Raw genomic sequence first — 56,337 nt, forward strand, 5'->3', positions numbered from 1 at the left:
AGAATGAATCATCAACAGCCCCATTAAGCGGCTCAACCCTAAGCGTGAGAATCCAACCATTGTAAGACTCCGCCAGGTTACGCTCTATGTAGAACGGCACACCATCAACCCTACCAACCTCAACATAATCACTACCAACAATGAAATCACTAGCCCTATATATCTGCGGCTCAGTGGGCGAGCAACAGCCATGCCCAAGGATTATAATTATATCGCCATATTTCTCCTTCATATTCCTAATCAATTCCCTAACATCATCCCCAAACTCAACACTAACATTCAACACATTTCCGCATGTGGATGTCTAACTTAAAAATCTTACTGATCATTTAATGGTTAAATTAATAAAATATATTCAATAGATACTTGTAAATAATAATAAAATTTACGCTTCATTAATTTAAAACTATTCATAATCATGACTTGTTATTATTCCGTAACCAAATTTACTTAAGTTATAGGAAGGAGTATTTAGGTAATATATTGTTTTGACGAAATGAGGTTATTGATTACCACACCATTAAGCTCTACATATTATATATGTTGTATATGATGCAATACCGGTTATATAAGTATTAGGTGGTGCATTCACATTATTTAGTATAAGACCTGACTGTGAAAGATTCACTGTACCGCTTGACTGTGGAACTACAACGATATCCCACGTAGTATCGACCCAAATTATTTGAACAGTATCATAAAGACATGGATAATACGCAGTCATAGCATTATTTTCAAAGTCGATGTTAAACTGAGCATAAATATATGGAGATGACAGATTTGGCATATATACGGCAGCCGGCGTTCGATCTTCAAAAGAGTTTGGAAATGCCTCGTTATTAGCACCATAGCCTATGTAAAACGTCCACGTAATATTAGACACCTGTATGGATGTATCGTATAATACTGTGGACCATGCAGGATTTTGCGAAGCACTAATGGTCTCACTACCACCAAGAGGAAGGTCTATTCCAACTGTGACAGATGGTACCTCCCCTAGATCCAAGCCAAGGAATACTTCGTAACTACTCGTGCTACTTGTTGGCGGTGGATTCCACGAATTAGTGTTAAAAGCACCGGTTTGATCACCAACCAGGGCATCAGTTATACCCTCATTAAATAATTGATAACCAGAGTAATAGTCAATGGCGCCAACCTGATAATCAACACGACCACCATTATCATACATAGTTGTACTCTCAGTGTAAGCTTCATATCCAAGGACATTAATAGGAAAATAAGGAAGTCCAGTATTTGTTTCGGTAATAAGATTATTCGCTACAAGGCAAGTATCCCAATAATACGTTCCATTACCATCCATGTAAGCCTCTATACCATAAGCACTATATGGACCTTGAGAGAACATAGGTGCTGCCCATACCAACGTCCCATTACCATTCACATATATTCCAGGTGCCGGATTTGTGTAACCAGCACCTTCGAATTTAGTATACTCAGCATAACATGGGTCCTCCGTATCGATAACATTGCTAGTAGTAACCATTGCTGCTGGTTTCATCATATTCGTTATGACCATTGGTAGTTGGCTTAAGTATACTGGGCCTATTACTAGTCCTCCAATCCCAACACGTCTAACTATGATTACCACCGGCTGATGAGTATTAACAGGTATTATTGGATACGCCATTAGGTAATCATTGCTCGGCTTTCCCAAGTTAAGCAATAACCTATTATTTGTGGCCACTGCCCATGAATAGGCTAACACGAACTCAACAACATCCTCATCACTTCCATTAGTATAAATGCCCACAATATCTCCCTTAGCGATAGCACCAGCTAACTCATGAATAATAGAACTGGTTAAATTAATAGTTACTTTATTCGTTGGATCACCAATGACGAGACTTGACTTAATTAAAGGCCAATCAATTATAATAACACTATTATTAGGTAACTCAGCGAGTTGGTTAAGACCTACAGACCTAATAAACGACTGATTAATGCCAATATTGACTAACTTCTGAACTAGTGTTGATGTACCAACTACGTAGATTGGCATATTTAAACTTATTAGCGATGACCCATTAACCATCGCGAATTCGTTAACCATAGCATTGTTCACCCTACTCGTAGCTTCACGCGGAGTAAAGAACCTTGGTGAATATGCAATAAGTATAGCTGCAATGGATATACTCACAATTACTAAGACGACTATAAACAGCAACCTGAATCTAGAACTCATAACCACCACTAAAGCATAGCTACACGATTTTTATTTTTTTATTTTTTTTACTCTGTTTGTTCATAAAAATGAATAGAGCAGAATTGAAAATTATTGATATAGGTCATTACTGAACTTTAATCATAAAGCAATTAAGTACGTTCAATAATATATCACTCATAATTACGATGATGATGCCCTTAAGGAACATCAGAATTAGCAAGATTACTTAGTGTTCACTTAATCATTATATGCTGTTCACTATTAAATATTATTCAATAAGATACCATAGTAATATTAAAAATATCTTATCTATCATTAAGTAAAAATAAATAAAATTAGTTTTAATTCAAACTCGTTAATAGAGACTTACTCATAACTTATCGATCTTCATCACAGTCCTCCAGTGTGGCCTATCAAGGCTACCTGTTGTATCGACATATACCTGCTTAATCTCAAGGAACTCCTCAAGGCCGTATAGACCTAGTTCACGACCAATTCCTGACTGCTTGTATCCACCCAGATGCCTTCCGTTGGTTGTGTATAGGCGTCATTAATCCACACAGTACCTGCCTGGAGCTTCCTGGCTACCCTAAGGGCTTTTGCGGGGTCCTTTGTGAATATGGATGCTGTGAGGCCGTAAATCACGTTATTCGCTATCTCAATTGCCTCCTGCTCTGTCTTGAATGGTATGACTGCAATGACTGGGCCGAATATCTCCTCCTGGGCCAGTCTACTCTTGGGATCTACATCGTCAAAGATCACGGGGCTCACGAAGTACCCCTTATCGTAAATTCCACCGCTCAATTTACCACCGTCAAGGGCCACCTTAAATCCCGCCTTCTTACCAAAGTCTATGTAACCAAGTACCTTCTCCTCCTGCGCCTTAGATACGAGTGGCCCCATGTCCGTGTTATCATCGAGTGGATAGCCAATGACCAAACCCTTGGCAACCTCGGCCAACCTATTGACCAACTTCTCATGAACACTCTCATGAACTAAAACCCTACTAATTGCACCGCATGCCTGTCCAGTATTTCTGAGACCACCAAACACTATTGCCCTAACGGCCTCCTCAATATTGGCATCATCAAACACAATGCCTGGGTTCTTACCGCCAAGCTCAAGCCCAATCCTCTTAATACCGGCAGCGGCCTGTTGCATTATTAATTTACCCGTCGTGGTCTCTCCCGTGAAGCTCACGTAATCAATCCTTGGATGCCTAACCAACTCATTACCAACGGTGGCCCCCGGACCATAAATCACATTAACAACACCCTTGGGAAGACCGGCCTTAGCCAATGCCCTGTAGATCTCCATGGCACTCATTGGTGTGTAACTAGCTGGTTTCCAAACCACGGTACAACCCGCGGCCAGAGCTGGCGCTATCTTCCTAGCCGCCTGGGTCATTGGGAAGTTCCATGGTGATACCGCAGCAACCACACCAACTGGTTCCTTGAATATTAATGAGACATTACCATTACTAAGGACTATGGAGTCGCCGTAAACCTTATCCGCAAGGCCTGCGTAGAACTCGAATACCTCCGCTGCAGCGAGCACGTGGGCTTTAGCCTGCCTAATGGGCATCCCATTCTCAAGCGCCACGATGACCGCGATCCTGTCGGCATCCTCCCTGAGTATCTCAGCCGTCTTATATAGAATCCTAAGTCTCTGCCTATAATTCGTGACCCACCCATACTTATCCTTATCAAACACCTCCCTAGCCAGGTCAACTGCCCTATTTAGGTCGTCCGTCGAAGCCTCCTCAATGATGGCAATCGTCTGATCAAACTGGGCCGGGTTCTCCCTAGTGAATGTTTTACCCTTGCTTGAGGACACCTCTTCACCATCTATGAACAGCTTGACTCTAACAGGTATTTCTATGGTGAACTTTCCATAGGATACCGTTGACATCGAATTACTTAATTAACTACCTATTAATAAGTATTGCCTTTCCATGCCCATTATTTAATGATTTAGTGATTTTATATATAATGTTTAACAATTATGGATATGAAATAAAAATAATTTATTCATTACCTACCATAACTACACTCAATAATATTCTCCGAAGAAGTTGACGTATAGTAATTGAATAATGTATCAGCTGGGTTCCTCGACACTAGAATAATGACCTCCTCAGAACCACTCGATAAATTAATTATGAAGTGCACCAAGTGCTCATTATTGCCCCTGTAAATTCTCGCGGTTATACTCCGGTAATTACCTATTGAAAGTACGTTATTAATTACGTAATTAATTAATTGACTCACGCCATCACACCCATTGCCTATCATTAGCATTACCTGGTTAGGATCTAGGTCTGAAGCCCTCTTATACTCATTACCGTGATAAATCCATACCAGGGACATTAATTTAGCCGTGGTGATTAGTAGAATAAATGTTTAACGGGCATTTATCATGAAATTAACAACACCGTTAATTAATGAATGCCTATTCGCAATACTCTGCGATTTAGCCATTAATGAATTCATCCTAGGCCATTTGAGAAATATTATGTAATCAAGCTCGTTGGGGACAATGGCGAATCCCGAATCCCTGATGTACTGCCTACCTATTATCTTATTAAATGTCTCAACATGAATCTCATAATACGTATACTTATGAATAAGCACTGCGTAATCCACACCATCCATTAAATAATTCTCCAATGCAGATAAGCCCCTATGTATCGTCTTACTTGGATCCAATATCCTGTGCGCTATTGATGATCGGTTGTTGGTTATCACGAGAACGTCAATTGGGCTCCTAAATACAATGGTGCTCATTATACCGAGGATTTAACATTAACCCCCACATGAATTATTTTACCGCTTAGGTAATAATCAAATCTCTTAATGACCGATGCCATGGATCGCGTTAGATCATCATAGGACTCCTCAATGATCTCCTTAGAGTGCGGGACCTTCATGACCATTGGGCTTGGGTATATTATCTCACCATCATTGATCAGTGAATTACTATCATCATAATCACAAACCAGGCTTAAGTCCAATTGATCGGCCAATGACATCATTAGTGGTATCTCAACATAGCCATTATCATTTAAGAACGCAATCCCACTGCTTATAAGTTCATGAACCAGCGAATCAACCTCAGAGGACCAATCAGTAATTATTACAGTGCCCGTTGGTAGGGCCTCCGCCTGTACGCCCTCCATGAAGCCATACTTAAGCCACCGACAGAAAACGGCCTTAGTGCCTGCGCTTAATCTCGATAATTTACTAATGATTTTTCTCCAATAATTATCACTTTCATATTCATAATATGGAGTAGTTAGTTGATTGGTCTCCTTTATCGATTTACCTAATTTGTCAAATGGCATTATCAAGCCACGGGAAGCCAAAAGAGCTAATAAACCTTTCCCTTAAACATTACCTAGTGATGAGGCTAAGTCAATGACCTGGTGATTAGTTATGAGCCAGCTGATAATCAGTGGCGAGAAGACCCAATCACCATTCATATAAGTCCTGGTTCATCACCGGTAATTAACGATAAGCAATAAACTAAAAATTTATTGTGCTACTAATACCTGTGCTACTAACAAGGGCATTAGATGGCACACCACGCAGGATTATTAGTCTCAACCCGTCAATAACGGAGTTTCTATTCGTAATAGGCGCAGGTAGTAGGGTGGTTGGGACTGACGTTTGGAGTTATAGGCCTAGGGAGGCAATGAAGACCATTAAGATCGGGTCATTCACATCAGCCGATATTGAGGCAATCAGGAAATTAAGCCCCGACTTAATAATACTCTCATACCCAGTCCAAAGGCAGTTGGTAGAACCACTAAGTGGGATTGCCCCCGTGCTTGCGATACCCATGCCCGTGAATTTAAATGCCGTGGTAAGTTCCTTTGAATGATAGGCGAATTACTCGATATGGATGATAATGCGCAAAGGGTGATGGTATTTACATGGACTTATTGAGACAATCCATAGATGTAGAGGATGCCATGGTTGTTCTATCCCTTGGTGATTATGTCATACCCTGTGAAGCATCATACATAGCATCAGCGCTTAACAAAGTTGGTATTAAGTATGTAAGAGACCTTAAGTGCGTTGAGCTCATTACAAATAAGGATGGCGTTATAGACATAATTAATAGAGTTAATCCTAAATTAGTGATTTACGAGGGAAAGACCAAGGATTATAGACCACAGGAGACAAGCTGGATAAATAGGCCGGTGGTGCACACGCCAAATGACGTTCTTGCGCACTTCGGACCGAGCCTTCCGCTTGACATTCAATTACTAATAAACACCATTAAGAATGGAGAAAAATTCGTAAAGGGCACTTCAAGCATCACAAGACCAAGCTCAATGATCCCTGGTATAAGCCCTACCTATGACTGATTACTACGCATCTTCTTAAGGTTAGGCCTAACGTAGTTTTTCCAAACCTCGCCAGCAACCTTCTTACCAATCTTAGTTAAGTCATAGTAAATACCCCTACCACGCCTCTCAGGATTACGTTGTTTAACCTTTAACCAAGGCTTAACTGATGATGTCACCCTACCCTTAAGCGAACCTTTAAACTCCTGAAGCAAACCCAACTGAACTAGGTGTTGAACGGCCTTTTCAACCTCATCCTCAGGCACTACCGGTCTCCAACCAGCGGCACCAAGAAGCTCCTAGCGAGCAGCCACGGTGTGTCGGTCCGTAGTGATAAATATGCGCCAGTATTTTCTTTTCGAGATCCGTGAGTTGGCTTATTATCGCGTCTATGTCATTCGACATTTAGGAAAATGGAATTAATAACTGATTTAAATCAATAACTTCATAAGTATCAATCACTTATACCTCTTCCACGTACCCTTTATGACCCATACAGGCTCCTCCTCATGGAATGGCTCCATACCCTCAAACCTCATCTCAGCGAGAACCTTCTCATTAACGTCAACACCAAGGCCGGGCCTGTTGGGCACCCTGTAATAACCGTCCTCGAGCTTAATGGCATTATTAATTATATCCCTCTTCCACTGAGGCCAGAATTCGTAGAAGCTCTCCTGAATTAGCAGGTTATACGTACTCGCATCAAACTGTAGAGTCGCCGCATGCTGCACAGGGCCGAAGGCGTTGTGCGGTGCTAACTCGACTCCATATGCCTCTGTTAAAGCCCTGATCCTACTCATGCCCGTGAAGCCCAGGGCATTGGTTATGTCAGGTTGAAGGACATCCACCAAACCCCTCTCCAGTAGTTGTAGTGCCTCTTCAACGCTGATTATCCTCTCACCGACCGCGATTCGGACGCTGGGCACTGCAGCCTTTATCTTTGCTAAGCCCTCAAAGTTCAGGTCAGGATGTACTGGCTCCTCAATGAACAACGGATCAAACTGCTCCATGGCCTTAACCATCTTAATGGCCGTATTAACGTTAAAGCGCCCATGAACCTCTATCAATATGTCTACGTACTTACCCACAGCCTCCCTAACAGCCCTAACCCTCTCCACAGCCTCCTCAAGGCCCTCCTCATCCATCTGATCAAAGTATGGACCGAATGGGTCGAACTTCATGGCCTTAAAGCCATGGACACAACCTCCTTAGCCCTCCTCGCGAAGTCGTCAGGCGTTACGCAATCGCTATACCAACCATTTGCATAGACCTTAATCCTCTCGTTAACAAGGCCACCAAGGAATTGATATATGGGTGCACCAAGGTACTTACCCAGTAAGTCGTGTAGTGCTATGTCGACGGCGCTGTATGCCGTAGCGGCCTCAAATGACCGACTGATATAGAATTCATGCTTATACCACTCCCTGAAAAGGTACTCAATCCTGAACGGGTCCTTACCAACCATGAACCTCCTAACCTCCTCAATGGCCTTAACAACCTGGTTAACCCTTAACGTGGGTACGGCCTCTCCATAACCAACCTGCCCATCACCTGTAACAACCCTAACAATTATTGAGACGGAGGCCCATGGTGATGCCTTAGCCGTTGCCAAGTCACTTACTGGGTATATCTCTATGTCCTTGATAGTAACCATATAGTCTTGGTAATATGCATTTTTAAGCTTGGTTCTGTAATAAAGGCTTAAGGGGGGGGGGGTTAAAATAGTGGGTACCTAATGGATAGGACACAATTCATGGTTTTGGCACTACTTACCTTAGCCTCGTTCATGACGGCGCTGGATAGCACAATCGTAATCCTGGCATTACCTGTAATGCTAACTGCGTTACATAGCGACTTGTCCACGCTAGTTTGGGTAATACTAATCTATATACTCGCCGTCACGGTATTCTCAACGCAGTTGGGAAAGCTTGGCGACCTAAAGGGCAGGGCTAGAATGTTTAATCTTGGCATGATACTCTTCGGTATAGGCAGCGCGTTATGCGGCTTATCGACAAGCGCCATGGAGCTTATTGGATTTAGGACGATACAGGCACTTGGCGGATCCTTGATGACCAGCAACACCATGGCCATAGCCAGCGATTACTTTAGGCCGGAGGAGAGGGGGTTCGTGTTTGGAACGACATCAATGGGCTGGAACCTGGGGGCTGTGGCCGGTATACTGGCTGGCGGTGTTATAACCACATTCATTGGTTGGAGGTGGATATTCTATGTAAATGTGCCAATAGCCATATTTAGCTTCATAATGGGCTTGGCATACCTGAGGGATAGGGGTGTCAGGATTAAGCAGGACTTTGACATATACGGTGCAGTAACCCTCGGGTTATCCCTCGGCCTCCTATCAATGGCTGGGATAACCTACGCCGGCGTTGGTTATAACAATGCCGTAGGCTTAATGACATTATCGGGACTAGCTCTATTTGTCATATTCATATACATAGAGACCAGAGCAAAGTCGCCATTAATAAGCCTAAGGCTCTTCAGGATTAAGATGTTCACGCTATCAAGCTTATCCTACTTCTTCCAGTACATGGCTAACAACGCAATACTATTCCTATTAATAATGTATTTACAGGGGGTCAGGGGGTTAAACCCATTCTATGCGTCCATATGGCTAGTCCCCGGCTACTTACTCGGTTCAATAGCGGCTACCTTTGGCGGTAGGTTGGCTGACAGGTCTGATGCCAGGGTAATAGCGTCAGTTGGACTTACGCTTCAGGCCGTGGCATACGTACTATACGACACATTACTAACGTTAACAACACCGTTCTACTACATAACGATAATAGCATCAATAAGTGGAATAGGGGCTGGAATGTTCTTCGCAGCCAATGGTAAGATGGTGATGTTCGATGTGCCGAGGGACATGTATGGTATAGCCTCGGGGACGAACAGGACAATTGGTAACATAGGTATATTGCTAAGCTTCATAATAGCTATTGTGGTCTCCTCAATGGCAATACCGAGGAGTGTTGCCTTCCAAATATTCGTGGGAACATCCATACTAACACCAAGCCTAATGGCACCCTTCATAAACAGCTACATATGGCGTTCAGGGCATCCCTAGCTAATAGCGTGGCGATTGCAACATCATGGAGTAGGACGAGGGTGCCTATGGCACAGCAAAGAAAAGTAGTAAATAAGTCATAAAAATACTTAACCTCAATGACTAAGCATTTTAAGGAGTGAGGTAAGCATTCACAATAATGGAGCAATTACCCAAGCCCTGGTTTGACCTCAATAAATATAGGGAGGTCAGGTTAAGGGAGGCGGTGTATGAAGCCGAACTCGCCGAATCTTTCCTAAACCAGGGACTCATAAGAAATGCCGCCGGCAAGGCATTTCAGGCCTGGAAGGCCCTAGTGGCGGCATACGCCGTGGATAAAATAAATGAATTAAGGAAGTTATTCCCAGGCACAAAGAAATTGAGGGGGCTCAGGACAAGGGTCGAAAAGGCCTATTGGATTGTAGCCGTCATGCCAACAACGGTACTGAAACCTGTGGCTCAGGTAATAGGTGGTGACATTGACGTATACACAAACATGGCGCTGTGGCTGCATGAGTACCAATACAATGGGCCGGATAAACAGGGCATACTAAGTCCATATCCAGATGATGAGTCTGCAGCTAGAGATATAAGGACGTTGATAAGTAAGACTAGAGAACTTACGAAGAAGGCCGTTCAATAACCATCACGAAAAGCTTAAAATTTCTCAGGGGGATCACATTCCTGCCCCGGTAGCTCAGCCCGGTCGGAGCGCCCTGGGGCATCAGCCCCGTGCAAGCCTCGTAAGCGGGAGGTCCCGGGTTCAAATCCCGGCCGGGGCTCCACGCAGGTTGTTCTTTTAGCCCTACTTTATGGATAAAGGGCTATTATTCTATTGATATTTCTCCTGCCGTGTCTATTCCGCACTTTATTACGTCCATCTTAGTGTTCATTAGGCATACGAGTTGTCTCATTGTTAGTGGGCCAAGCGCCTCGACCTTTTCAACTTCAGTCTCACTTAGTCCATATTCCTGGATCACCTCCTTTAGGTCCTCTGGTGTTACGTAGTCAGGTAGTGTTATTGCACCTAGCCTTAGTATGTCAAATAGTGGTGTGTCGACCTTCGATATTAGGTTGACCACGTCTGGGAGTAACGTAATTATTATCCTGGTCGATGGTATTGCTTGCATGTTATTCCTAAAGGCATGTATTGCGTTTATGAAGTCCACGGCCCTGGGGTCATCCTGACTAAGTAGGCCTTCATCAACGCCAATAATCAGTGGCGCCATGCCGAGTAACTCCACGGCGTCATTAAGTAGCTTTAGAGTCTCCATTGGCTTTAATCTGGCGCTCTCGACAATCTCATCAAGACCTGCCTTAGCGAATGCCTTGAGTAAACCCTTTACGCCGGTTCTTTTCAGTTTCTCCTGAATGTCCCTAATCACGTGTATGTTATCGGCGAATACCGTGGATATAATAGCCGGTAAGTCCCTATCCCTAACCTCAGTCATGTCAGCATACATGAATGTACCATCACCCATACCCTCAAGGCTAAGGAGTAGAGTCGTCTTTCCAGCACCAGCCCTACCAATTATCGCGATTAATTGGTAATCCTCACGAATCATACTCAATAACTTCTCCCTGGCGGCCCTCCACGATGGGCCAAGCAGCTTTATACTTAAACCCCTATTAGGAACTAAGAACCTCTGCATTGCTTATCACCTTTATTAAGCCATAGTATGAGGAACCAATTTTCAGCCTACGGGAACCGCCATGGGCGAAAACGAACTTACCCCTATGGAACTTGATAACTTTAACTAGGAACTCCTCAGCCTCCTTAGTCGGTACGTTAAGCTACCCTCTATGTACTTAATTAAATCACCAATATCAGCATAGCCGGACAGCGGATTCGCCAACTTCCTAATGCCTTCAATCACAAGTGTTAGTGGGTCAACATCCTCCCTGGGTGTTAATAGGTTATTCACCCTGCCCATCATTTCCCTATCCGTTAATATCACACTCCTACCCTGACCACTCTTAACAACCTTAGCCTTGCCAATACTCACTAGGTATTGAACAACAGCCTCAGGATCCTTAACCCATTTACCCAGCGTACTCGTGTACGTTATGTACGCGACCCTAATGCCATCAACCTCCTCCTTCCCAAGCACAACACCAACTACGTAGGCCAGGTCAACCCTATCCACGATATATGCATTAACCCGGCACTAAATTATGCTATGCCTTATAATAAGTAATTATTACGTAGATAATACATGAGTATTGATACCAATAATGCTAGATTATATTAATAGACCTGAGAAAATCAAGCACCAACCTCACGAATTCCCTGGCTTATCCAAGTAAGCAGGATGACCAGCGCCATTAATAACCTCAACCCTAAAGCCGGCCCTTCTCATAGCTCCATATTCTCCCTACCAGAAACCCTATCATTACTCCCCCAAATACCCATTACAGACCCTAATCCTCGATAAATCAATGCTTGGTACCCTCACGGGACCAACCACTATGCCAGCGGCTGCTGGGTAGTTAAGTGCTAAGTACCTAAGTACGGTCTCACCACCTAGGCTCGCACCAACGAGCACCGGGCCTTCAATACTTAATGCCTTAATTATAGCATATAGGTGGTTAGCATAGTCATTATCATTCCTCGGCATGAAGTGATCACTCTTTGACTTAGGCCCGTACGGCATATCCACAGCGTATATCTTAAGGCCTGGAAAATCGTTACCACAGCAATTAATCCAGTCATCGGCACTAAAGTTGAGACCGTGAACCATCACCATCGGTTTACCATTACCATGTACTAGGTATCGCACTGATTTACCGTTTACCGTTATCCAATTCTCACTCACGACCTAGGCCTAGATCAACCCTTTATTTTACTTTCTTGAGTATCATCAATTGTACCTTACTTACGTTATTAATAATTCCCGGTTAAGGTGGTCATAAGGTTTTTAAGTAAGTTCTTTGTTTGCGAATATTCGCAATGAAGTTTTGTCCTAGATGTGGAGGGTTAATGGTTCCCGTGAAGAAGGAAGGAAGGTTTACCTTAGGTGCCAGAGGTGTGGTTATGAGGAGGAGCTGAAGAGCAGTGATGCTAAGTCCTATGTCGATAAGAAGAGCATTGAGAAGAGAGGTGCCGTCATTGTGGAGAGCTATGAGGAGAAGGAACCTAGTGAGGAGGAGAAGGAGCTTAAGGAGGACTATGTTAAGCAGCTTCTTGATAACCTATATGAGACGGAGAGTGAGCAGGAGGAGGATTAAGATTAAAATTAATGTAATGCTATAATCATAATGCGGTAATGAGGTATACCGTAGTTGACCTATTCGCAGGTGCTGGAGGGTTTAGCAGGGGATTTAAGGACGCGGGCTTCGATATAGCCCTTGGCGTTGAAATTGACGCTAACGCTGCACGAACATATAGTTACAACTTCCCGGATGCGGTGATGATCGTTGATGATGTTAGGAATGTTCGGGGCGAGGATATCATTAAGTACATTGGCGATAGGCCAGACGTCGTGATTGGTGGCAGTCCCTGCGAGGCATTCACCGAGACTAATCCGAGGAGGGCTAAGGACCCACTTGATAGGCTTTACGTGGATGAGCTGGGTAGGTTAACCCTTGAATTCATTAGGCTCATTGGTGAGTTAAGGCCTAGGGTATTTGTACTTGAGAATGTGGTTCATATAATGGATGGGCCATTGAGGGATGCTTTAATCAATGAATTCGCAAGGGTTGGTTATGAGAGGATTTTCTTTAATGTGCTTCATGCCGAGGATTACGGAACACCCAGTGTTAGGCGTAGGGTCTTCATTAGCAATATACCGATAAGGCCTGAGAAGTCGAGTAGAGTATTAACTGTGTGGGATGCCATCGGCGACCTGCCCGAACCTGGCGACCCCGGAATACCTAACCATGAGTATGTGACTATTAGTGATAGAAAGATTAGAGGAATAACAAGGCTTAATTGATGAGGCACTCTACAGGTTTAGGGGCGCCACAGGCTCGTTTAGGAATTTCGTGAGGCTTAACCCTTGGAAGCCCGCACCAACCGTCATGGGTAGTGTGCGTTTTGTACATCCCTTTGAGGATAGGGTATTGACGGTTAGGGAACAGGCTAGACTTATGGGCTTTCCTGACAATCACGTGTTCTTTGGACCTAAGGATTCCCAGTTCAACCAAATTGGCGAAGCCGTACCACCACCACTAGCCCGTGCAATTGCTAAAGTTGTACTCAAACACCTGGGGACTGACGATTTCGATATTACTTGATTTTTGTCAATAAATTAATTAACATTACACCCGATTCTATTTTGTTAAAGTGTTATTAAATTTTTAAGTGTTATAAGGGTAAAGTATTAATACATCGGTTTAATAATACTCATCAATGAAGGTAACAGTCTCAATAATAAAAGCTGACATAGGAGGCCTACCTGGGCATGCATGGGTACACCCTAAGATACTCGAGTTTGCCGCCGATAGGCTTAGGGAGGAGCAGAAGAGGGGCTTGTTAATTGATTACTTCGTTTATAACGTCGGTGACGATATGTCATTACTCATGACCCACACGAAGGGTGAGAACAATCCTGATATTCACGGCCTTGCCTGGTCAATATTTAAGGAAGCCACGGAAAACATAGCAAAGAAGGTTAAGCTTTATGGCGCGGGTCAGGACCTGCTTAAGGATACCTTCAGTGGGAACATTAGGGGTCTGGGTCCCCAGGTCGCCGAGATGGAGTTTGAGGAAAGGCCCAGTGAGCCGCTTGTGGTTTTCGCTGCCGATAAGACCGAGCCTGGCGCCTTCAACTTACCGTTCTACAGGATATTCGCTGACCCATTTAACACGGCTGGCCTGGTCATAGACCCGGCGATGCACCAGGGATTTAGGTTTGAGATCCTGGACGTCTATGAGGGAAAGGTTTACCTACTTGATGCCCCCGAGAATAGTTATGACATACTGGCTTAATAGGTACGCCGGGCAGGTATATAATAAGGAGGATTTACAGGAAGTCTGACTTGATACAGGCCTCGGTAACAAGTGTCGAGAGGCTGAACTTAATTGCAGGTCGCTACGTCGGTAAGGATGACCCAGTGGCCATGGTAAGGGCTCAGCATGGCTTGCCGGCAGTCGGTGAGATACTCGAGGCCTTCGCCTATCCGCACCTCGTTGAGGGTTGGATGAGGGGTAGCCACGTCGGTCCACTAATGCCGGCAAGAATGGTGAGTATTGACCAGGAGAGGAAGATAGCCCTTGGCCCAAAGATGACCAGGTTTGATGGACCACCGAAAGTCATAGCCCTCGGCTTCCAGGTACATGATGGTTACCTTGAGGGTCCCGTGGACCTATTTGATGACCCAGCCTTTGACTATAGCAGGCAGTTAGCTGCTCAAATAACGGATTACATAAGGAGGATGGGCCCCGTAATGCCGCATAGGCTGCCGCCTGAGGAGATGGAGTACACGACATTACCGCAAATACTCTCGAAGCTTAAGCCCATACCAGTTGATGAGTATGAGAAGAATAGGCTTCAGTACATTCAATTCGTAACATCACAGGCAAGTGGTCAGGCAGCCACGGGCCCAAGCCATGATTAAGGCACTTAATTATTAAGGGGGTCATTAAAATTCACGAGAGATTATTCCTAAGGACCCTAAGGGCGTTCTCAAAGGCTATCTTTCTAATGTCGTTATCGCTCATTCCATACTCAGCTAATTTATTTAGGAATCTCGTGATCTCACCTATATTAGTTAGGTCTTCGGGGGTTTTCTCGATTCCTAGGAAGTCGGTCCCAATGGCTATTATGTCGGGTCCAAACCTCTCACGTATATACAATACATGCCTAACCAGCGAATCCATGTTTGGCCTTGGCCCTATTGTTGATGGTATCATTGTTATACCAATCACACCATGATTCCTGACGAGGAGTTCCAACACTTCATCACCAACATTCCTCAGGTGCTTATGAACACTCTGGACATTTGCGTGACTAATTATGACGGGCTTCTTAGAAGTATTCAGTACATCGACCATGGTATTCCTACTCGCGTGAGCCAGGTCAATTATTACGCCGAGCTCGTTGGCTAACTTAACTAATTCTTCGCCATCTGCCGTTAATCCGTAGTCCTTCCTCGTGAAGCATGACGCGCCGTACCTATTATCGAAATTCCAGGTAATGCCCAAGGCCCTAACGCCAAGCCTATGAAGTAGCAATAAGTCATAAACATCATCAAGCATGTCAGCGCCCTCAAGAGATATCAGTAGCCCTATTAGGTCGCTACTCATTACTTGCTCAATATCAGCGTAATTCTCGATGATCCTAAGCCTATTATTAAACCTCCTCGTCAGTATTAGGTATATCTTAATCATTTCAAGACCTATTAACTTGGATGCAGTTGGTGTGTAGGACTTTATCGAGCGTGTTCCATAGCCTGAGGATAGCTTCTCGCCAATCATTGGGTTATACGTATCGTGTATTGGAAAAACCGCGCTGAAAACCACCTTAACATTTCCCCTAATGAGCTTAGGTATGTCTGATTGTCTATCCGGAACATCAACATCAAAGTCCTGAAACTCCTCCTCTAACCCCCCTGAGCTCATTAGGTAGTATGCAATATCTTCATGCAGATCAATGACCGGGTAATTAATCATGACTCTGTATTATGCCATAAAATATTAATAAGTATTATCTAAACTTCACGGAGATCCTGTACTGCTCAATCACGTCCTTAGCCCTCTCCCTCCTCTCATTATGCTCCTTCATAAACTCCCTAATCCTCTCGAAGAGCATTGCCTTACACTCACCGCAAAGTAATTTCCCAGCCCTACAATCCTCGTAAATCCTCCTAACCCTCTCATCACTATCCTGGAATAGTAAGTGATACTTATAGACAACGCAATTGTCTGGGTCGCCACCATACTTACGCTGAAGCTCAGCCGTTGGTTGACCGCCCGTTAATGCATTCATTATCTTCCTCCTAACATCCTTCTCGCTATCGGTTACGTAAATCGCGGAGTCCGGGTTCGAGGCGCTCATCTTGTCCTCGCCAGTTAACCCAGGTATGAACTTGCTATATATCGTGGATGGCTTGGGGTAACCCAACTCATCGGCTATATCCCTGGCAAGTCTGAAGTATGGGTCTTGATCAATCGCCGTTGGTATTAATACGGGCACAGGCTCGCCGTATAGCTCGGTCGGTAGGAAGGCGACTGATATCTCAAGTGTTGGGAAGAAGGCCGCGCCAACGTTTGTTGAGTCTGTAAAACCGAAGGTATGCTTCACGGTTGATAGGGTTAGTTTCTTACCAACCTAACCGCTATCTTGTATAGGTACTTAATGTCCTCACTATCGATTATTATGTGCAACTTATCCGGCGTGAAGCCGAGGGCTATTAGGTCCAGGGCGTTTTCGTAGGCGTACTTATTCGTTTGTTCCAGGGTGTATCCCTCCCTGACCAGGAACTTCTCGTCATCCGTTAACTCAAAGAAGTAATCAACATTGAACTTATCCACAAACCACTTACTAAGTATCCAGGGAACTAGATGCCCAATGTGCAGATCAGCGCTGGGTCCTCTACCGTTATATAACGCCCACCTTAAGCCGCTCTTCTGTCGGTTCAATATTGATTGTAAATCTCTATGTGCGTAGAAGAAGCCTCGCCTTATTAGGTAGTGAACCTCGCCCGTTAATTCACGTAACGTATTAATCTCGCTTTCTGTTATTAATTGAACACCGAACTCACGGGCAAGCCTCATGTAGTCTACCCTACCCTTAACCTCCCAGGGAGTTACTGTGAACTCATTCGCCAGATAATAACCACCGCACTCTTGAAGAATTTGGTAAAATATAAGCATTATTGGTTGCTTAACCCTCGGAAGACCTTACATGCTGGCGCAGTTTAACCGCAACACCCCTATTAACGCTCAATACCTCATCCCTAGAGAGAAGCAGCCTACCAACACCGAGTAATTCACCATCCTCTGAGTAAATGGCTACCTCATCGCCTGGAACGGCATTCCTAATGTCAATAATGAACCTAGCCATAACGCTCCTACCCTGCTTCACAAAGGGTGCGGCTTCCCTGCTCACAATAACCACCTTATTAATGAATCGTGCACCCTCAAGCGTTGGTAATGGACGCCCATCACTAGCTCTAATCGTGAAGATAAGCTTATCACCAAGGTAAATCCTCCTCAAACCACCTGTCTTACTAACCTCAATCCTAAATTCACCACCCATAATCCTTAATACGTCAGGTCCGTAAATATAGGATATGACTCCCCTAACCACGTCCTTAGTTAATTGGTCCATCCATCAGCACTTAAGAGGCGCCTTAATTTTAAAGTTTAATTAAGTATTGACGCCATGAGTTGGTATAACGATTTCGTAGGTAGATTAATAAGATGCAGGGCATGCCCAAGGCTGGTTAGCTATAGGGAGAGCGTTAAGCCATTGCCAAGGTTCATCAATGATGAGTACTGGAGGAAACCTGTACCGCCATGGGGCGACCTAGGTAATGCCAGGATAATGATAGTTGGATTAGCACCGGCCGCGCATGGTGGTAACCGCACTGGGCGCATGTTCACTGGGGATAGTAGTGCCCAGTTCCTGTTTAAGGCCTTATACGAGGCTGGCCTATCCAATAAGCCCTACAGTATTTCCAGGAATGATGGCGTGACCGTGAGGTGCGTATACATAACGTCTGTCGTTAAGTGCGCGCCGCCAAATAACAGGCCTAGTAATGAGGAGATCCGTACCTGCGTAAATAATTGGTTTAAGTATGAACTTATGTATGTTAGGCCCAGGTCAATCATTGCCCTTGGGCACATAGCGTTTCTCGGCATTAAATTGGTCCTGGGCATTAGAGCTGATTTTAAGCATGGTGATTACATTGACTTTAATGGCATTAGGATATTCATGAGTTATCACCCAAGCCCTAGAAACACCAACACCGGTAGGTTGAGGATTGAGGACTTAGTACGTATTTTAAGGATGGCTATGGAGTACGCGGGCTGCTGATTAACCCAAGTACTTACTTAACCACTTGTAAATAACCATTCTCTGGACCTCATTTGTACCCTCGCCAATTTCCATTAGCTTGGCATCTCTATAAATCCTATTCAACTTACTATTGCTCCACACACCATAAGCTCCCGTTAATTGTACGGCCCTCCTAATAACGTCCATCCCCAGCAGTACTGCCGCTAATTTGGCTATTGATGCAAATGCGTAGTAATCCTCGTACTTACGATCAAAGTGTAGCGCCGCGTCGTATACTATGGACCTCATCGTCTCTATATAGCCATCATGTCGGCCAACTGGAATTGAATCCACTCTAGATTGGTCATTGGTTGGTCAAAGGCCCTTCTATTCCTAACCCACTCAAGCAACTCCGTAAGAGCCGCCTCTGCAAGGCCCAGGGTCACTGAGGCTACGGCAATTCTGCCCAGGTTTAAAGCTTCCATGGCTATCTTGAACCCCTCATTAACCTTACCAACAACGTCATCATCACCAACCACACAATCATTAAATGTTAGCTCGGATGTGCCCGTACCCCTTATACCCATGACATTTATCGGACTTGCCTCAATACACTTATTCCTCCTTACTAGGAATGCCGTTATTGCCTTATGCCTAGCCTCCTTAGGACCAGTCCTGGTGAATACTATGTAAACATCGGCATAAAGTCCCTGGGTTATCCACATTTTCTTTCCATTAATTACCCACTCACCACCCCTCCTCTCAGCCCTAGTCTCAATAGCCGCCGCATCACTACCACAACAAGGCTCACTAAGCGCGAACGAACCTATTAATTCACCCCTAGCCAACTTAGGGACTAATTCCTCCTTCATCTGCTTATTACCGTATGTATAGAATGCATCAGTTACTAGGAATCCCTGCACCTCAGTTAGTATCCCCATTGAGCCACTATATCTTGATATTACTTCGATGGATAGTGCCGTGCCTAATATATCCATTCCATATCCACCATACTCCCTCGGCAGCACTGGAGCTAGTACACCGTTTTTCCCCAACTCCCTAATTACCTCACGCGGGTAGTAATTCTCACGATCAATTTTATCAGCCACAGGCTCTATAAACCTCCTGCTTAATTCATCAACTAATTCAATGAATTTCTCGTGATCCTTGGTTAATGATGGATGCCTTATCGGTATCATAGTTCTACCTCAGGAAGCCCCCTTGTTAATATTCGGTGAATTACTATTCTCTGCGCCTCATTAGTGCCCTCGGCGATCTCAAGGACCTTGGCATCCCTATAAGCTCTCTCGGAAAAGCTCTCCTTTGAGTAGCCGAAGCCGCCGAGTATTTGAACACCATCCCTCGCTATCTCAACAGCCATCTGGGCTGTGTATAGCTTAGCTATTGATGCGTAGAGTACGAATGACGGGTCTTTATTATCATAGAGCCAGGCGGCCTTATACGTAACTGTCCTACCAATCTCAAGCTTCGCTTTCATGTCGGCCAACTGGAATTGAATCCACTCCCAATCAATTAATGGCCTTCCAAAGGCCGTCCTCGTCTTAGCCCATTCAATGGCCTCGTCAAGAACCCCCTGGGAAAGCCCAACTGCCACGCCTGAAATGCCGATCCTAGCGAGGTCTAGCGTGACCATGGCTATCTTGAACCCCTCATTAACCTTGCCCAACACGTCGTCATCGCTGACGACGCAATCATTGAACTTAACCTCTGCCTCGCCAGCGCCTCTCATACCCATCATCTCTAACTTACTAACCTCAATACAGTTACTCCTTCTAACAAGGAATGCCGTTATTGCCTTATGCCTAGCCTCCTTAGGACCAGTCCTTGCGAAGAGTAGGTAAATGTCTGCGTAGCTCCCTGTGTAATCCAGATCTTCCTACCATTAATTACCCACTCACCACCCCTCCTCTCAGCCCTAGTCTCTATGGCAGCTGCGTCTGTGCCGCAGCATGGCTCCGTGAGCGCGTATGATGCAACCCACTCACCACTGGCGATCTTTGGCAATACCTCCTCCTTCTGCCTGTTATTACCGTACTTGAGTAGGCATATACTATGTTATCATTCACTATTTCTGTGATGAAACCAAGGGTTGGGCTATATCGGCTTAACTCCTCAACAACCACAACACTACCCCTGAGATCAATACCGGGTCCGCCATACTCAGGCGGTGCTGATGGCGTTAAAAATCCTTGCTTACCAAGTTCCCTTATTAGATCCCTTGGGTAATAATCCTCGAGGTCCATCTTCCTTGTTACGGGTGCTATGTACCTCTCCGCAAACTCCTTAACACTATTCCTAATGAGCTGGTGCTCCTCCGTCAAGAAGGGGTCCGGCATAGAACTTAATAAAAATACTATGTTAATAAGTATTACTAGGAACCAGTACTTTCTTACTCAAAAGCATTATTAGTAGTACTATGATTACTGAGATGATAAACAGTGATAAATACCAAGTGAATAAAGCCATAAACAAACCCGTGTTAATACCAACCCCCTTAATCAATAATGTGAGCGTACTAAATGCAGGTAATTTCATGAGCATTCTCTCTATGATATATGACAAGTATATTATGAGTAGGGATAGAATTAGGGAGTAGAGCTCAAGCATACCGATCAATAGTAGGTATAGTACGATAATTATTGTTAATGCTACTGTATAAGGCATTATTATGGTTGGTGGTATTAGAAAACCAGTGATTGTTAATAACACCGTATTAATTACAAATAGGTATTTACTATATGCAGGCCTATATGACGCTATCACCATGGAGATCACGTTAATTAACATCCCAAGGAACGCCATACCTGAGACTTGTCCATACCGAGTTAGTACTAATTCCAGTATTAACCACATAATACTAATTAACATGTATGAAGTATATTCGTTCAACCTTACCATACATATCAACCATTAACCGCCTCAAAATTTAATAGAATAATTCTATTTTTACTACCTATGGCGTTGATTATCTTATTCAATTCCTCGATTGATGCTCATCATCCGCGGGGGCCTTGATATATGCTATACTGAGTAATTCATCATCATTTAGATACTTACGAAAATAACCCGGCAAACCCACATGTACACCATCTTCGCCAGACTCCTAATGATTCCCACCCTTATCTCACGCTCTAGGTAGGGAATCGCGCCTCTACTCACGATTTTCTCCTCAACATAACCCCTACGCATAAGTATAACCTTAACCTCACCGCAGTAATTAGATAAGTCATTTATTAACTGCAGAGCTTCATCAATGGGTCTCTTACCATCCTGTGGCACTAGCGTCCTTGATGATGCATTAACTATGAATATGGGGCATGAACCATAGTCACTCCTATTAATCATCATCAATTCACTAACCCTCGCGCTTGTCAACCAATGTATTGACGAGGCAGGCCTTTCATAGTCGTACGTCAATAACGACCTAAAATCACCCAGCCTACCCTCCATTGATAAGCCATGCTCTGTATAGCCACCAACCCCCACCCTATTAATAGTACTATTTGATCGCTCTGGCCTTATGACAACCTCAACACAATCACAGAGGAGTAGCCGTTGAATCGATAAAAGCCCTAATGAATCACTTAATTCCATTATTCCACCAATGACCTTGGCACTCCCAATCCACCTACCCATTAATTTAATTGGGAATTCATTATTAATTCTAACTCTTAATACGTTAGATTGAATGTGAGGCGAGTGAATCAGGGTAAGTTTCGCATCCCATCGTATTGGGATTTTTGACAAAATCCGCGCACCAATGATTACCGACGAACCCACCGTAAGCTCTGCCCTGCCTTGGTCAGGGATTAATCGTGAGTACAAAGCCACTAGCATTGCCAGTAGATACCATGATAATACATATGACGTAAATACTATGAAGAGCATCAAGCCGAAGTATGTACTGAACGCATTATTAGTCAGTAATCCAATGTAAGTAAGGCCAGAGAGTACTAGGTATATGACCAATAATTTGTTGCTTGGTATTACGCGGATCATGATCTACGAAGCACCCTTTCCATGAGTGGCGTCGGCACCTGCTGAAGCAATTGTCTAATCAATACAGTACTATCAGCACCTATTGTAATAATTCTATGGTTCAGTACGTATGGCGCCAGCATTTTCACGTCATCGGGTATTACGTAATCCCTACCATCCAATAACGCCCAGGCCCTAACCAACTTACTGAGTATCTGCGCAGCCCTTGGCTTGCGCCTAGCTTCACATCTCGAGCATTCCTCGTAGCCCTTATCAAATTCACGATGTACCTAATTATCGATTGATCGACATATACTAAATGCATTAGAGATTGAAGTGCCTCAACCTCTTCCTTACTCACCACCGTATTAATTGAATTAACATTACCGAGGTCTATATTCTCGGCAATCTTAAACTCAATATCCTCACTTGGGTATCCTAGTCTTATTCTTATCATGAATCTGTCTAGTTGTGCCTCTGGTAGTGGGTATGTTCCTTCGAGTTCGATGGGGTTCTGAGTGGCGATTATCATGAAGGGCTTCGGTAGCTCATACGATTTACCACCAATTGTTACTTGACCCTCCTGCATAGCCTCAAGCAAGGCAGACTGAACCTTAGGAGGAGCCCTATTAACCTCATCAGCAAGTACGATATTCGCAAATATAGGGCCGAACTTAACCTCAAAATCGCCGATTTTAGGATTGAAAATTAGAGAACCGTTATGTCACTAGGCAGTAGGTCTGGGGTGAATTGAATGCGACTAAAGGATAGGCCAAGGGCTTTGCAAAGGCCTTAACTAACGTCGTCTTAGCGAGACCTGGATAACCCTCAATTAATGCGTGGCCACCCGCGATTAGGCATGCAAAGAGGAGTTTAACCTCAAGCTCATAACCAATCACGGATTTAGAAACCTCCCTCAATAATTTATCCATAATCTGCCTTACATCTATTGCCTTCATTATTATTACCTAAAAATCAATGAGAATGCGCGCATATTTTAAACTCAGCGCGCCCTCACATGGCTTATTAACACGTATATTAAGTAACCGATTATCCAGGGCAAAACAAGCGCCAGCCCAATAATTACGGAGGACGTTATGTTTACTAAGCTAATGCCCATCGCCGGCTTACCATAGGTTGGGTATGGCATGAACATAACCCAACCACCAATGAACGACTCATCCCATAGGATATTTGTTTCCGAGTTAAAAACGTAAATATCATTACCATTATTAACACCGTAAAATCCAAGGACTACCCTAGTTGGTATACCGTAATTTCTCAATACGGTCATGGCGAGCACGGTAAAGTCAATGATGGAACCCCTGCCAGTACTAAGCAGGTTATTGGGACCCACGGAATACGTAGTGACCCTGTACTTACCACTTGTTAGCACGTAGAATACCCTATTAACCACAGCAATTGAACTACCTGACCCCTTAATACCGAATACCTTCGTAATTGTCAAACCCGATATTGCAACACCGGAAGACCCTAAATACTCAATTACATATAGGAAGTTAGGATTACTAAGGCTAGTTATCTTCCTGCAAATATACATTGTGTAATTTGCCTCACTAATTGGTGATTCTGCAACGACGATATCTCCAGGCTCAAGTAATGTTAATTCCGTTTGCGGATACACACTTATTATTGATACATTACTTACGAAGTAAGATATTGGCGGCTGCGTATTAACAATAACTGGTATTGGCACAACACTCATGGGATCGTAAAACGTTACATTGATCAAATACCTGGTGCAGTCATGGCCATTACTGAACCATATAGTTAATGGAGGCTTCGTAGTATTAACACCCACTAGGGATAACGTATTTACCAAAGTTCCATTGCTATACTCATTAAAGACCAGGTACCTTAGGTAAATAGGTACGTTAGACTGGGCAATGGCCTCAAAGCCCGTGTAATTACCTGACGTTAATACCGTGGGTATAGACACAGATTTATAAACGATGATTGGGGTGAAGGAACCAATGAATGATGAACGACTTATTAAACCATGGTACGTACCAACATATGTTAAATTCCCCACCTTAAGTAAACCAGCAAAAACACCCTCGTAAACACCCTGCGGAGCCATTATGTAACCCGTGACGTTTTTAAATGACAATTGATACACAGTGATTGAGAATGCACTGCCGACATACGTTATTGACGCATTGATGGGTATGGATGATGAGTTTCCCTGCAATAGTTCAAGCAGCAAAAGCATTATTAACAAACTCATTTCACTACTTGTTAGTAATGCCAATTAATAAATCATTAGTATCTAAGGCAGTGTTCCTTACGCTTATTTTATTACTTATTCTATCCTCATCAATCAACGCACTCGAGATACGTACGTAGGCTTCTATAACATTGTTAATTGGCCGGTAATAAGTGTATCAATAATAAATGGTACATACACGAGTAATGGCATAATCATAGTGATATCACCAGGGAGGTTATTAAACCAGGAATACACGGCCTTCACAGGTATTGGATTAATAGGCGGTAATTACCTCCTGATTGACGGTATCATCTATGCCAATGGTACGATAGATATTGCCGAGTTAATGCCAATAAACTCATCAGTAAGTCTAGGCACCATCAATAATGGGGCCATCGCACAATTAGGCATTAATGTCACTACGTATCCCACGGATTACGAAATAATTGGACAACGTACATACCACATAGGCCAGCTAGAGAGGGGGTCCTCAATTAACACGGTGGTAAATAGTAACGTATTGGTAATTAATGGTAAGCAATTAGTTGGTACGCGAAATAATGAAGTCAGCATCATGAAAGAGGAAATGCGTAGTAGCCATGTAATTATTTATTTAATAATTGATTTTACATTAATTGCAACCACAGCCCTAATTGCATTGTTATTGATAATGCCATTACTTAGGTACCAGGTATACGATGATAAGGAGTGCATCAATGAGTCGTTCGCGAAATTCGTAAGGAGACTTGGCGTTAAGGACCCATCATTAACCCATAGGGATATTCGTAATTACTTAATGAGAAGCTCTAAAGTTAATGATGACATTATTGATAGGTTAATTAATTACTATGAGGTAGCCATTTATGGAAATAGGCCCGTTAAATGTGAGGAATTTAAGAAGGTGATTAGGGAAGCTCTTAATGCAAATGTTCGTGGGAGGAATTGATGAGGCCGGTAGAGGACCCGTCATTGGGCCTATGGTTATGGCAATAGTTGTTGTGGACGATATGAATAGGTTGCGGGCTATGGGTGTTAAAGACTCTAAGGAGCTGAGCCCAACTGGTAGGGCTCGCTTATTTTCAATTCTTAAATCAACATTAAACTACATGGACTATGAAGTCATAGAGCCCGGGACCATCGATAATTACGTATATATGAACGCTCTAAACATCCTCGAAGTCGAGATAGCCGCCAAATTAATCAATAGAGCGTTAAGTAATGTATCACCTCAGGTGGTGTATATTGACTCGCCTGACCCAAAGCCCGGGAGGTTTAGGGATATGGTTAAGAGGGGGGTTGAGGGCAATGTTGAGATTGTGGCTATGAATAATGCGGATAAGTTGGTGCCGGTAGTGTCTGCTGCGAGTATAGTGGCTAAGGTGGTTAGGGATTCGATTATTGAGGAGCTGCATAGGGAGTATGGGGACTTCGGCAGTGGTTATCCAAGTGATCCAAGGACGATAACATTCCTCAGGGATTGGATTAGGAGGCATGGTGATTTACCACCTATTGTCAGGAGGAGTTGGTCTACAGTGAGGAAATTACTTAGTAATAACCTGGATAGGTACTTATGATTATCGTAACTCATTAAGTATAAATACCTAGGGAATTATTAATTTATCGATGAGGACAAGCCTAATGGTGGCATTAATCGGATTAGTATTTATGGTTATAGGCTTCGTCCTATCCTCAATCGCAGGTAATGTACTAACCTCCTCATCATTCTTCGTAATAGGGTTCCTACTCAACATCCTGGGCATACTAATGATAAATAGGGATATTGAGAACCTCCTGGTAAAGCTGGAGATGGAGAGTAATAAGCCAAGTCCTGACGACATAAAGAGAAGGCCGCTTAGGAAACCGAAGAGGTGACCAACTCAACGCTAGACTTTACATACGTCTTTTGATTATCAACTTTGGTAATTTTTATTTACTAATTCAATAAACATTATGTAATTGGTGATTCTGTGAAGACGATATTAATAACGAGTGGTACGAAGGGCGGCACGGGCAAGACCACGATAGCCGTAAACATGGCCGTAATACTAGCCTACGAATTGAGGAGCAAGACTCAGTATCCTGTCGTTCTCATAGACCTCGGCCTTGATAGCGGCACAGCAACCCTGTTAATGCTTGGTAATGTTAATGAGCAAATGCCGTACACATTGGCTGATTATTTCATGGGTAAGATCCCTGACCCCCTCTCCACATTTTATGTGAAGACTTGGCAAATTGATGGTGATACCTTTAAACTGGTCTTCACGGCATCCCTTAGTCAATACCCAAGCCAGGTTAGGATTGATAGGTACCTACTCAGGGGCTTGCTAAATGCTGTGGAGGCTATTTCGCCGCTGTACGTGATAATCGATACACCAGCCCTTGGATTGTCCTACGACACATTAATAACACTGCTTGAGGTCAGCACTAACGCCATATTAATCGCCATACCTGACCACAGTAGTTTAAAGGCCGTTGGTAACGTGGTTAATCTAATACGTGATTTAAAGGCAAGTAATAAGTTATTAAAGCCAATATTGAATATGCTAAATGTTAAGTATCCTGTGGATGCCCTGAGCGGTTATCCATGGACGAAACTCCTCAGGGATATAGTTGGTATTGAGCCGCACGTGATTCCTTACGATGAGTTATTCCCAATAGTTAGGCAGGCGCTGGAGATAGAGAGTCTTAAGTTATCATTTTATGAGTCACCGGCTCTCGACTCAATTTTTAAGTACATAGATTACTTAATGGAGCAGCACCGCCAGGCTAGTTTAGTAGGGCACGCTTGTCGATGGTGTTGACATGGCACCAAATAGCGCATTCGCTAGGAATGGGGACATCGCGTAGACGAGGACAACCATTAATGTCAATACCACGCATGCCTAAACCCAAGGGATAACTCGCCCTCACCGAGTTTGCCAGCTATCAATCCCATGATGAAGGAATCTATTGTTATTGTGAAGGAGAAGGAGGTAGCTAGTAAATTAATTAATGGGTTAGAGGTTGGTCCACCAGTGGCGACTCCGCCGGGACCTACCCTGGTGACTATGGCAACAACCGAGAATATTAGGACTACTAACGTGACTATTAGTATGACGGCGCCTATGTACGGAACATACCTCAAGGGCCTTAACCTGGCCTCATGTTCTCCTGAACGCTAACTATCGATGATGCGAAGCTCGCGAGCATGTCGAGGACCTGCGGCGAAGCACCACCAAGGTCTATCGTCTCGGTGAGTAGGAATGTGAAGACCTTCGAGTAGTAACTATGCAGTTTAGGCATTATTGATGATAAGACCTCCCTAATTGGCACGCCATACCTGATTTGTCTAACCATGATATCGAGATACTTATCAAAGGCGCCATATCTCCTGGTATATCTTAATGTCTCAAACGTCTTCTCCGGAGTGAAGCCACTCTTCCTTAATTCAGTCACATCCCTAAGGAACTCCGCGTATTCCCTATCAATTTCCCACCTCTCACCAACAACCTTCATTGAATATATTGCGGTTGGTACGAAGGATAGGGCGAGGGTGAGCCCAAAAACTATCGTGAAATCCAGAGGAATTGGTAAACCATGAATGTAAATTCTATTACTTAAATCCCTATGAAAGAGCATTGTGTACTCAAGCACACCAAGCACCGCAGCCACGGCTATCGAGGCACCAGCCCACTTATAAGGCCTATAATCAGTGTATGGTGACCTAAAGGCCGATACCTCACCAAGGTATATGAAGGCTATTGATATTGCTGGCACGACGAACAATCCAAACATGTAGTTTGAGTTTATTGCCTGCATGAAAGCTGCGTACCTATTACCGAAGGGTGTTACGGCCTGGGCCAGGTAAAGCACGTCTAGGCCAATTAGGAGTATTGCTGCTGAACCTATGTAACTCTCCATGAGCATGCCGAGGAACTCCGCCGCCCTATTCATACGCTCAATTGCATTGCTAACAATATCATGGAGCCTAGTGTTTATGTAGTGAACAACATCACCACCGGTCCTAACCGTGGTTATGTAGCCACTAATGAACTCCCTAAGCGACCTACTCTCTATAACTGAGGATACGTTGGATAATGCAGTAAGTGGGTCCTCACCAAAAACCTTAAACCTAATGTAGCCCACCTGGCCACCCTACCCATGACCTCAAGTATTTTTGCCTCGGCAATTCTCTCCACAGCCCTGAACACGGAAAGGCCTGAGTTGGTTATCGCCGATACATAGGCAACGAAGAAGGGAAGTTCCGTGTCTACCTTAAAGGCTAGGTCACTTGCCGTTATCCTAGGCATCCCAATCATCATTTCATACACTATTAACGGCATGAGGATGAGGACGACGCCATTATTATTAGCACGAGATCCCTAACGCCGTACTGCGTCGAAAAGAGGAGTCTCATTTTAAGTAAAATCAGTGCATTGCTTAGATTCAGCATTATTAAGACAACGCCCAGTGGAGCCGTTATTGCAAGCATTATAGTCGTTATGAATAGAACCCTCGCCAGGTAACGCTCAGGCTTGTGAACGATAATGACGATGCAAGGCTCTTCTCTAGTCTCTCGTAAATTCTCGTATTCCTCAGCCTAAGGATTAGTGGTCCCATTACCGATAATGATAGTTCGTCTAAATCCACATTCTATTCTAAAATTTCAACTTTATAAATCTACCTCTACACGAAGTAAAGCAGTGCACGAATGATTATATAAACAGCAAACGCCATTATACCTAATGCCGAGACAAGCTTAATGGCAAAATCAACCCTAGAACCACCATAAACCTTACCAACATAGACAGCGTAAGGAAACACAAAGACCCAAATGAGAATGGCCGTAAATAAACCAGCCACACTAAAAATACCGAAAATGCTCATGAATGATAAACCCGCCGTAAACCACCAAAAAAAACTTGATAAGGATTTGTCAAACCCACGGAAATTCCCACGAAGTAATTAAGGAATGGAGATCTATTACCGCTGGAACTCTTAGGTGAGAAGGTGGACCTAAGTATTGATATTGCTAAGTACATCATTACTGCAAAGCCAACGAAGTAAAGATAATACACGTAGTGACCCAAGACCCTGGAGAAGAAGTACGTAATAACCATGAGAATACCATCTGCGGACATAGCCCCAAGACCAACACTAGTACCATGAATTGGCGAACGCGTAGCCTCGGCAGCAATTAACGCGTTCATAGGCCCTGGAGGAACAGCAAGGAGAAACCCAAAGACCATCCCAATCACAAAATCATAAATCTGTTGAAACATTACGAAACTTACCAACGCCTAAAATTAAAAATTACGCATAAATTTTAAATCAAAGATGATGAGGATAAACCCGACAGATAATGAAGAATGCTTGACCGGCTGAATCCATTGATTGAGTTAGCAGCACTACACAGAACTAAAGAAATAGAACAATTAAAGGCGATGACGAGACCAAATAGCTCCGCCCAAGGCCCACGGGTCTAATAAAAACAATAATCATCACAAATAATTTATTCCTGGTGCGGGGGCGGGATTTGAACCCGGGACCTCCCGGTTATGAGCCATACGCGGGGCTAACGCCCCAGGGCGCTCTAGCCGGGCTAAGCTACCCCCGCTGTATGGTCCTCACATTCTCCGGTTTAAAAGTGTTTTTCTATGGCCATTTTATTCAGGGTTATAGCCTTGGTATTTTTCTTCGTCTTTTTGGTCTTAGTGTGTATCTTAGTATGTACATGATTAGTATTAGTAGTATTAGTAGGAGTATGTCTTGAATTGGTGCTGCATAGCTTATTTGTGTTGTCGCTTGTTGGTTTTGTGGTTTATTTTCGTTGTACCATTGTTGTATTATTGTAGTTATTTCCTGGGCTATCTGTGGGTTCTTGATTATTATTCCGAGTTCCCTATTGTCGTTTAGTGAGTTATAATCGAGGTTTACACTGCCCACGTACACGTAGTCGCCAACGACTATTGCCTTTGCCGTTAGGTCACTAACCATCACCGCGCCTAACTCATTGACTGCCTCTTCATTCTCGGTATGCTGCCCAACGAGTACAAGCCTATCACTGTGTGTCAGTATTAGGCTGTACATACCTGAGGATGGATAAAGCTCCTCCATAGCAATGTAAAGGGTACCCGGCTGACTGAGTAGGTCCTCTAGGTATTCCACTGAGTTTATGGGCGATACAATAATGCCTGGGTAGTTTATCTGCGTGATTGATTCATTATGGTAGTCATTAAGTATTATTCCTGCAAAGACCTGGGCCATACTTGAGTTCTTAATCACGAGGTCAATACCCAGGTCTCTCTCGAAGCCGTAGTACGTTGGGTTTATTGAGCCTATAATCACGGTATCATTATCTATGACGAAGACCTTGCTATGCACATAGTCATAGCCATAATTAAAAGAGACATGAACACCCGAACTAATTAATTCATTAACGGCTGAATACTCCTCCTCGGGAATCCCACCATAGACATTGCCGGATAAAACCACGTAAACCTCAACACCCCTCTGAGCCAAGCTTACCAACTCATTAACCAGGGGTTGGTATGTCAACTCATAAACCTCAGCATACACGCAACACCTTGCTTCGCCAATCACATTGAGTATGTATGTTGAGTTTATTGGTGAAACAACAATTGATACTTGACTCGAGTTTACGGCAACAAACCAACCCTGCGCATGGGCATTCATGGATAATAACGTGATAGTAATTAACACGATAATTAAAGCAGACCTCATTAAAACGTAATTTCCCAATTAGTCATTTAAGTACAATACTAAAAATACGCAATACTACGAAGACCCTAGAAAAATGCTTTTAAATCAGAGAAAAACCAATCGCAATGGGCCCGTAGCTCAGCCAGGTAGAGCGGCGGTGGTCGGTAAGCCCAGCACCTACCGATCCGCCGATGCTCTTAACCCGTAGGTCGTGGGTTCGAATCCCACCGGGCCCGCCACACGGGTTGTTGATGTTTGTGTTTGTTGTTTTATTGTTTGTAGGTTGAGGGAAATTGAAATTTCATTATTCCATTCGTGTTCTTGCCAGGTCCATGAGCCTTAGGTGGAGTTTATGGTGAGGCGTTTAATTAATCTTCAGAGGTATTGACTTATGATAGAATCTTTATTTCTTAAGTTGCTTCAGGTGTTATGATCTTTAATTGCTCAATGCCGTATGGAGTGACCGTAAAAATGAAGATTGTAATTTAGTAAATGCTTTAAGATTATTTTTACCTGTAATTTTTATTATATAGATTTTGTTATTGCTTGTATTATTTCCTTTGTTTGCTCTATGCTTTTTTTGTAGTCCTTGCCATGCCTCGAGTGATACCCTTATCTTTACGTCCTTCCATCTATTAAGCACGTCATCAACGTACTTCTCGGCTCTCCTTAGGCAGTCTGGACATAGGTAGTACTTACCGAGTGGTATTACGTCGACTATCTCCCTATTCCTATGATTATTCATGTGGCACTCGAGCTCTATCCTCCTGACTCCATCCTCAAGCTCCCTAATGATATTCAGCTCACTCAGCTTTGAATGCACAGACTCCACAAAGTCGCTAATATACCTTAACTCCGAGTAATCCTCCGGCATGAAAACATTGGTTATATTAGCGATACTCCTAACATCATCCTCAATGAACCAATCCACGACACTAAGCAGGAACGCAGCATTTAACGTACTATCCAACCTGCTTATCAACTCCTCATTAACCCTGACCTTAGCCGCAGTACTACCATCAGGATTCAAAAACTCGATGTAAGGCTCCTTGCCAGTCACAATCCTATAATCACCCCAATCACCACCCCTACCACTCAACGATTCCTCAATACTCGACCACCAAACCCTATACTCACGCTGACCAACCCTAAACGAGACAACAAAACCATCAGTAAACATCGGCCTAGCTAAAACATCCACATTACCAATGACGTAATCCCTAGGAACCTTAATAGTGATCCTATTTCTAATCGAATCCCTGAGCATCCTTAGCTCCTTAATAATCCCAACAACATCCCCAAGACTAACCTCAACAAAACTCATACGATGGTTTGTTGCTGAGGATGCATTTAAATCTTTTTAGTATATTCTGGATAAAGATTTTATAGATCTCTATATTATATTGTAATTGTTCTCTTGTAGAAAGTAAAATGATATCACCATAATTAGAAAATGACATAACTTAATATTGAAGAGGAAGAAAAAAAGAGATATTGTTTGGTTTTAGCCCACGATAGTGGGCCTACCTGATATATCTCTACGTTTCTTTATTTTTGCTTTTATTTAAAGGTTTCTCCGGTGTTTTCTTTGGAATAGTCCTATCTTTATTATTATTTATTTATTTGCTGTTTGTAAAGTATCGTGCGAAGTAATTAATATTAAATAAGAGTTTGGATGGGTATTATCACGTGAATATTGAGGATTGTATAGAAGGTGGAATTAAATGCTCGAGGTATTCAGGGGTATTTGATTGCTTGATTGTTCATTTTTGGTTCCATGAGCTTGAGTTGACGGTTGAGTTTATTATAAATAATGATGGGTTGCTCAACTCGTTAATAGTTGATGGGCCGATTTTCCGAGGCCCAGGTAACTATGTTCAGGTTAGGTTTGAGGTTTATACGAAGTACTCATCCATATATAATAACGTCGTTCGTAATAAGGAGGGTGGTGATATCCTCGTGCGGATAATATGCAGGGGAGTTAGGAGGGAGTTATTGATGAGTTATGGTAATGAGGATTTCATAGACAATCCATGTAAATACGCCGTTGAGATGAGAAGTAAGGCGAGTAGCCCCAGTGACGATTTAACGCTGAGAGTAATCAATGACATAATGAGAAGCCTTAAGGTAGTGTCTACGGAACAAGTCTCCGATTTATTATCATGCTGACTGATTTAAACCCTAACCCTCAACAGCCTTTCTAATCCTCTCCATGCCCTCCCTAATCAACTTCTCATCAAGTGCAAAGCTCAGTCTCACATATTCCCTACCCATGTTAGTTTCTGAGAAGGCTGTTCCAGGCAGTACAACGACGCCATAATTCTCAAGAAGCCAATCAGCAAATCTCTCGACATCCATTCCCAATTTATCAAGTATCTTCTTAACCCTTGGATACATATAGAAGGCACCCGTACTCCTCCAAACCTCAATGCCCGGTATTTTACTCAATTCCTCATACATCACATCCCTCCTCCTCCTGAACAACTCGATCATAGTCCTGGAACTCCTCCAAGATGCCTCATTCCTAAGGCCTCAACGCCGGCCTTCTGCGCAATACTTGGTGGGCAACTATACGTGTTAGCCGCCAATCTCCTTATCGGCTCAATAACCTCCCTACTTGCCACTAAATAACCGAGTCTCCAACCAGTCATTGAGAACGTTTTGCTGAAGCCATTGGTATAGAGCACATAATTCCTCCACTCAGGCTCAAGCTCTAGAACGCTCTTGAAGGCCCCTGGCTCATAGACGAAGTTATCATATATCTCATCAACAATAACCAGTAATTTATAGTCCTTAGCGATCTCAAGGAGCTTCATAACCTCCTCAGCCTAAAGATGGCGCCTGTTGGATTGTGCGGATTGTTTATCACGATGGCCTTGGTCCTCGGAGTTATTGAATTCTCCATGTTCTCTAAATCGAGTCTAAACCCCTCCTCTGGATTGAACTTCATGGAGACGTAGATGGGCTTACCGCCAAAGAACTTCGTCAGCTCAGGATAGGCCGGGTATGTTGGGTCCGGTATTATCACCTCGTCGCCTGGCCTTATATAGGCCGCTATGGCTAAGAAAATGGCCGTCTTAGTCCCTGTGGTCACAATGACCTCGTCAGGCCTAACGCCAGCGTGGTACCTGTAATTAAGGTAATCAGCAATGGCCTCCCTAAGCTCCCTTATGCCCTCCGTCTCCGTATACCCAGTGAACCTCTCATCAAGTGCCCTCTTTGCCGCATTCACTATGTTATCAAACGTCGGTATATCAGGCTGGCCAATACCAAATGATATAACCTTAACACCCCTCCTCTCAGCAACCTCACGCGCCTTTGCCAAATACGTGAAGGCCTTCTCCCCCTGCAACTCCTTAACCGTGTCCTTTAGGTAATCATTAATTGGATTCATCAATTGGCATTACAATAGCCTCTTAATAACTATTTTTCAACAAATAATCTACATCACACTAATTACTACTATATAACATGCGGTTTTGAACATGGGCAGTAAGAATAAAGTTCAAAACTATTCAATCACTCCAGTGGTTTTAACGACATGTCATCCTCATAGGAAATCACGCATATGAACTCAGCCTCATCATTACCAACATTCTCAATCGCATGGGGCTCGTACGGGCCCGTAAAGAAGAAATCACCCGGACCAAGCTCATAGACCTTACTATCAATTCTAACCCTGAGCCTTCCCTTAAGTATCACAACAGCCTCAGTATACTTATGATTATGCAGAGGCATAATACCGCCAGGCCTAACTATGAACCTCCTAACCGCATACTTAGATCCATGATCCTTAGTTATTAACCACTGAACGTAAAAGCCCCTCGTTCCCCTTAGTATTTTTGAAACGTCCTCAAGCGGTACATTATTTATATTACCAACAATCACGATTAATTAATTAACAATAAGAGTAATTAAACAGTACTGTCACATTGGCACTCGCCGTACAAATGCATAGTACCTACTGTATTCTTGAACATTATCTGTATACATATATCTATTGGTATCCTCATTTGAGCTGTTCCTCCTTAGATTATTTTTATCAAACTTTATTCTAATCATACGAGTACCATATAACGAAGCTCTTTAAAAATCTTTCTACGAAGACAGGCCTTAACTCCTCATTCCCGTTTTATAAATTTAAATCTCTCATAAATGAGGACCACCCTGCCACCTTCTATAAAGAACTCAGCAGGTATCTTAGCGCCATTCATTAACGTGTAAAACCTGGCATAATCCCTCCTTACCTCATCAGGCACGAGAATCGTTGTTTCCTCAGTATACTTAGTTACGCTCCTCATTATTAGGTAATCTCCCTGACCCTGTATTGAGACCCTTACGGTGCCCCCATAAGTCTCGTAAGTGCCTTCAAGTCTCTTGTTAATGCTTTCGATGATGAATGATCTTAGCTCATTTGGGTCATGGCCAAGTAATTTACTTAATACGTAAATTCCCATCTTCGATAAGGAGTAACCCTCGGCATTCGCCATTATGATGACCCCCAATCTCTCACTTGGTACATAGGCCATATCCGCTGTATAAACACCAACATTACCACTATGCTCAACTAATTTTCTACCATAGAAGTCCTGACTTATTATTAACCCATAGCCGTATTTCTCATCGCCAATGATTCTCCAGGGAACGTCTATATACCCTCTCAGCAGTCTCAATCAACTCCTTACTCACTATCCTAACGCCATTGAGCTCACCCCTGTTAATGAGCATTGATACATACCTGGCCATGTCGATTACATTACTTAGTAATCCACCATCGGAGGTTATGCCAAATGGAAACCTACTTGGTATGTGCCTACCCTCCTTATCGATTATGTATGGAGTTGCAGCATCAGGATCCCTGAGAACCTCCTCGGCTGTGAAGTACGTCCTGGTCATGCCAAGCGGCTTAAGTATTTTCTCCCTAACAAAGTCCTCATAGGGCATTCCACTAACCCTCTTAATTATTAGGCCCAGAATTACATAACCCTCATTAAGGTAAAAGAACCTCTCGCCAGGCTTCGCAATAGCCCAATCAGAGGCATTCCTCATGAACGTTAGTACATCCTCGGGTGTGGCCAGTGGTAACCAATTACTATCAAGGCCGAGTGCACCATTTATGTAGGCCTCTGCATAACCAAGTGCGGGTAATCCACTGCTGTGCGTTAGTAGGTGGTGTATCGTGACCGTGCCCATTGGGTTCAACTTAATCGGTACGTACTTATCGACTGGATCCCCAAGGCTTAACCTACCCTCCTCAACGAGCCTTAGTATTGCCAATGCGGTGAAGGACTTCGTTATTGAACCAATACCATAAATTGTCCGTGGCGTTGCAGGTAATCCCTTATCAACATCCCTAAAGCCAAAGCCCCTGGCATAGATTAACTCGCCGTCCCTAACAACACCAATGCTTAGGCCAGGTAGTCTCGACTCCCTAATTTTATCGAGAATGAATTCCTCGATTTCCCCGAAATCCATCAATAAATTAATAACCCAAGGATTAAATTAACCTAATTGCGGTATTAATTCCCTGACATCGCAGGAGATCTCCCTTGTAATTTCATACCTATAGTCATTACCTGCCTTAACAACGCCCATCGATTCCAGGTACTTAACGAGGGCTGCCGTCTCTGTTAATGCCATGTACTTATTCATTGGGTCGAGTTCCATATACCTCTTATTATCCATCCACTTAAGCCTATTCGTTATTTCAAATATTGTTAGTTCATCATTCCTTAATGCATTTAATACCTCGCATAGCCTTGAGACCCTGTGCGTGATAATTTCGTTTATCCTATCATTAACATTGCATATCTCATACTCATGACCTGGGTATAAACAATTAAGGCTCATATTCCTAATCTTAATCAATGAGTTCAAGTAATCAAGAAGTGGATTACCTGGGTTTATTGGAGTTAAGCCACGTGGGTTGTTATTGTGGGTAGTATTAAGTCGCCCGTAAATGCAAGCTATAATCATCAAGTACTATTGATATATGACCTGGCGAGTGACCTGGCGTTAATAATACGTGCAACCCCTCAATATGTTCCTCCTCATTACCGATGATGATGTCCGGATTTGCAGCACTCAATCTCCTTCTGCTTGACAAGCCACTAATCACATTTTTATAAAGTTCCATCTCATTATTAGGGACTCCATAATACTCCGATAGTTCCAGGAATTCCTTAATGAATAAATCCCTATTAAGCATCTTTAGGACCTGCTCATAATCCCTCCTATGCATGACCACACTTAGACCAAGCCTACTACGTAATTCATTGGCTAGACCAGTATGGTCAATGTGCATATGCGTAATAAATAACGTGCCCAACCTGCAATTCGGTATTTTACTCAACTCATTAATTAGTGGATTAAGAAGCTCAGTGTTTGGGTAGCCAGCGTCGATCATTACGCATTCACCATCTCTCCTTACTACATATGAAAACACATAACCAGGCTCCATGGGCATGGATATCCTTAGTTGATAAACGAGACCATCAACCTTCTCAATAAGCCCTATCATTGCCCTATGAAGGGGTTAATTTATTTATTTTAAGTTATTTGTCGACAATAAACGTAGCCGTAATCCTCATATGCACGTCCAACAAAGGTGCACTTAAAATCCCTATTTAATACCCTGAGGAGCTCCTTAACGGGTATACCCGTAACCCACCTATGGTACTCAAAGATCAACTCCCTAAATAACTTAACGTGCTCATAATCATTTAATATAACGTCATACTCACAACCCTCACAATTCATCTTCAGAACATCAGGATGCACATTGGTCTCATTGATGATCTCACCCAGCGTAATCAACCTAACCCTGGCACCATTGACGCACATACTGCCGTTAATTATAGGCCGAAGTAAGTAGCCATTATACTCCCTAGGTCAAGGTCCATGGAGACACAGGTCACGCCGGAGGCACTACCAAGTGCCGCATTAATGGGTATCACCCTATTGATTAATCCATTTAATTCGACATTCCTAATAAGCTCCCTGAACGCCTTAGGATGCGGTTCAACAGCCACAACCCTATTCGCACCCCTCATTATGAAGTAAATCGCTGTATCACCTATGAATGCGCCAACATCGACCACGTCCTTACCCCTGAAATTGACCACTCCATACCTATCATTATATATCGATAGATAATCGGCGTAATAACCCATGACCACGTAATAATCAATAAAAGATAATTTTGGCATTTTCTGCCTAGCCCAACTAGTTTATCCGTGATTACTTAACGTATGTTTTTGCCATATAATGCTTACTTCCCCATTTGCTCTTCTCTGTCTAATGACATCGATAATAGAAAGGCTCGGCATAGAACACATACCAGACTCAATGAGGCATGGCAGGACCATGTACCAATTCACGCTGTGGTTCGCAAGTAACCTAACCGTAGCCGACTACGCCCTAGGACCAATACTATATATGCTGGGCCTACCAATACCCTGGCTGGTGCTCGCCTCGTGCTCGGTAATGTACTTGGTGGTTTATTGGTTGGGTTATTGGCAGCCATGGGGCCTACCTATGGCTATCCGCAGATAATGATTTCAAGGGCTGCCTACGGCAGGGTCGGAAACCTGCCCTTTGCGGTGGCGAATTGGGTTAGTACGCTTGGTTGGTTCTCCGTAAATGCAATAATTGGTGGCTACATAATTAATTACGTGGACCCAAAAATCCCGCTCTACGCTGCAATACTCATAACCGTGCTAACCCAATTCATAATTGCACTCTTTGGCTATGACATAATACATAGATCCGAGTACGTACTATCAATGGTGCTTGGGGTGATGTTTGCCGTTTCCCTAGCCCTATCACTATCAAAGCCACACCTATTAAGCACATATGTTAGGAATGCCTCGTTTAACCCATTCAACTTCGCAATAGCGTTAGCAACAGTATTCAGCTACATAATGTCCTGGGGTCCATACGCCAGTGATTATTCACGTTACCTCCCTGAAAACACCAGCAGGCTAAGGATAATAGCCTACGCAGCCCTGGGCGGCATATTGGCTAGCCTATGGAGTGAGGTCGTGGGCTTCGCCGTCAGTGCAGCGACTGGGAATACGAGTGGACTACCAACTGTGCTTGTTCAGTTTATGAGTAGTTACGGTATTGCCTACGCCATAATAGCCATTATAGCCTTATTCCTAGGCGCGCTGGCCGCTAACGTCCTTAACATATACACAAATTCCCTATCCGCCCTGGCAGTATATAACAGGGCAAGGAGGTGGCAGGCGTTAGTAGCTGGCGCGGTAGTTGGTACATTAATGGCGGTACTCGGTGGGTTAAACTTCGTTGGTTACTACGAGGGCTTCCTACTATTCCTTGACTACTGGATAACGCCCTGGATCGGAATACTACTGGTGATGTTCTACGTAAATAAAACCAGGGATTGGAAACTCGTGGAAAACGGACCGAAGGTAATTTGGAAGGCACTACTCGCCTACATAATTGGCCTATTAATCTCGGTACCATTCATGAACCTAAACGCCGCAACAGGAGGCTTAATACCCTTCACAGGCCCAGTAGCCAACGCCCTAGGCGGTGCCGACATAAGCTACTTCATATCGTTTATAATAGCATCAATAATATATTTAATTATTGCACAAAAATAAAATATATTTAATTTTTTTAATTTAACTATTCTAAGTTAAATAACTTACCTTCTTCTCCTTCTTACGGCTAACCATGCGACAATCGCTATTATTACTATAATAACCACAACGATTATTATTGTAATAAGCAATGATGAACTAATGGAAACAGCAGGCTTTGGCTTAACGGCAGATACAGGCTTTAGCCCAAGCACAACCCATACCTCACCAGAGCCGGACCAGGGTGACGGCCATGCAACTCCTGGATTATTCTGATTGGGCCAGCCAACCCAGTACTTGGTTGAGTATCCGTACCATGCCGAACCATATACCAATGGTATAACGGGAACAGTCTGTAGGAATATCTCCTCAAGCTTTGAGTAAAGTGGTAATACAGCGCTTAAGTTATTTGGATTAGTATACATTAATTGCTGAACTAACAGGTTGTATGTTAAGTTATTAAATCTCTCAAAATCGCACCAAGCAATGGTTGGCGAAACACAGCCCCAGTAATAACCCCAGTTATTAAAGTACGTCACTGGTAAAAGACCTGATGGGTTCCATAGAGCTGCTTGGAAATGACCGGTTTGAAGGTCTGACCAGAATGTTGACCAACTAGGCGTAACAACGGTTGCATCAATACCAACGGCCTGTAACATCTCGGCTATTAACTCTGCCTGCTCATCCCAATCAGTCCAACCTGCCGGTGCCATTATTGTTAATGAAAGTACTGTGCCATTTGGCGTCACCCAATAACCTTGTGCATTCTTATGGAACCCTAAGTTCTCAAATATTGCTATAGATTCATTTGGGTCATAGTACCAACCATATTCCTTAAGTATTGTTGTATTAATAACCTCTTGGAAGTATGGACCGAAGGCATTAAATAACTCCGTGGTTGGGCCTAGCCATGCTCCATCAGGAATCTCTTGGTTATTCTCGGCAATAACGGCCAATTCTGTCGTGTTTATCGCAAATGCGACTGCCCTTCTAACTGCTGGTATGTCCCATGGATACTGCTGATAATTAATCCATAAGGCAACCACATTTATTGGTACTTGATACGGCGGATGCGTATAGAACGTATAAAAGCTCTCATTATAATACTGCCAAACATTCATTATAAAGAAGCCATTCCAATCAAGCATTCCCTGAGCAATTAATGAAGGTACTTGAACGTTGCTTGTCGCAACCATACTAACTATGTATTCAGGTGGGTAATCTGGATTTATACCAAAGACTTTCCAACCCCACCAATTCGGGTTCTTTATGTAGACCTGCTCAGTATCACTGTAGTAATAGCCTTCATATGGTCCATCACTTATTGTGTATGGCGGCGAAGTTGCTGGTGGGTTTGTCCACGTACATGGATTAGAAACACCTGACCAGACGTTGGCTGGTACCACCTGCATATCCGTTAATATCTCCTGGTAAAGGGCATACCAATTAATTGCACCATTGAACACTAACATGACTGATGTATTATTAAGGGCAACGGCATTTTTCAACGCACCAGTCCAGCTACCCCACACCCAACTCCACCTTGTGCATGTGTAATTCTTACCTAATTCAAGTGTAAATACTACGTCTTGAGCCGTAACTGGCTGTCCATTTGACCACGTGGCTTGCGGCCTAAGGTTGATTATAACTGCCGTTGAATTATACACACTCATTGATTGAGCAAGCAAGGGAATCAATGAATCGTTAAATGGATCATAAGTAAACAGCGTTAAATAGACGAGATACAACTCCTCACTCGTTGGCGGATAAACTATTGGATTAAAGCCATTACTTGGTGGCGACCACATAGCACCACCTATGTATAATGTCTCATTTCTTGGAAAGGTCAATGTTTGTTGAGCATAACTCCTTGGTATTGAGATAAGTACTACTACGAGCACTATAGCTAGGGCTATTAGTACGTATTTGCAAAAAAAACTTTACTTAACATCAGAAAATTTGTACATATAATAAAGATATTTAAATATTGAGGGTATTATGGATATACCCAATAATACTCCTAATACCCTTAATTACTAATTTTACCAACAAAACTTTAAAGCATTTAATGAATTAATTATTGATTATGGTTGCTACTTATGTTCGATATTTAATTAGGAGATTTTTTTGTCTACGTATTAATTTGGTTCGTGGCTAATAGTCTCGTGTTTTTACTGCCTAGGTTATTGCCAATAAATGTTGCTAATATAATAGTTGGCAGGTTAGAAAGTGCTGCCATTGGTTCAGCAGGAACCTACTCGCCCCAGGCTCTTCAGAAGTTATATAATTTTGTTTATCAATATTTTGGGTTAAATCAACCTTTATATATTCAATTCATTGATTATTGGAAGGGTATTTTTCAAGGCAATTTCGGTATTTCCGCATGGCTATTTCCTGAACCAGTTATTAAAATAATAAGTGGCATAGTATTTTACGACCTTGCGCTGCTCATTCCAGCAATATTCCTTGGATTTTGGGCTGGTAACAAGCTTGGCGCCATAGCCGCCTTCAATAGGCATGTTGATAGAATATTAATGCCCATTCTATACTTCATTGCATATTCGCCATACTATTGGTTTGCAATGCTATTAATAACGATCTTTACATTCTATCTAAAATTACTTCCATCATCGTTCACGACAGAGTACACATTTACAATGCCAACGTTTACGTGGAGCTTCATATTAACATTCCTTAAGGAGTGGATATTACCATTCTTATCGGTATTTCTGGTATCCATTGGACAGTGGGCCATTGGCATGAGGGCCAACATCGTTAGTGAGCTTGGTAGCAATTATATAACCTATTCTGAGTCCTTGGGCATTAGATACGATATTATTAGAAACTATGCTTATAGAAATGCGTCATTACCTCAATATTCAGGCTTAGCCATTAACTTAGGCTTAATTTTTGTCAGCGCCGGTGCTGTGGAGTTTATATTTATGTATCCAGGGATGGGTTGGATCATTTGGAACGCCATAACAAACCTTGATTACTTCTTAATGGAGGGTGCCTTGTTCTACGTGATAACCATGGTAGTAATTGCAAACTTCCTAATTGAGATTGTTTATATTATTATTGATCCAAGGGTGAGGGTAGGTACATATGCCTGAAACTGGTAAGATTAAGTCATTATTTAGATCAATATTTGATGATAGGTCATTTTTAACAGGCTTTATAATGTTCTTTCCAGTAATTATGTTAGCAATAATAGGTCCAATAATTGCGCCATATAAACACCCAGATGCCGTCGTTGGTCCACCTGGTGTTCCACCAAGTTCGCATTATCTCCTTGGCACGACACTCTACGGGCAAGATGTATGGAGTCAATTATTATTCGCTACGCCGGCAACGTTGATTATTGCTGCCATGGCTGGTGCGATAGCGACCGCAATAGGCATAGTCCTAGGAGTTATAGCTGGTTATTTCGGCAGAACGATTAATGACATCATTAATTTCTTCACGAACTTATTCATTGCAATACCCGTTACTTTATTTGTTATGATACTTTCGCTCGTCATTGGACCTAAAATATCGAATTTATTAGTAGCTATACTCACAGGGTTATTTAGTTGGAGCTGGACTGTCAGGGCTGTTGATCCCATGACAAGGAGCATAAAAGCTCGTGACTTCATAAATGTGGCTAGGCTTAATGGTAGTGACTCATTCGAGATTGCCTTTGGTGAGATTTTACCTGTTATATTGCCGTATGTCGTTATCGTATATATAATCCAGTTTAATGCCGCAATAATGACCATAGTAACACTTAACTTATTTGGTATTGGATCTCTCTCAATAGTGACGTGGGGTACCATGCTTTATTGGTCTGTCATTGCGACAGCATTCGCTTACGGTATTTGGTGGTGGTATGTACCGCCTGGTTTCTTAACTGCTTGGACAACATTAGCATTAATATTAATGGTTAGAGGGCTGAACAAAATATTTAATCCAAGGTTAAGGGGGTGATTAATGTCTGAGAACATATTAAGTGTTGAGGGGTTGAAGGCTTATTATTTTCTTGAAAATGGGCTTTCCGTTAAAGCCGTCGATGGTGTCTCGTTTACTGTTAATGAGAATGATGTTTTAGGAATTGTTGGTGAAAGTGGCTCAGGAAAGAGCACTCTTGCCATAGCTATTTCGGCATTAGCAAAACCACCTCTTAGGATTGTGGATGGTAAGGTATTGTTTAGAGGTACGGACATACTTAAACTGAGTAATGAGGAACTAAGAAGAATACGCATGGAACGCATTTCATTAATTCCTCAGTTTGCGATGGATGCCCTTAATCCAACCATAACGATTAAGCGATTACTTAGAGATGCCCTTAAATCCCATATTGATAGCGATGAAAAGATTGAAGAAATAATGAATTTCAGAGTCCCTGAGCGATTATCAATGATAGGCCTTCCAAAGTGGGTCCTTGATAGATATCCCTTTGAATTATCAGGTGGCATGAGACAGAGGGTTAGTATCATGATAAGCACAATACTCGACCCAGATCTCCTAATTGCTGACGAACCAACTTCATCGCTTGATGTAGTCACACAAAGATTAGTTATTCAGTTCCTAAATGAACTAGTTGAATCACGTAGAGTTAAGTCAATGCTCTTCATAACGCATGATATTGGCGTGATTGCACAATTAGCTAATAAAATTGGAGTAATGTATGCTGGTAAGCTTATTGAAATTGGTAATGCTAACGACGTACTTAAGGAACCGCTACACCCATATACTAAGGCGTTAATCATGTCAATACCTAAATACGGCACTAACATAAATAAGATTAGACTGAAGGGACTTAAGGGCGAACCACCAAGCTTGGTGAATCCGCCTAAAGGTTGTCGCTTCTACGATAGATGTCCTTATAGGATGGATATTTGCAAAGAGAAAGAACCGCCATTAGTTAAGGTGGGTTCTACTATGGTTGCATGTTGGTTATTCGTTAAGGGTGATAACTAATGACTGAACTCATATATGAAGTTAAGGATTTAACGAAAATTTTTGAGACTGGTTTCTTCCGTACTAGCAAGATCGTGGCTCTTAATGACGTGACATTTAATGTTAATAAGGGTGATGTATTATCGATAGTCGGCGAGAGCGGTTCGGGAAAGTCAACATTAGCTAAGATATTACTTAAGCTAGAGAAGCCGACAAGCGGTAAGATACTTTATAAGGGAATTGATTTAAGTGAAATAGATAATAGAAGGTATTGGAGAGAGGTTCAGGCCGTATTTCAGGATCCATATGCATCATTTAATCCTGTCCATAAGGTGGATCACGTACTTAAGGCACCACTTAAGAACTACTTTAATCACCTTAGTGAACGTGATATCTATAACCGTATTAAAGAAACCCTTGAATTCGTTGGGCTAAGGGCAAGTGAGACTCTTGGTAAGTATCCGCACCAATTCTCCGGCGGTCAATTACAGAGGATAATGATTGCGAGGGCGCTTCTAGTTGATCCTGAGGTTTTGATAGCGGATGAGCCGTCTCTATGATAGATGCATCACTTAGAATTGAGATACTGAATTTACTTCATGATATAAATGCTAAGAGGGGAATAACAATTCTATTTATTACTCATGACTTATCACTTGCATCTTACATAAGTAATAAAATACTTGTGCTTTATAGAGGGGAAATCATGGAGTACGGTGATTCTGAGGAGATTATTGAGAATCCACTGCATCCATATACTCAATTATTAATGTCCTCAATACCCCAGATTGATAGGAAGTTTAATAGGAAATTGGAAATTGAATTAGAAAAGATAGAGGAGATAAACCTCGTTGGTTGCGTATTTCAACCTAGATGCCCATATGCACGTGATATATGTATTAACACAAAGCCAAAAATAACTAGTGTAAAGCCGAATCATTTAGTGCGTTGTCACTTATATGGAGAACCAGGATTAATGGTGATTAATAATGACCGCAAATCGTAAGCATATAATTATTTCGTTAATATTTGCAATAATTATTGTTCTTACTATAATACTTATATTTTTCCTCACTAGCGAATTGACACTAATGAATTCGAGAACAGTTAATAATAGGTGTATTTGTAAAGAGAACTATACATGTTTAGTTTTGAATTCTTCCCTGGAATTACCTGGGTCGTCTACGTATATAATAGCATGGGGTAATAACAAATATGAAATATACATAAACATGTGGAACTTAGCTAACTTTAATAAGGGCTATGCAAAGATGACCTATAATCCTAATAAGGGCATACTTTGCTTTTATGCGTTAATAAATAATGTTACATTAAAAAAACCCAGAGAGCCAGGTCTGGGGTTACCCAGAGATATTCCTCATTGGTAGAAGTCCATGGCTTAAAACTCCAACAAATGAGGTAATTAATTTACCGCAGAGGATAAATGATTTATTAAGTTCATATCCTAACCTAAGTATTTATGTAAATTATACATTAATACATAGTCCATCAACACCTATAGATTGGGCATACGATATTTGGTTTCTTAGAAACCCAAACATAACTGGTGTTGGGCCAGGTGATGCTGAGATGATGATTTGGCTTTACTATAGTGGATATAATACTCAATGGGCTTATACGGGTATTAACGTTAATATACCGATTTATGTGAATGGAACATTAACCAACGAGACCTTCATGGTATTGATAAACTGTAATCATGGAACTGGTTGGACGTATATAGCCTTTGTCCCAGTCAATGACGGTATAGAAGTGGTAATATTGGTATATGGTTAGCTCCGTTTCTGAACTACATGGTGACATTATTACCGCAGAAATGCCCATCAATATGGCAAAGCCCAGATAATGTTTCTGATCTATGGCTCATGGATGTAGAGTTAGGCAGTGAGTTCGGTAATATGTACGTTAGTAGTAGCGAGATTTATTGGAAGATATACAATATTAGCATAGTTAAATGATATATAAATGGTATTTTATCCTCTAAGCTTCAATTAATTCCTCAATTCTCCTGATTGGTACCACGTTTTGAGCTAATAAACATATGCCCCATAATGCATTTATTAATGATGGATAAGCATTTAATGAAGTATATACAATGCCTATTAAACTACCCAGTGACATTTTATTAACTCGTACTCTATAAATGCCTAAGCCAGATAATAGTAAAGGCGTAACATACGTGTACGCCAATGCTGACGACCAATACACTCTATCCCACTTTATTTGATTAGATATTCCGTTAATCCATTTACGTAATGAATCTCGGACTAAATTAACGTTGTTAATGTCTTCCTTGAGGAATTCCTTAACCCTATGTATGTGCTCGCTATACGCACTTCTCTTAATTTGCCTGGCATCCTTCACACTCCTGACATAAGGCTCTATAATAAGCACTGATAGAGGTGTGATAACAACTGCACTATTGTTATTATCGATGTTAATGCAGTGAGTATATTTAGCATAAAGGTATTATACATATTACCAATGTTCCACATCACAAAGTCAACATCATTTACAATCCCACCAATTATATCATTAACATCAGCAAATATTAGCAATAGCTAGCTATGCTATTCCAAAAAGGCTTAAATAACCATTCAGATGATGTGAATAATAAGGATATAATTATCATGGTAATTATGAAATAAATAGATGAATTTTCCTTAACCATTAAGTTAGTAAGTTTAGCCAATGCAATTGGTATTAAGTATCCAGAGACAATTGCCCTTAATATGTAAGATATCAGAATATTAAGGCCAAGGCAAAACTCATGCCAATTTTAGGTCTATGTACGTGCCGAATATAAAAGCGGACCGTACTTAGTAATGCATTCATTAAACCTAACCTTAATTTGTTAGTCATACTTAATCACTCAACCCTTAATACTAACCCTGATTTACGTTCAATGTTCACATTAATAATATTATCGTTCAGTTTCGCATCCCCAAAGCCTCCAATCCTTTCAATTTTACTTATCTTACCATTTAGCTTAATATTATCCATTACGTTATTTATGGAGTGGTTTATTATGAACAGTAAATGTCCATTATCTCCGTAAAATGTCTGAACCTCTAGCTCAGGCGATGAGGAATAAGCCATTTGCTGAGTCCCCATTAACTCAATAAGTGCTTTATAAAATGGTAAAACCTCCGTATATCTTTCTGTAACGGCGATTATATATTCGAAGGGTATTACAGATAAAATGATAATACCGCTATCTCTCCTGGTCATGAATACCACAGGTAAGTCATCATTAAGCGTAGCTATTATAGTAGCGTCTATAGGCCTAACCTCATATAAATGAATGGGATTACTTATAGTTATTGATATAGAATCACCAGTCCTTAATGACCCAAAGTTATGTTTAATACGTATTTTAACGTTGCCATTTATTATTCTGCCTTTACTCCCGGCCCACGATGATGGCTTAACGCCAAATAATTCATCCCATAAGTGAGTTGGTGATTCATGAAATGACTGCCTAAGTAACGATACATATAAATTGTTACCTGACCTGACATTACTTAAGAGGTAATCCCATGTACTTGTTAATGCAAGAGGAATTGAAGGCATTATGATAAGACCATTACTAATCCGCTCCCGATCTAATTCATAAACAACCCTTACCTGTGTACCAACCATTGTTAATAAAATATCTGACATAAGTACACTGCTGTAGTCCTTATAGTTTACAAATTCATAATCTCTATATGCATAAAAGGGAATCACCACCGTTGCCTTCGGCATTCGCCTAAACCTGTTATATATCCGAGTTCTTCAAGTTTGATGATAGTCTTTGAAAACTCTGATACAATGCTTGCAGCGGGTTTAGGCTTACCAAACTTATCAATTATTCCAAAGCCAAGTTCTAAAGGTCTCCATTCATATGGTGGATCCTTATCACCTATAAAGTCTGTGAAACACCATATGAAAGCACCTGATGATTCATGTGCAATAGCCGTATATAGGACCTCGTTTATAAAATAAGCTTGCCATTCTTCAGGATACTGTAACGTGCTAAAGCCAAATTCCTCAAGGAGCACAGGCGATGAACCGCCATTAGACGCTAGGTCTAAGTAAGCGCCATATAAGTAACCATGCATTACCGGATCATCTTGATAAAGGTATAGGTGAGGACCTATGTAATCAACCATACCTCTAACATTTGGTTCCTCTTGCATGGGACTATAGAGTATGTCACCAGACGATACTACGTGATTAGGGTCGATTCTCTTTATTACGCTTACTACGGCAGATAAAAATGCTAAGGCTCTCTCTCTATTTTCTGGTCTTTTGAATAGGCTTATTTCATTCGTTAGTATCCAGCCACCTAATGCCTCATGATCTTTTAACTCGCTCACGATATTGGTTACAAACTGCGTGAACTTGACAATTGATTCTTCATCGTAAGGATCTCCATTCACGAGAAAAGGCACCTTCCAATTTCTTCCACTCATGTGGCCCACAAATAATGTTGGAAATCCAATTATATCATACTCCCTAAGTAAATCCATGAACTCCTTAAGCTTTCTCACGGAGTCTTCATTGATATTTCCATAATTGTCTACGAAATCCTCAGCAATAATGAAGAACCTTACCGCACGAATGCCAAGGTTCCTCATTATATATAATTCATTACGGATATCATCTACATTCCACTTACTCCACATCATTATGTTTGACCTTCTTGGAAAATAATTAACGCCAAGCAGAAATTTAACATTATTATTTAAGCAAATAAACCTACCGCACTTCGAAGTCTTCGGCATTTCGAATAAGTTTTAATTAAATACAATTATAAGCTTTATTACGTTATTACCCTTAAATTGAACGTTAACAATATGGGCATGTTGTTATTTTTATTTTCCTTATCCTGGGGTTTATAGCGTATGATACGGCTACCGTGAGTATTATTGACGCTATTAATATAATCAAGTACCAAGTGCTCACTATTGAGTAGTAGAAGGTTATTGCGAGTATTGCCATGCCGATGGCAATGGCTATCCTACCGCTCCACCTAGTGAGCTTCAGGGCCCCTGCAGCTACGAGTATTAGGCTTAGTACGTAGTATAGGGAGTCAATGGCGTAGGCGCCCTCCATGGCGTTATAGGTCAACTCCAGGGGCTTTACGTAACCACTCAGGTAAGCCGCTATGTAGGCAAGTATTATCGTTAGTACCGCCACGGCAGTGCTTACATAGAGCGCCTTATATGGGCTCTTATACCTTGGGTGCGTCTCGGCGAGCCACGCGGGTAGTAACCCGTCCCTAGCCATGCCATAGAGCATCCTCGCCGTTGCGTTTAATGTGGCTAGGTAGCACCCGAATACGCTTATCATTACGCTTATTGCAAATAGTATTAGGCCTGCGGTGCCAGGTAATGCCCTATCAATGTATATACTGGATTTGGCCCCATGCCCTCCGCCATACTTACGAAGTTACTAATGGCGTTTTGTGTATAGCCTATGTTTAGTAGTATTGCGTAGGTGACTAGTATGTAGAGTATTCCCATGAATACGGTGGCCCACAGCGTGCTCGTTGGTACGCTCCTCCTTGGGTTCCTAACCTCCTCGGATATTTGTGTACTAACCTCGAAGCCCATGAAGTATGTTATTGCGAAGATTAGGCCCCCTGACAATGCCGTTAATATACCCGTGGGTGTTGTTGCGAAGGTTCCTTGCACGGTGAATGGAAATGCGGAAAGCCTATTAGCGTTGGCTATGAATGATAGTATTACGAATATTAGTAGGATTATTATCTCAATGCTCGTTAACGTCATTTCAGTCCTAATACTGGGCCTTATCCCAAGGACCGCTGGTACTAGGGCAAGCACTATCGGTATTGGTAGTAGGATTAGTGGGTTTATTACGTGGCCAGTCACCGCGTATATGCCTCAGTACCGAGGTAGGCGAAGGCTATGGCCACCGAACCAACACCAACAATGCTGTAGAACACTGCGTAGACTATGCCGTTTACGAAACCCGTCCTGGCATTTATTGTGTTTGTTACGTAGGCATAAAAACTGGCCGCGTGTGGATATTTACGGGCTAGTACGAATATTGAGTATACGATGGCCAGGACACCCAATAACGTGAGTAACATAGCCAACGGCGCTGCGGCGTACGCACTACCCATTATTAGGGCTGCACCACCTGCAATACTATAGGCAGGTGCTTGACCCGCCAATGAATTATATAATGAACCGAGGAAGCCCGTGGCGTTCCTCATCAACTCATTACTCCTCTGCTTCGACATCGTTAATTACGGCAATGCCGCACCCTTTTATACTTAGTTAAACGTTTAATAACATCAGCTTATGGGCAAAAATAAAAAAAATACTAAGTATAACTTAGTTACTAAATGCTCTTTTCACCGGAGCCTAAGGTTAGTGAGGAGGATCTATTTGATTTTAGGGTTGAACTTAATCAGTTGGTTAGTGCGATCAGGATGTCAAGGCTCACTATAATCACGGGCATTAGGAGGAGTGGTAAAACATCCCTATTGAATGTCGCGATTAGAAAGTCGGGTCTGCCCTACGTATACTTTGACGTTAGGTTAAGTGCATACCCAAATTACGCCGACTTAGCGGTCATATGGGCTAGGGCAATTGAGGATTTCATAAGGCGTGAGTCCGGGCTTAGGGAGAAGATATTAAACGCGCTTAAGGATGTTACTGGGCTTGCCATAGGAATCAACCCCATTAAGGTTGAGGTTAGGTTCAGGGGCCCGGGTAAGTTGGATATTGCTCAATTGTTAATTAAGATCAATGACCTGGCGGGGGAGGTTGGAGGTAAGGTGATCATCGCAATTGATGAGGCTCAGGAGTTGAGGAGGGTTAATTGGCTCAGGTTCGATAGATTGATGGCGTATGCTATGACAACCTAAGAAACATAAACTTTGTACTTACTGGATCACAGGTCGGCCTTTTATACGAATTACTTGGGCTTCGCAATCCCAAGGCGCCACTCTTTGGTAGGGCTTATGTCGAGGTTAAGACCAGGAGGTTAAGCCTGATGAATCATATGAGTTCCTAAATAGGGGATTTAACGAGGTTGGTACTAAACCAAGTGAGGATGTGTTAATTAGGGCTATTAATGAGTTTGATGGGATAATTGGTTGGTTAACATACTTCGGTTATAACTACGCAATTAGGGGTGTTGCTGATTTTGACGCCATAAGGAATATCGCAATAAGCATGGCTCGTGATGAACTAATCAATTTATTAGGTGTGATGAGGAGTACGAGGTATAGAACCATCCTTAGGATTCTCGCGAGGGACCTGCCCGATGGAGTTTGATTAAGAGTAGGTTGGAGATTATTGAGTAGTACGTGAGTGATACCGTGCTTAGCAACTTACTGAATACCCTCGTTAATATGAGTATTGTTGAGAAGAGGGATGATGAGTACGCAATAATAGACCCAATCTATGCCGCCGCTGCACGTACACTTTAGGGGGTAATGACATAAATAGGGCGGGTTAACCCATGTATTGGGCATGAGGATTAGGGATGCGTACGTAATAGGGATTGCGTCAGCCTCATTCTTCATGAGCTACTTCTCCAGGCTTGCCTGGAGCATTGTCTCGTCATACTCAACATTAAAGCCCACAATCATTGAGGACAGTGTGGTCTTCTCACTATTCTTCATAGGCTACGTGGTGGTCCAGGTACCTGCAGGACTTGTTTCGGATAGGGTTGGTCCTAAGTATGTCGTCATGGCATCACTAATCGGCCTAGCAGCATCATCCTTCGTATCCGGTATGGCCAACGCCATGTGGGTTGAGTACGTGGCTAGCCTATTCATGGGACTGAGCGCTGGGTGGATTTACCCAGCCACTGTGAAGCTACTAACCATTAGCTTTAGGGGGCCTGAGCTGCCGGTTGCCATGGGCTATTACAGCATCGCCTGGCCGCTATCTATAGTGCTTGCTGGTGCTACCCTGCCCGAAATCTGCACAGTCCTTGGTTGGAGGTGGAGTTACTACATTATTGCCCTCACCTCAATAATCATAGCATCACTATACGTGCCAACCAATGTTAGGGGTTATGGTGGTAATGCACGTGGCGCATTAAACCTTAAGTTATTGAGGAATAGCGACGTCATGGTCGTTAGTCTCTCTGGTTTTCTATTCTTCATGTCATACTGGACAATAACGCTATACGCCTATAAATACTTCCTATCGATAGGCTTAACGACTACGTTGCCGGCCTCGCCTACTCACTCCTAGCCTATTGGGTATTCCATCAACGTTAATTGCCGGTTACATAATTAGGAACCTGGGCGTCAAGAACACGTTATCATTGTTCGAGACATTATATGGTATATCAACAATACTTCTTGCTGTGATCACGAGGGAGTTACCACTAATGATACTGGCAGCTCCATGGGCTTTATCAGGTTTATAATAACGCCGGCAAACTCAACCGCCGTATCCAAGATAGGTGGTGAATTGGCCGGCAGTGTGACCGGCATTGCGAACCTCTTCTGGCAATTAAGTGGTGCCGTTGCGCCAATGGTGGCTTCGTTCATATTAACTAGGGCGAATTATCAATTCTTATGGGTGGTTATGGGAATCGTGATAATAATATCAGCTGTTATTTACCTATTAACGTTAAAGGTCAGGTGAACGCGTTAAATTAGTTCCATGATGGTGGGTAATATAAATTTAAATTATTATTTGCTGTGACATAATTAATCGCCATGAGGACACACCTAATTGCTGGTGGTACATTAGGACTGGTATTGATTATGACATTCATGGCCTTATTATTAAGCACCGCATTAAGCATGGCTAATACTAATTATATTATTGAGATACCACCAATAAGTGTGTTTAACGTTACCAATTTATCAAGCAGTACGTCGTTCTCATACTCATACACAAACATGACAGGTGGTGTTACGTACCTACCGCCGGCCTGGTATTACGCCTATAATTTCAGTGCGACCGCTGGGTCATACATAGACTATAGTGTTTGGAGCACATCACCAATAACACTCTACATACTTACTAACCAGCAATTCATGAAATACTTTAACGAGGGAAATCTTAGTGAGTATTTATACTCAATTACTGGTAACAACGTAAGTGGTTATTACCACGTTAATAGAACCGGGACCTACTACGTAGTCATTGCCAATATTGAATTAAAGCCAGTATTGGTCATGTACGCCATATCACTAACGGGAAAACCAACGCTTAATCAGTGGGGATTCCCGGTTGGGATTGCTGATTATGGTATTGCCATTATTAATGGCACGTACTTCGCCTATGAGTATAAAACCAATGAATTCATCGGTGAGGCGAGCATCTATAACGCATTTACCAGGAACCGGGCTCATGCCCAACGGGCTATGTCGAACCTGGCAATAACTGGTTCAGCATTCAGTTAAACACAATCCTCGTGGTAAACACAGTTAGTGGCTACGTGCAATATTACTGGCTTCAGAACGTGCTTCTCTTTGACTCATTAAATCGCACAGCCCAGGTGGGCGATAATGTGTGGAATAGTTCATTAATCAATGCCTCACTAAGCAACAACCTAGTCAGTGGTAATGGAGAGGTTAGTCCCGCAAATACCACGACGGGTAATATAACGGCTTACGCATACTACACGGAAATAACGCAGCAAGCGCGCATGCCATTCACGATATACCTAATAACAAGGACCGGATTAACGAGTAATGACTATCCATGGATCGCCTTCGGCTACTCATATAATGGCCGGTCAATTACCTGGTTTGACAATGTTACGATAAGGGTGAAGTCTCATCAGCATACATGGAGGTTTCGCCGACAAGCAATGGTGGTGGATTAATGAATGATGCTGAGCTAGTAATTGCGGGTCCATGGAATAGCGAATGTACCATGGCTAAGTCATTAAACACCACATTAGCCCTATACTTCGCATGGCCCTACCCAAGCGATTACTACCTATCGCCAGTACCATCAATGTGGAGCTTTGGGTCGGACACCGCAGAGATAATATTTGATGCCCACGTAATACCGCTTAATTATGGAACTATAAACGTCGTTCGTGGTACCGAGGAATTAAGCTTCCTTAATACTTACTTCATACCACTGGCAATTACCAACTCCCTAAATGAATCCACGGTAATTAACATCTATACCGTGAACTCAACAACCACGTTGACAGAACCACCAATAATTACCGTAGTACCTAATGAATCCAGGTACGTATTCACGAATTACGTAGTTAATAATTCATATGCTATCTCTAGGAATACCCTGAACCTAACGCTCGAGGGGCCGACCAACGTGTATATTAATTACACACTGCAGTACATGCTCACGATTAATGACTTAAGCGGATTGCTTAATGATAAGAGCGGGTGGTATAATTACGATTCTATGATAACACTTAGTGAGCCGGCTATTTATTACCTCGGTAATGAAACGAGACTAATATTCAACGCCTACTACATATACCTCACTGGAACTAACCTCTATCATGCGGTGATGAATAACACCGTTAACCTACTAATTGATAGCCCATATACAGTCATTGTTAATTGGACGAAGCAGTATCAAGTTAGTGTAAGTAGTCCCGTACCTATAACAGTCTCCCTATCAGGATTACAAAACATCAGCGGATACTCGGTGGTTACGTGGGTTAACAAAAGTTCTACGTTGATAATTCTCGTGCCTAGGTACTACGTGTTAAGTAATGGAACACGCTTAGTCTACCTGGGCGGCAATGAGGCTATTACCGTTAATTCGCCCCTAAGCATATCCCTGAGTAACTTCGTACGTCAGTACCTCGTTACGGTATATAGCAAGTACCCGGTAAGTATTAATGGCACGTACACAACGAACATGACTGGGTGGCTCTACGGCGGTGAGGTGCTTATGATTAAGCCTAGCACGGTATTTAACGATGGGGTATTCCTAAGCGAGCCTGGGCTCGTAATCACCGTCAATAGGCCAGTGAGTATAACCGTGGTATGGCACGTCAATTACATGCTCACGGTAATAATGTACGCAATAATGATAGCGGTAATTTACGCATTAACAATGCCCATAATTAGGAGGAGACACAGTAAGCATTAAGTATTTTTAGGATCTTGCGTAACTTCTCGGGAAATCGTTATTCAAAACCCACCATGAGAATAAAGGGATTAGGGAGCAAGGGCTAAGTGAGGTATTAAATGAGAGAGCATCGCTTGAGTTGGGAGTTCGTTATAACCTTCTATTTACAATGCCAGGTGGCCTACGTATTTCAATTTACCACTTACTGGGTCAACCTCTAAACCCAGCGTTTCAAGCGCCGTGACGCCAAG

At 42.5% G+C, this 56,337-nt stretch carries 67 protein-coding genes, 3 tRNA genes and 10 pseudogenes (2 of these 80 cut by a window edge); 30 read left to right on the plus strand and 50 right to left on the minus strand.

Going from position 1 to position 56,337, the window contains the following annotated elements; translation table 11 throughout:
* From JCM16161_RS02695 to JCM16161_RS02720, 6 genes and pseudogenes are all read right to left on the minus strand, one after another.
* A protein-coding gene (locus tag JCM16161_RS02695; protein WP_054854920.1) for a DUF779 domain-containing protein crosses the window boundary here: on the minus strand, positions 1-286 show its 5' portion. It extends 95 nt beyond the left edge of the window; 286 of the gene's 381 nt are visible here — the first part of the coding sequence; its start codon is at positions 284-286; its stop codon lies off the left edge, out of view.
* Between the two features lie 234 nt (positions 287-520).
* Positions 521-2,203 carry a hypothetical protein gene (locus JCM16161_RS02700; RefSeq protein ID WP_243668798.1) on the minus strand — a complete coding sequence of 561 codons (1,683 nt, stop codon included), beginning with the start codon at positions 2,201-2,203 and terminating at the stop codon, positions 521-523.
* Positions 2,204-2,555: 352 nt separating this feature from the next.
* Positions 2,556-4,096 (minus strand): annotated as a pseudogene (locus JCM16161_RS02705) (aldehyde dehydrogenase family protein).
* Positions 4,097-4,218: 122 nt separating this feature from the next.
* Positions 4,219-4,554, minus strand: coding sequence for a hypothetical protein (locus JCM16161_RS02710; protein ID WP_054854921.1), 336 nt, complete (start codon positions 4,552-4,554; stop codon positions 4,219-4,221).
* A 33-nt stretch (positions 4,555-4,587) separates the two neighbouring features.
* Positions 4,588-4,971, minus strand: a complete 384-nt coding sequence (locus tag JCM16161_RS02715) for a hypothetical protein (protein WP_054854922.1) — start codon at positions 4,969-4,971, stop codon at positions 4,588-4,590.
* Positions 4,971-5,528 (minus strand): hypothetical protein, encoded by a 558-nt coding sequence (locus JCM16161_RS02720; protein WP_054854923.1) that lies wholly within the window; start codon positions 5,526-5,528, stop codon positions 4,971-4,973. The genes JCM16161_RS02715 and JCM16161_RS02720 overlap by 1 nt, the downstream gene beginning before the upstream one ends.
* Positions 5,529-5,722: 194 nt before the next feature.
* Here JCM16161_RS02720 and JCM16161_RS14420 point away from each other — a divergent pair, with 194 nt between their 5' ends.
* Both JCM16161_RS14420 and JCM16161_RS14425 read left to right on the plus strand, forming a co-directional pair.
* Positions 5,723-6,067, plus strand: coding sequence for an ABC transporter substrate-binding protein (locus tag JCM16161_RS14420; RefSeq protein WP_243668800.1), 345 nt, complete (start codon positions 5,723-5,725; stop codon positions 6,065-6,067).
* A 52-nt stretch (positions 6,068-6,119) separates the two neighbouring features.
* Positions 6,120-6,557 (plus strand): hypothetical protein, encoded by a 438-nt coding sequence (locus JCM16161_RS14425; protein WP_243668802.1) that lies wholly within the window; start codon positions 6,120-6,122, stop codon positions 6,555-6,557.
* Here JCM16161_RS14425 and JCM16161_RS14430 read toward each other — a convergent pair.
* Genes JCM16161_RS14430 through JCM16161_RS14445 form a run of 4 tightly spaced genes read right to left on the minus strand, consistent with a single transcriptional unit; the run spans position 6,548 to position 8,190 of the window.
* Positions 6,548-6,802, minus strand: a complete 255-nt coding sequence (locus tag JCM16161_RS14430) for a hypothetical protein (RefSeq protein WP_243668804.1) — start codon at positions 6,800-6,802, stop codon at positions 6,548-6,550. The two genes, JCM16161_RS14425 and JCM16161_RS14430, sit on opposite strands and share 10 nt — an antisense overlap.
* Positions 6,795-6,941, minus strand: coding sequence for a hypothetical protein (locus JCM16161_RS14435; protein ID WP_243668817.1), 147 nt, complete (start codon positions 6,939-6,941; stop codon positions 6,795-6,797). The genes JCM16161_RS14430 and JCM16161_RS14435 overlap by 8 nt, the downstream gene beginning before the upstream one ends.
* Positions 6,942-6,994: 53 nt before the next feature.
* The gene (locus JCM16161_RS14440) at positions 6,995-7,717 is read right to left on the minus strand and encodes a mandelate racemase/muconate lactonizing enzyme family protein (protein WP_243668819.1); all 723 of its coding nucleotides are present in this window, start codon (positions 7,715-7,717) and stop codon (positions 6,995-6,997) included.
* Positions 7,714-8,190 carry a hypothetical protein gene (locus JCM16161_RS14445; RefSeq protein WP_243668821.1) on the minus strand — a complete coding sequence of 159 codons (477 nt, stop codon included), beginning with the start codon at positions 8,188-8,190 and terminating at the stop codon, positions 7,714-7,716. The genes JCM16161_RS14440 and JCM16161_RS14445 overlap by 4 nt, the downstream gene beginning before the upstream one ends.
* An 81-nt stretch (positions 8,191-8,271) precedes the next feature.
* Between JCM16161_RS14445 and JCM16161_RS02740 the strand changes: the two genes are divergently transcribed.
* From JCM16161_RS02740 to JCM16161_RS02750, 3 genes are all read left to right on the plus strand, one after another.
* On the plus strand, positions 8,272-9,621 hold the full coding sequence (locus tag JCM16161_RS02740) for an MFS transporter (protein WP_243668823.1): 1,350 nt from the start codon (positions 8,272-8,274) through the stop codon (positions 9,619-9,621).
* 139 nt (positions 9,622-9,760) lie between these two features.
* Positions 9,761-10,243 (plus strand): PaREP1 family protein, encoded by a 483-nt coding sequence (locus JCM16161_RS02745; protein WP_054854924.1) that lies wholly within the window; start codon positions 9,761-9,763, stop codon positions 10,241-10,243.
* Positions 10,244-10,286: 43 nt separating this feature from the next.
* Positions 10,287-10,385: transfer RNA gene (locus tag JCM16161_RS02750), tRNA-Thr, on the plus strand.
* A 42-nt stretch (positions 10,386-10,427) separates the two neighbouring features.
* Here the strand turns inward: JCM16161_RS02750 and JCM16161_RS02755 are convergent.
* From JCM16161_RS02755 to JCM16161_RS02765, 3 genes are all read right to left on the minus strand, one after another.
* Entirely contained in the window at positions 10,428-11,252 is an 825-nt protein-coding gene (locus JCM16161_RS02755) for a hypothetical protein (protein ID WP_054854925.1), read from the minus strand.
* A 105-nt stretch (positions 11,253-11,357) separates the two neighbouring features.
* On the minus strand, positions 11,358-11,747 hold the full coding sequence (locus tag JCM16161_RS02760) for a hypothetical protein (protein WP_243668825.1): 390 nt from the start codon (positions 11,745-11,747) through the stop codon (positions 11,358-11,360).
* 246 nt (positions 11,748-11,993) lie between these two features.
* Positions 11,994-12,416 carry an alpha/beta hydrolase gene (locus JCM16161_RS02765; protein ID WP_243668827.1) on the minus strand — a complete coding sequence of 141 codons (423 nt, stop codon included), beginning with the start codon at positions 12,414-12,416 and terminating at the stop codon, positions 11,994-11,996.
* 151 nt (positions 12,417-12,567) lie between these two features.
* Between JCM16161_RS02765 and JCM16161_RS02770 the strand changes: the two genes are divergently transcribed.
* The 3 genes and pseudogenes from JCM16161_RS02770 to JCM16161_RS02780 all read left to right on the plus strand — a co-directional run bounded on the left by JCM16161_RS02770 (position 12,568) and on the right by JCM16161_RS02780 (position 15,159).
* Positions 12,568-12,828 carry a DNA-directed RNA polymerase subunit M gene (locus JCM16161_RS02770; protein ID WP_243668829.1) on the plus strand — a complete coding sequence of 87 codons (261 nt, stop codon included), beginning with the start codon at positions 12,568-12,570 and terminating at the stop codon, positions 12,826-12,828.
* Positions 12,829-12,866: 38 nt separating this feature from the next.
* Positions 12,867-13,836: pseudogene (locus JCM16161_RS02775) on the plus strand (DNA cytosine methyltransferase).
* Positions 13,837-13,951: 115 nt separating this feature from the next.
* Positions 13,952-15,159, plus strand: a pseudogene (locus JCM16161_RS02780) (fructose-1,6-bisphosphatase).
* Positions 15,160-15,190: 31 nt separating this feature from the next.
* On the opposite strand, the gene JCM16161_RS02785 reads toward JCM16161_RS02780, so the two are convergent.
* The 3 genes and pseudogenes from JCM16161_RS02785 to JCM16161_RS02795 all read right to left on the minus strand — a co-directional run bounded on the left by JCM16161_RS02785 (position 15,191) and on the right by JCM16161_RS02795 (position 17,873).
* Positions 15,191-16,213 carry a dipeptidase gene (locus tag JCM16161_RS02785; protein WP_054854926.1) on the minus strand — a complete coding sequence of 341 codons (1,023 nt, stop codon included), beginning with the start codon at positions 16,211-16,213 and terminating at the stop codon, positions 15,191-15,193.
* 34 nt (positions 16,214-16,247) lie between these two features.
* A pseudogene (locus tag JCM16161_RS02790) lies at positions 16,248-17,317 on the minus strand (tryptophan--tRNA ligase).
* 109 nt (positions 17,318-17,426) lie between these two features.
* Entirely contained in the window at positions 17,427-17,873 is a 447-nt protein-coding gene (locus JCM16161_RS02795; protein WP_054854927.1) for a pseudouridine synthase, read from the minus strand.
* A gap of 54 nt (positions 17,874-17,927) precedes the next feature.
* On the opposite strand from JCM16161_RS02795, the gene JCM16161_RS02800 reads away from it, so the two are divergent.
* Positions 17,928-18,581 carry a uracil-DNA glycosylase gene (locus JCM16161_RS02800; protein ID WP_054854928.1) on the plus strand — a complete coding sequence of 218 codons (654 nt, stop codon included), beginning with the start codon at positions 17,928-17,930 and terminating at the stop codon, positions 18,579-18,581.
* On the opposite strand, the pseudogene JCM16161_RS02805 reads toward JCM16161_RS02800, so the two are convergent.
* From JCM16161_RS02805 to JCM16161_RS02830, 8 genes and pseudogenes are all read right to left on the minus strand, one after another.
* Positions 18,582-19,741: pseudogene (locus tag JCM16161_RS02805) on the minus strand (acyl-CoA dehydrogenase family protein).
* Positions 19,738-20,899, minus strand: a pseudogene (locus JCM16161_RS02810) (acyl-CoA dehydrogenase family protein). The pseudogenes JCM16161_RS02805 and JCM16161_RS02810 overlap by 4 nt, the downstream one beginning before the upstream one ends.
* Positions 20,900-20,921: 22 nt before the next feature.
* Positions 20,922-21,461, minus strand: coding sequence for a hypothetical protein (locus JCM16161_RS02815; protein ID WP_054854929.1), 540 nt, complete (start codon positions 21,459-21,461; stop codon positions 20,922-20,924).
* A 147-nt stretch (positions 21,462-21,608) separates the two neighbouring features.
* On the minus strand, positions 21,609-22,562 hold the full coding sequence (locus JCM16161_RS02820) for a DUF58 domain-containing protein (protein WP_243668831.1): 954 nt from the start codon (positions 22,560-22,562) through the stop codon (positions 21,609-21,611).
* Positions 22,559-22,723: a hypothetical protein gene (locus JCM16161_RS14450; protein WP_243668833.1), complete on the minus strand. Its 165-nt coding sequence runs from the start codon at positions 22,721-22,723 to the stop codon at positions 22,559-22,561. The genes JCM16161_RS02820 and JCM16161_RS14450 overlap by 4 nt, the downstream gene beginning before the upstream one ends.
* Positions 22,702-23,276 (minus strand): annotated as a pseudogene (locus JCM16161_RS14455) (AAA family ATPase). The gene JCM16161_RS14450 and the pseudogene JCM16161_RS14455 overlap by 22 nt, the downstream one beginning before the upstream one ends.
* Complete coding sequence (locus JCM16161_RS14460; protein ID WP_243668835.1) at positions 23,261-23,500, minus strand: hypothetical protein; 240 nt, start codon at positions 23,498-23,500, stop codon at positions 23,261-23,263. The pseudogene JCM16161_RS14455 and the gene JCM16161_RS14460 overlap by 16 nt, the downstream one beginning before the upstream one ends.
* A 44-nt stretch (positions 23,501-23,544) precedes the next feature.
* Complete coding sequence (locus tag JCM16161_RS02830; protein WP_054854931.1) at positions 23,545-24,789, minus strand: transglutaminase-like domain-containing protein; 1,245 nt, start codon at positions 24,787-24,789, stop codon at positions 23,545-23,547.
* Between the two features lie 199 nt (positions 24,790-24,988).
* Here JCM16161_RS02830 and JCM16161_RS02835 point away from each other — a divergent pair, with 199 nt between their 5' ends.
* From JCM16161_RS02835 to JCM16161_RS02850, 4 genes are all read left to right on the plus strand, one after another.
* Positions 24,989-25,717 carry a hypothetical protein gene (locus tag JCM16161_RS02835; RefSeq protein ID WP_054854932.1) on the plus strand — a complete coding sequence of 243 codons (729 nt, stop codon included), beginning with the start codon at positions 24,989-24,991 and terminating at the stop codon, positions 25,715-25,717.
* Positions 25,692-26,345, plus strand: a complete 654-nt coding sequence (rnhB, locus tag JCM16161_RS02840; RefSeq protein ID WP_054854933.1) for a ribonuclease HII — start codon at positions 25,692-25,694, stop codon at positions 26,343-26,345. Before JCM16161_RS02835 ends, rnhB begins: the two co-directional genes overlap by 26 nt.
* Before the next feature lie 49 nt (positions 26,346-26,394).
* The gene (locus tag JCM16161_RS02845; RefSeq protein WP_054854934.1) at positions 26,395-26,643 is read left to right on the plus strand and encodes a hypothetical protein; all 249 of its coding nucleotides are present in this window, start codon (positions 26,395-26,397) and stop codon (positions 26,641-26,643) included.
* 95 nt (positions 26,644-26,738) lie between these two features.
* Positions 26,739-27,572, plus strand: a complete 834-nt coding sequence (locus JCM16161_RS02850; RefSeq protein WP_054854935.1) for an AAA family ATPase — start codon at positions 26,739-26,741, stop codon at positions 27,570-27,572.
* A gap of 65 nt (positions 27,573-27,637) precedes the next feature.
* Here the strand turns inward: JCM16161_RS02850 and JCM16161_RS14465 are convergent, their stop codons facing one another.
* The 9 genes from JCM16161_RS14465 to JCM16161_RS02865 form a co-directional block, all read right to left on the minus strand.
* Positions 27,638-27,895 (minus strand): hypothetical protein, encoded by a 258-nt coding sequence (locus tag JCM16161_RS14465; protein WP_243668837.1) that lies wholly within the window; start codon positions 27,893-27,895, stop codon positions 27,638-27,640.
* A gap of 5 nt (positions 27,896-27,900) precedes the next feature.
* On the minus strand, positions 27,901-28,896 hold the full coding sequence (locus tag JCM16161_RS14470; protein WP_243668839.1) for a type II secretion system F family protein: 996 nt from the start codon (positions 28,894-28,896) through the stop codon (positions 27,901-27,903).
* Complete coding sequence (locus JCM16161_RS14475) at positions 28,824-29,093, minus strand: hypothetical protein (RefSeq protein ID WP_243668841.1); 270 nt, start codon at positions 29,091-29,093, stop codon at positions 28,824-28,826. The genes JCM16161_RS14470 and JCM16161_RS14475 overlap by 73 nt, the downstream gene beginning before the upstream one ends.
* Positions 29,084-29,242: a hypothetical protein gene (locus tag JCM16161_RS14480; protein WP_243668843.1), complete on the minus strand. Its 159-nt coding sequence runs from the start codon at positions 29,240-29,242 to the stop codon at positions 29,084-29,086. The genes JCM16161_RS14475 and JCM16161_RS14480 overlap by 10 nt, the downstream gene beginning before the upstream one ends.
* Positions 29,243-29,250: 8 nt before the next feature.
* Positions 29,251-29,400, minus strand: a complete 150-nt coding sequence (locus JCM16161_RS14485; protein WP_243668844.1) for a hypothetical protein — start codon at positions 29,398-29,400, stop codon at positions 29,251-29,253.
* Positions 29,401-29,436: 36 nt separating this feature from the next.
* Positions 29,437-29,637, minus strand: a complete 201-nt coding sequence (locus JCM16161_RS14490; protein WP_243668846.1) for a hypothetical protein — start codon at positions 29,635-29,637, stop codon at positions 29,437-29,439.
* Positions 29,634-30,032: a LysE family transporter gene (locus JCM16161_RS02860; protein WP_243668849.1), complete on the minus strand. Its 399-nt coding sequence runs from the start codon at positions 30,030-30,032 to the stop codon at positions 29,634-29,636. The genes JCM16161_RS14490 and JCM16161_RS02860 overlap by 4 nt, the downstream gene beginning before the upstream one ends.
* Before the next feature lie 237 nt (positions 30,033-30,269).
* A tRNA-Met gene (locus JCM16161_RS14495) sits at positions 30,270-30,367 on the minus strand.
* 59 nt (positions 30,368-30,426) lie between these two features.
* Positions 30,427-31,494: a phospholipase D-like domain-containing protein gene (locus JCM16161_RS02865; RefSeq protein WP_054854936.1), complete on the minus strand. Its 1,068-nt coding sequence runs from the start codon at positions 31,492-31,494 to the stop codon at positions 30,427-30,429.
* 106 nt (positions 31,495-31,600) lie between these two features.
* Here JCM16161_RS02865 and JCM16161_RS02870 point away from each other — a divergent pair.
* Positions 31,601-31,712, plus strand: a tRNA-Lys gene (locus tag JCM16161_RS02870).
* A gap of 197 nt (positions 31,713-31,909) precedes the next feature.
* Here JCM16161_RS02870 and JCM16161_RS02875 read toward each other — a convergent pair.
* Positions 31,910-32,797, minus strand: coding sequence for a hypothetical protein (locus JCM16161_RS02875; protein ID WP_243668851.1), 888 nt, complete (start codon positions 32,795-32,797; stop codon positions 31,910-31,912).
* Positions 32,798-33,162: 365 nt separating this feature from the next.
* Here JCM16161_RS02875 and JCM16161_RS02880 point away from each other — a divergent pair, with 365 nt between their 5' ends.
* Positions 33,163-33,642, plus strand: coding sequence for a hypothetical protein (locus JCM16161_RS02880; protein ID WP_054854937.1), 480 nt, complete (start codon positions 33,163-33,165; stop codon positions 33,640-33,642).
* Positions 33,643-33,654: 12 nt separating this feature from the next.
* Here the strand turns inward: JCM16161_RS02880 and JCM16161_RS14500 are convergent.
* The 9 genes and pseudogenes from JCM16161_RS14500 to JCM16161_RS14535 all read right to left on the minus strand — a co-directional run bounded on the left by JCM16161_RS14500 (position 33,655) and on the right by JCM16161_RS14535 (position 38,681).
* Positions 33,655-34,289, minus strand: a pseudogene (locus JCM16161_RS14500) (aminotransferase class I/II-fold pyridoxal phosphate-dependent enzyme).
* The gene (locus JCM16161_RS14505; RefSeq protein WP_243668853.1) at positions 34,286-34,867 is read right to left on the minus strand and encodes an aminotransferase class I/II-fold pyridoxal phosphate-dependent enzyme; all 582 of its coding nucleotides are present in this window, start codon (positions 34,865-34,867) and stop codon (positions 34,286-34,288) included. The pseudogene JCM16161_RS14500 and the gene JCM16161_RS14505 overlap by 4 nt, the downstream one beginning before the upstream one ends.
* Positions 34,868-34,992: 125 nt before the next feature.
* Positions 34,993-35,361: a cupin domain-containing protein gene (locus JCM16161_RS02890; RefSeq protein ID WP_054854938.1), complete on the minus strand. Its 369-nt coding sequence runs from the start codon at positions 35,359-35,361 to the stop codon at positions 34,993-34,995.
* A 233-nt stretch (positions 35,362-35,594) separates the two neighbouring features.
* On the minus strand, positions 35,595-36,146 hold the full coding sequence (locus JCM16161_RS14510) for a hypothetical protein (protein ID WP_243668855.1): 552 nt from the start codon (positions 36,144-36,146) through the stop codon (positions 35,595-35,597).
* Entirely contained in the window at positions 36,094-36,948 is an 855-nt protein-coding gene (locus JCM16161_RS14515; RefSeq protein WP_243668857.1) for a beta-lactamase family protein, read from the minus strand. The genes JCM16161_RS14510 and JCM16161_RS14515 overlap by 53 nt, the downstream gene beginning before the upstream one ends.
* 27 nt (positions 36,949-36,975) lie before the next feature.
* Complete coding sequence (locus JCM16161_RS14520) at positions 36,976-37,350, minus strand: hypothetical protein (RefSeq protein ID WP_243668859.1); 375 nt, start codon at positions 37,348-37,350, stop codon at positions 36,976-36,978.
* A gap of 67 nt (positions 37,351-37,417) precedes the next feature.
* On the minus strand, positions 37,418-37,993 hold the full coding sequence (locus JCM16161_RS14525; RefSeq protein ID WP_243668861.1) for an MBL fold metallo-hydrolase: 576 nt from the start codon (positions 37,991-37,993) through the stop codon (positions 37,418-37,420).
* A gap of 29 nt (positions 37,994-38,022) precedes the next feature.
* A complete protein-coding gene (locus JCM16161_RS14530) occupies positions 38,023-38,316 on the minus strand; it encodes a hypothetical protein (protein ID WP_243668863.1) in 294 nt (97 codons plus the stop codon).
* Between the two features lie 11 nt (positions 38,317-38,327).
* A complete protein-coding gene (locus JCM16161_RS14535) occupies positions 38,328-38,681 on the minus strand; it encodes an FkbM family methyltransferase (RefSeq protein ID WP_243668864.1) in 354 nt (117 codons plus the stop codon).
* A 91-nt stretch (positions 38,682-38,772) separates the two neighbouring features.
* Here JCM16161_RS14535 and JCM16161_RS14540 point away from each other — a divergent pair, with 91 nt between their 5' ends.
* Together JCM16161_RS14540 and JCM16161_RS02910 are read left to right on the plus strand one after the other, a co-directional pair.
* Positions 38,773-39,027 carry a hypothetical protein gene (locus JCM16161_RS14540; RefSeq protein WP_243668866.1) on the plus strand — a complete coding sequence of 85 codons (255 nt, stop codon included), beginning with the start codon at positions 38,773-38,775 and terminating at the stop codon, positions 39,025-39,027.
* A complete protein-coding gene (locus JCM16161_RS02910; RefSeq protein ID WP_243668868.1) occupies positions 38,949-40,100 on the plus strand; it encodes a cytosine permease in 1,152 nt (383 codons plus the stop codon). The genes JCM16161_RS14540 and JCM16161_RS02910 overlap by 79 nt, the downstream gene beginning before the upstream one ends.
* A gap of 44 nt (positions 40,101-40,144) precedes the next feature.
* On the opposite strand, the gene JCM16161_RS02915 is transcribed toward JCM16161_RS02910, so the two are convergent.
* Positions 40,145-41,980, minus strand: a complete 1,836-nt coding sequence (locus JCM16161_RS02915) for an ABC transporter substrate-binding protein (RefSeq protein WP_054854939.1) — start codon at positions 41,978-41,980, stop codon at positions 40,145-40,147.
* Positions 41,981-42,229: 249 nt separating this feature from the next.
* On the opposite strand from JCM16161_RS02915, the gene JCM16161_RS02920 reads away from it, so the two are divergent.
* The 7 genes from JCM16161_RS02920 to JCM16161_RS14560 all read left to right on the plus strand — a co-directional run bounded on the left by JCM16161_RS02920 (position 42,230) and on the right by JCM16161_RS14560 (position 46,996).
* Entirely contained in the window at positions 42,230-43,192 is a 963-nt protein-coding gene (locus JCM16161_RS02920) for an ABC transporter permease (RefSeq protein ID WP_243668870.1), read from the plus strand.
* The gene (locus tag JCM16161_RS02925) at positions 43,185-44,045 is read left to right on the plus strand and encodes an ABC transporter permease (RefSeq protein WP_054854941.1); all 861 of its coding nucleotides are present in this window, start codon (positions 43,185-43,187) and stop codon (positions 44,043-44,045) included. Before JCM16161_RS02920 ends, JCM16161_RS02925 begins: the two co-directional genes overlap by 8 nt.
* Before the next feature lie 3 nt (positions 44,046-44,048).
* Positions 44,049-45,038 (plus strand): ABC transporter ATP-binding protein, encoded by a 990-nt coding sequence (locus JCM16161_RS02930; protein WP_054854942.1) that lies wholly within the window; start codon positions 44,049-44,051, stop codon positions 45,036-45,038.
* A complete protein-coding gene (locus JCM16161_RS14545; RefSeq protein WP_243668872.1) occupies positions 45,038-45,577 on the plus strand; it encodes a dipeptide/oligopeptide/nickel ABC transporter ATP-binding protein in 540 nt (179 codons plus the stop codon). Before JCM16161_RS02930 ends, JCM16161_RS14545 begins: the two co-directional genes overlap by 1 nt.
* A complete protein-coding gene (locus JCM16161_RS14550; RefSeq protein ID WP_243668875.1) occupies positions 45,574-46,023 on the plus strand; it encodes an ABC transporter ATP-binding protein in 450 nt (149 codons plus the stop codon). The genes JCM16161_RS14545 and JCM16161_RS14550 overlap by 4 nt, the downstream gene beginning before the upstream one ends.
* A 374-nt stretch (positions 46,024-46,397) precedes the next feature.
* Positions 46,398-46,814: a hypothetical protein gene (locus JCM16161_RS14555; RefSeq protein WP_243669146.1), complete on the plus strand. Its 417-nt coding sequence runs from the start codon at positions 46,398-46,400 to the stop codon at positions 46,812-46,814.
* Positions 46,815-46,831: 17 nt separating this feature from the next.
* Entirely contained in the window at positions 46,832-46,996 is a 165-nt protein-coding gene (locus tag JCM16161_RS14560; RefSeq protein WP_243668877.1) for a hypothetical protein, read from the plus strand.
* A 22-nt stretch (positions 46,997-47,018) separates the two neighbouring features.
* On the opposite strand, the gene JCM16161_RS02950 is transcribed toward JCM16161_RS14560, so the two are convergent.
* From JCM16161_RS02950 to JCM16161_RS02965, 5 genes and pseudogenes are all read right to left on the minus strand, one after another.
* Positions 47,019-47,402, minus strand: a complete 384-nt coding sequence (locus JCM16161_RS02950; RefSeq protein ID WP_243668879.1) for a hypothetical protein — start codon at positions 47,400-47,402, stop codon at positions 47,019-47,021.
* Positions 47,403-47,419: 17 nt separating this feature from the next.
* Positions 47,420-47,596: a hypothetical protein gene (locus JCM16161_RS14565; protein WP_243668881.1), complete on the minus strand. Its 177-nt coding sequence runs from the start codon at positions 47,594-47,596 to the stop codon at positions 47,420-47,422.
* Positions 47,597-47,906: 310 nt separating this feature from the next.
* On the minus strand, positions 47,907-48,785 hold the full coding sequence (locus JCM16161_RS02955; RefSeq protein WP_054854946.1) for a hypothetical protein: 879 nt from the start codon (positions 48,783-48,785) through the stop codon (positions 47,907-47,909).
* The gene (locus JCM16161_RS02960; protein ID WP_054854947.1) at positions 48,764-49,807 is read right to left on the minus strand and encodes a hypothetical protein; all 1,044 of its coding nucleotides are present in this window, start codon (positions 49,805-49,807) and stop codon (positions 48,764-48,766) included. Before JCM16161_RS02960 ends, JCM16161_RS02955 begins: the two co-directional genes overlap by 22 nt.
* 64 nt (positions 49,808-49,871) lie before the next feature.
* Positions 49,872-51,138 (minus strand): annotated as a pseudogene (locus JCM16161_RS02965) (APC family permease).
* A 258-nt stretch (positions 51,139-51,396) separates the two neighbouring features.
* Between JCM16161_RS02965 and JCM16161_RS14570 the strand changes: the two are divergent.
* The 6 genes and pseudogenes from JCM16161_RS14570 to JCM16161_RS02990 all read left to right on the plus strand — a co-directional run bounded on the left by JCM16161_RS14570 (position 51,397) and on the right by JCM16161_RS02990 (position 56,107).
* Complete coding sequence (locus tag JCM16161_RS14570) at positions 51,397-51,921, plus strand: ATP-binding protein (RefSeq protein WP_243668883.1); 525 nt, start codon at positions 51,397-51,399, stop codon at positions 51,919-51,921.
* A gap of 190 nt (positions 51,922-52,111) precedes the next feature.
* On the plus strand, positions 52,112-52,333 hold the full coding sequence (locus tag JCM16161_RS14575; RefSeq protein WP_243668885.1) for a hypothetical protein: 222 nt from the start codon (positions 52,112-52,114) through the stop codon (positions 52,331-52,333).
* 198 nt (positions 52,334-52,531) lie between these two features.
* A complete protein-coding gene (locus JCM16161_RS14580; protein ID WP_243668887.1) occupies positions 52,532-53,263 on the plus strand; it encodes an MFS transporter in 732 nt (243 codons plus the stop codon).
* 4 nt (positions 53,264-53,267) lie between these two features.
* A complete protein-coding gene (locus JCM16161_RS14585) occupies positions 53,268-53,441 on the plus strand; it encodes a hypothetical protein (protein ID WP_243668890.1) in 174 nt (57 codons plus the stop codon).
* On the plus strand, positions 53,420-53,662 hold the full coding sequence (locus JCM16161_RS14590; protein ID WP_243668891.1) for a hypothetical protein: 243 nt from the start codon (positions 53,420-53,422) through the stop codon (positions 53,660-53,662). Before JCM16161_RS14585 ends, JCM16161_RS14590 begins: the two co-directional genes overlap by 22 nt.
* Before the next feature lie 539 nt (positions 53,663-54,201).
* A pseudogene (locus JCM16161_RS02990) lies at positions 54,202-56,107 on the plus strand (thermopsin).
* 143 nt (positions 56,108-56,250) lie between these two features.
* On the opposite strand, the gene JCM16161_RS02995 reads toward JCM16161_RS02990, so the two are convergent.
* Positions 56,251-56,337 carry the 3' portion of an aspartyl protease family protein gene (locus JCM16161_RS02995; RefSeq protein WP_054854951.1) on the minus strand. The gene runs 270 nt beyond the window's last position, so the window shows 87 of its 357 coding nt (coding positions 271-357); its start codon lies beyond the right edge, outside the window; it ends in the stop codon at positions 56,251-56,253.

Source organism: Vulcanisaeta sp. JCM 16161, assembly GCF_001316285.1.

Bases quoted from the DNA above. Each gene is read 5' to 3' on its own strand.
- JCM16161_RS14545 (WP_243668872.1), top strand. From the start codon at position 45,038: ATGACTGAACTCATATATGAAGTTAAGGATTTAACGAAAATTTTTGAG.
- JCM16161_RS02955 (WP_054854946.1), bottom strand. From the start codon at position 48,785: ATGCCGAAGGCAACGGTGGTGATTCCCTTTTATGCATATAGAGATTAT.
- JCM16161_RS14590 (WP_243668891.1), top strand. From the start codon at position 53,420: ATGGGCTTTATCAGGTTTATAATAACGCCGGCAAACTCAACCGCCGTA.
- JCM16161_RS02740 (WP_243668823.1), top strand. From the start codon at position 8,272: ATGGATAGGACACAATTCATGGTTTTGGCACTACTTACCTTAGCCTCG.
- JCM16161_RS02845 (WP_054854934.1), top strand. From the start codon at position 26,395: ATGAGGACAAGCCTAATGGTGGCATTAATCGGATTAGTATTTATGGTT.
- JCM16161_RS14460 (WP_243668835.1), bottom strand. From the start codon at position 23,500: ATGAAGGCAATAGATGTAAGGCAGATTATGGATAAATTATTGAGGGAG.
- JCM16161_RS14570 (WP_243668883.1), top strand. From the start codon at position 51,397: ATGCTCTTTTCACCGGAGCCTAAGGTTAGTGAGGAGGATCTATTTGAT.
- JCM16161_RS14580 (WP_243668887.1), top strand. From the start codon at position 52,532: ATGAGGATTAGGGATGCGTACGTAATAGGGATTGCGTCAGCCTCATTC.
- JCM16161_RS14530 (WP_243668863.1), bottom strand. From the start codon at position 38,316: ATGTGCGTCAATGGTGCCAGGGTTAGGTTGATTACGCTGGGTGAGATC.
- JCM16161_RS02710 (WP_054854921.1), bottom strand. From the start codon at position 4,554: ATGTCCCTGGTATGGATTTATCACGGTAATGAGTATAAGAGGGCTTCA.
- JCM16161_RS14515 (WP_243668857.1), bottom strand. From the start codon at position 36,948: ATGGATTTCGGGGAAATCGAGGAATTCATTCTCGATAAAATTAGGGAG.
- JCM16161_RS02925 (WP_054854941.1), top strand. From the start codon at position 43,185: ATGCCTGAAACTGGTAAGATTAAGTCATTATTTAGATCAATATTTGAT.
- JCM16161_RS14425 (WP_243668802.1), top strand. From the start codon at position 6,120: ATGGACTTATTGAGACAATCCATAGATGTAGAGGATGCCATGGTTGTT.
- JCM16161_RS02830 (WP_054854931.1), bottom strand. From the start codon at position 24,789: ATGAGTTTGTTAATAATGCTTTTGCTGCTTGAACTATTGCAGGGAAAC.
- JCM16161_RS14560 (WP_243668877.1), top strand. From the start codon at position 46,832: ATGGTGACATTATTACCGCAGAAATGCCCATCAATATGGCAAAGCCCA.
- JCM16161_RS14475 (WP_243668841.1), bottom strand. From the start codon at position 29,093: ATGCCGTTAATAGTGTATGAAATGATGATTGGGATGCCTAGGATAACG.
- JCM16161_RS02815 (WP_054854929.1), bottom strand. From the start codon at position 21,461: ATGGTAAGGTTGAACGAATATACTTCATACATGTTAATTAGTATTATG.
- JCM16161_RS14505 (WP_243668853.1), bottom strand. From the start codon at position 34,867: ATGAATCCAATTAATGATTACCTAAAGGACACGGTTAAGGAGTTGCAG.
- rnhB (WP_054854933.1), top strand. From the start codon at position 25,692: ATGCAAATGTTCGTGGGAGGAATTGATGAGGCCGGTAGAGGACCCGTC.
- JCM16161_RS02755 (WP_054854925.1), bottom strand. From the start codon at position 11,252: ATGCAGAGGTTCTTAGTTCCTAATAGGGGTTTAAGTATAAAGCTGCTT.
- JCM16161_RS14440 (WP_243668819.1), bottom strand. From the start codon at position 7,717: ATGAAGTTCGACCCATTCGGTCCATACTTTGATCAGATGGATGAGGAG.
- JCM16161_RS02800 (WP_054854928.1), top strand. From the start codon at position 17,928: ATGAGTTGGTATAACGATTTCGTAGGTAGATTAATAAGATGCAGGGCA.
- JCM16161_RS02745 (WP_054854924.1), top strand. From the start codon at position 9,761: ATGGAGCAATTACCCAAGCCCTGGTTTGACCTCAATAAATATAGGGAG.
- JCM16161_RS02795 (WP_054854927.1), bottom strand. From the start codon at position 17,873: ATGGACCAATTAACTAAGGACGTGGTTAGGGGAGTCATATCCTATATT.
- JCM16161_RS02770 (WP_243668829.1), top strand. From the start codon at position 12,568: ATGTGGAGGGTTAATGGTTCCCGTGAAGAAGGAAGGAAGGTTTACCTT.
- JCM16161_RS02860 (WP_243668849.1), bottom strand. From the start codon at position 30,032: ATGTTTCAACAGATTTATGATTTTGTGATTGGGATGGTCTTTGGGTTT.
- JCM16161_RS02715 (WP_054854922.1), bottom strand. From the start codon at position 4,971: ATGAGCACCATTGTATTTAGGAGCCCAATTGACGTTCTCGTGATAACC.
- JCM16161_RS02820 (WP_243668831.1), bottom strand. From the start codon at position 22,562: ATGATCCGCGTAATACCAAGCAACAAATTATTGGTCATATACCTAGTA.
- JCM16161_RS02930 (WP_054854942.1), top strand. From the start codon at position 44,049: ATGTCTGAGAACATATTAAGTGTTGAGGGGTTGAAGGCTTATTATTTT.
- JCM16161_RS14445 (WP_243668821.1), bottom strand. From the start codon at position 8,190: ATGGTTACTATCAAGGACATAGAGATATACCCAGTAAGTGACTTGGCA.
- JCM16161_RS14435 (WP_243668817.1), bottom strand. From the start codon at position 6,941: ATGTCGAATGACATAGACGCGATAATAAGCCAACTCACGGATCTCGAA.
- JCM16161_RS14525 (WP_243668861.1), bottom strand. From the start codon at position 37,993: ATGATAGGGCTTATTGAGAAGGTTGATGGTCTCGTTTATCAACTAAGG.
- JCM16161_RS14490 (WP_243668846.1), bottom strand. From the start codon at position 29,637: ATGAGCATTTTCGGTATTTTTAGTGTGGCTGGTTTATTTACGGCCATT.
- JCM16161_RS02785 (WP_054854926.1), bottom strand. From the start codon at position 16,213: ATGATTAATTACCCGGTCATTGATCTGCATGAAGATATTGCATACTAC.
- JCM16161_RS02875 (WP_243668851.1), bottom strand. From the start codon at position 32,797: ATGAGTTTTGTTGAGGTTAGTCTTGGGGATGTTGTTGGGATTATTAAG.
- JCM16161_RS02960 (WP_054854947.1), bottom strand. From the start codon at position 49,807: ATGCCGAAGACTTCGAAGTGCGGTAGGTTTATTTGCTTAAATAATAAT.
- JCM16161_RS02720 (WP_054854923.1), bottom strand. From the start codon at position 5,528: ATGCCATTTGACAAATTAGGTAAATCGATAAAGGAGACCAATCAACTA.
- JCM16161_RS02865 (WP_054854936.1), bottom strand. From the start codon at position 31,494: ATGAGGTCTGCTTTAATTATCGTGTTAATTACTATCACGTTATTATCC.
- JCM16161_RS14480 (WP_243668843.1), bottom strand. From the start codon at position 29,242: ATGCTTGCAATAACGGCTCCACTGGGCGTTGTCTTAATAATGCTGAAT.
- JCM16161_RS14550 (WP_243668875.1), top strand. From the start codon at position 45,574: ATGATAGATGCATCACTTAGAATTGAGATACTGAATTTACTTCATGAT.
- JCM16161_RS02700 (WP_243668798.1), bottom strand. From the start codon at position 2,203: ATGAGTTCTAGATTCAGGTTGCTGTTTATAGTCGTCTTAGTAATTGTG.
- JCM16161_RS14535 (WP_243668864.1), bottom strand. From the start codon at position 38,681: ATGCCAAAATTATCTTTTATTGATTATTACGTGGTCATGGGTTATTAC.
- JCM16161_RS14540 (WP_243668866.1), top strand. From the start codon at position 38,773: ATGACATCGATAATAGAAAGGCTCGGCATAGAACACATACCAGACTCA.